This is a genomic window from Caulobacter radicis (genome assembly GCF_003094615.1).
GTDB classification, from domain to species: domain Bacteria; phylum Pseudomonadota; class Alphaproteobacteria; order Caulobacterales; family Caulobacteraceae; genus Caulobacter; species Caulobacter radicis.
The window spans coordinates 614,363-670,111 of the sequence record NZ_QDKO01000009.1; the positions used below are offsets into that span (position 1 = coordinate 614,363).

Consider the following 55,749-nt stretch of genomic DNA (forward strand, 5'->3'; position numbering starts at 1 on the left):
ACCGCGATCGCGACGCCATGACCCGCGACCTGATCAAGGCCATGCTGGATCTGGGGCGGCCGGTGTTCGGGGTGTGCCGGGGCTTCCAGGAGATCAACGTCGCCTTCGGCGGCACCCTGCGGCGCGACATGGCGACCAGCGCCGAACTGATCGCCCACCATGCGCCCGACGAGGTCGATTTCAACGGCATGTTCGACCATCGCCACCGGGTCGACCTGACGCCCGGCGGGGTGCTGGCCACGGCCTTTGGCGCTGAGCAGGCGGTGGTCAATTCGGTGCACTACCAAGGCGTCGACCGGCTGGGCGAGGGCCTGTCGGTAGAGGCCAGGGCGCAGGACGGCGTCGTCGAGGCGGTGTCGGCCCAGGTGAACGGCGCGCCGGTGCTGGCCGTGCAGTGGCACCCGGAATGGAAGCCGGAGCAGAACCCCCAGTCGCGGGCTTTCTTCAGTCTCTTTGGCCAGGCCTTGCGAGGTGAATTCGAGTTTCCCCTCCCCCTTGATGGGGGAGGGGCCAGGGGGGGGGGGTGGTTACGGCGGTTCGGCTCGCGCCGGACCCTGAACCGCTGTCACCCCCATCCCCGACCCTTCCCCCATCAAAGGGGGAAGGGAGAAAAAGAAAGTCATCGAGGAAGAGCAACCATGACCGCCCCCCTCCGCAACCACGACATCGCCGAACTCAAGCGCCTGGATCTGGCCCACCACCTGCCGGCCCAGGCCGACCACAAGGTCATCGCCGAGCAGGGCGGCAGCCGGATCATCACGCGGGCCGAGGGCGTCTACATCCACGATGGCGAGGGTCACCGGATCCTCGACGGCATGGCCGGGCTGTGGTGCGTCAACGTCGGCTACGGCCGCACCGAGTTGGCCCAGGCGGCCTACGACCAGATGCTGGAGCTGCCGTACTACAATACCTTCTTCAAGACGGCGACGCCGCCGCCGATCGAGCTGGCGGCCAAGATCGCCCAGAAGATGGGCGGTCATCTGAGCCACGTTTTCTACAATTCGTCGGGATCGGAGGCCAACGACACCGTCTTCCGGCTGGTGCGCTACTTTTGGAAGCTGAAGGGGGAGCCAAGCCGCACTGTCTTCATCAGCCGCTGGAACGCCTATCACGGCTCGACCGTGGCCGGCGTGTCGCTGGGCGGGATGAAGCACATGCACAAGCAGGGCGACCTGCCGATCGCCGGCGTCGAGCACGTGATGCAGCCCTACCTGTTCGGCGACGGCTTCGGCGAGGACCCGGCCGCCTTCCGCGACCGGGCGGTGCAGGCGATCGAGGACAAGATCCTCGAGGTCGGCCCCGAGAACGTCGCGGCCTTCATCGGCGAGCCGGTGCAGGGGGCGGGCGGGGTGATCATTCCGCCGGACGGCTACTGGCCGGCGGTCGAGGCCCTGTGCCGCAAGTACGGGATCCTGCTGGTCTGCGACGAGGTGATCTGCGGCTTCGGGCGCCTGGGCGCCTGGTTCGGCCACCAGCACTACGGCATCAAGCCCGACCTGATCGCCATGGCCAAGGGGCTGTCGTCCGGCTACCTGCCGATCAGCGCCGTGGGCGTGGCCGACCACATCGTCGCCGAGCTGCGCGAGAAGGGCGGCGATTTCATCCACGGCTTCACCTATTCGGGCCATCCGACGGCGGCGGCCGTGGCGCTCAAGAACATCGAGATCATGGAGCGCGAGGGCCTGGTCGAGCGCACCCGCGACGAGACCGGTCCCTATCTGGCCCAGGCGCTCGCATCCCTGAACGACCATCCGCTGGTCGGCGAGACCCGCTCGCTGGGCCTGATCGGCGCGGTCGAGATCGTGCGCGAGAAGGGGACCAACCACCGCTTTCTCGACAAGGAAGGCGAGGCCGGGCCGATCGTGCGGGATCTCTGCATCAAGAACGGCCTGATGGTGCGCGCCATCCGCGACAGCATCGTCTGCTGCCCGCCGCTGATCATCACCAAGGCCGAGATCGACGAACTGGTGGGGATCATCAGGAAGTCGCTCGACGAGGCCGAGCCGGTGCTGCGGGCGCTGAAGCCGAAGGAGGAGGGGTGAGTATCGGCATCACCGTGAAACTGTGATACTGTGAGATTATGAAAAATATCACAGTCTCCATCGACGAAGAGACCTATCGGCGCGCCCGCATCAAGGCCGCCGAGCAGGACACCTCCGTCTCGGCCATGGTGCGTCAGTTCCTGGTCGACGTGGCGCAGGACGAGAGCGAGTTCGAGCGACTGAAGCGGCGTGAAGCGGAGCTGAGAGCAAAAATCCGGGGCTTCCGCGCCGCCGACAACCTGCCGCGCGACGAACTCTATCGGCGTGGGGAATAGGTGGCGGTCTTCTTCGACACCAACGTACTGATCTATTCGATCAGCGAGGCGCCGGAAGAGACGGCCAAGCGCGAGGCCGCCAGGATCCTGCTGGATCGCATCGACGGGGTGCTGTCGGTGCAGGTGCTGCAGGAATTCTACGTCCAGGCCACGCGCTCGTCGCGCCCAGGGCGACTGGATCCTGAGGACGCTGCGGAATTCGTCCGAACCTGGACCCGCTTCAAGGTGCAGGACAATACCCTCGCCGTGCTGCTCTCGGCCCTGGAGATCAAGGCGCGCTACGGCTTTTCCTACTGGGACAGCGCCGTGATCGCGGCGGCCCGCGCCGCCGGCTGCACCGAACTTTTCACCGAGGATCTCTCGCACGGCCAGATCGTAGAGGGTGTCCGCATCATCAACCCGTTCCACTAGCCCAAACTTCAGCAAGCGCGAGGAGCGCCCTCATGAAGCCCAAGCACAAGAAGAACCACGACGGTCCCAAGGTCACACGGGGGGTCAAGACGCTGGACGAGGCCCAGTCCTGGTTCCGCAGCCAGAACATCGAGGAGATCGAGTGCGTCGTGCCCGACCTGGCCGGCGTCGCCCGCGGCAAGATCATGCCGGTGCGCAAGTTCCTGGGGACCCCGTCGATGAACCTGCCGCTGGCGGTGTTCTACCAGACCATCACCGGCGACTTTCCCGAGTTCGAGGGGGCGGTGAACGGCGTGCAAGCCGACACCGACATCTTCCTGACCCCCGACCTGGCCACCCTGGCCACGGTGCCCTGGGCCCAGGATCCGACCGCCCAGGTGATCCACGACGCCTTCCATCCCGACGGCCGGCCGGTGGAGGAAAGCCCCCGCCAGGTGCTGCGCCGGGTGCTGTCGCTTTATCGCGAGAAGGGCTGGAGCCCGATCGTGGCGCCGGAGATCGAGTTCTATCTGGTCGAGAAGAACATCGACTGGGACTATCCGCTGAAGCCCCCGGTCGGCCGCTCGGGCCGGCCCGAGAGCGGTCGCCAGGGCTATTCGATCAGCGCGGTCAACGAGTTCGACGCCCTGTTCGAGGACATGTACGAATACTCCGAGCGCCAGGGCCTGGAGATCGACACCCTGATCCACGAGAGCGGGGTGGCGCAGATGGAGATCAACCTGCGCCACGGCACGCCGCTGGAGCTGGCCGACCAGGTGTTCATGATGAAGCGCACCATCCGCGAGGCGGCGATGGAGCACGACATCTACGCCACCTTCATGGCCAAGCCGATGGCCGGCGAGCCGGGCAGCGCCATGCACGTGCACCAGTCGATCCTGACCGAGGACGGCGACAACCTGTTCTCGGATCCGAAGACGGGCGAGGCGACGGCCTCCTTCTACGCCTTCATCGCGGGCCAGCAGCGCTACCTGCCGGCGATCATGGCCATACTGGCGCCCTACGTGAACAGCTATCGCCGCATCGCCCGCGACAGCGGCGCGCCGGTCAACACCCAGTGGGGCTACGACAACCGCACCTGCGGCCTGCGCGTGCCGCCGTCCGATCCGGCCAACCGCCGGGTCGAGAACCGCATCCCCTCGTCGGACGCCAATCCCTACCTCGCCATCGCCGCCGTGCTGGCCTGCGGCTATCTGGGCATGACCCAGAACCTGGCGCCGACCGCGCCGGTGGAGATCGACGCCAGTGCGCGGGGCATCGAACTGCCGCGCAGCCTGCTGGAGTCGGTGACGCTGTTCGAGGAGGCCAAGCCCCTGGCCGACATCCTCGGCGCCACCTTCTGCACGGCCTACGCTCGCGTGAAGCAGGCCGAGTACGAGACCTTCATGCGCACCATCAGTCCCTGGGAGCGGGAGTTCCTGCTGCTGAATGTTTAGGCAGCGTTTCGCACCTGCTCCCAGAGGGAGAAGGAGGGGCCCGCCGCGTAGCGGTGGGAGGATGAGGGGTTACGCCCTTGGCCGGCGTGCCGGCACGAAGGCGGGCGTCGTCACCCCTCACCCTCCCGTGCTGCGCATGGGCCCCTCCCTCTCCCCTCCGGGAGAGGGGCTATGAATCTCGGCCACCCCGCCACCTCCTGGTATGCCACCACGGCCACTCCGTTCGACCCGTTGCCCGCCCTCGACGGCGACGCCTTCGCCGACGTCTGCGTGGTGGGCGCGGGCTATACGGGCCTGGGCGCGGCGCTGGAACTGGCTTCGCGCGGGGTGTCGGTGACCGTGCTGGAGGCCGCCCAGGTCGGGTCGGGCGCCTCGGGCCGCAACGGCGGCCAGGTGCACATGGGCCAGCGCAACGACCAGGCCTGGCTGGAGAAGGCGGTGGGGCGCGACGACGCCCTGGCCCTGTGGAAGATGGCGCTGGACGCCCGCTCGCACCTGGCCGCGACGATCGCCGAGCACGACATCGCCTGCGACTTCACGCCGGGCATGATCCACGCTCGCCACAGGCCGGGCGGGGAGGGCGAGGATCTCGACCACATCGCGTTCATGGCCGCCCGCTACGGCTATCACGAGCTGGAGCCGATCGACGCGGGCGCCCTGACCGAAGAGCTGGGCACGGTGGTCTACCACGGCGGCGTGCGCGACAACGGCGGCGGCCACCTGCATCCGCTCAACCTGGCCCTTGGCCTGGCGAAGGCGGCCATGGCCAAGGGGGCGGTGATCCACGAGCGCAGCCGCGCCCGAGGCTGGCGGCGCGAGGGCGGGAAGATCGTGGTCGAGACGGCGGCGGGGCGGGTGCTGTGCGACCAGCTGATCCTGACGGGCGACGGCTATCTGGACGAGCTGGCCGGCCCGCAGGCCCGCGCCCGGGTGATGCCGATCAACAACTTCGTGCTCGCCACCGAACCCTTGGGCGAGCGCGCGCAGACGATCATCCGCTCGAACGCCGCCGTGGCCGACAGCCGCTTCGTCGTGAACTACTTCCGCAAGAGCCCGGACGGCCGGCTGCTGTTCGGCGGCGGCGAGAACTATCGGCCGGGCTTTCCGCCGGATCTGCCGGGCTTCGTGCGCCGGCACATGCTGAAGATCTATCCCGACCTCGCCGACGTGGCGGTTACCCACGCCTGGGGCGGGACGCTGGGGATCACCCTGCACCGCGCGCCTTACGTGCGCGAACTGGCGCCGGGCGTGCGCGTGGCGGCCGGCTATTCAGGGCAGGGGGTGATGCTGGCGCCGTGGTTCGGCAAGCTGCTGGCCGACGCGGCTCTGGGCGAGACGGCCGGGGTGGAGCTGTTGTCGCGGCTGCCGACCCCGCCGTTCCCCGGCGGCCGCCTGCTGCGCTGGCCGCTGACCGTGGCGGGCCTGTCCTGGTACGCGCTGCGCGACCGGCTATAGGTCTGATCGGCGTTCAAGCCCTGCGAGTGGTCCTCGTCCTTCGACGAGCTCAGGATGAGGACCATTGTCGGCTCGGCGTCTGAGAAACCTCATCCTGAGCCTGTCGAAGGACGAGGTTTTCGTCTCAAACGGCCTTGGACTTCGCCCGCAGCGACAGGCAGTAGCCGATCGTTACCACAAGCCCGGCCAGGATCGCGCCGCAGCCGCCCACGACCGCCACCTCGAAGGGCGCGAACGCCCAGAGGCCGGCATAGACGAGCCCGCTCAAGGCCATCGACCAGCCGCCGACCCGATGGACCCGCCGCGCCCAGGCGCTGGGGACGAACCGCTTGGGCATGCGGTTGCCGAACCAGGCGACCATCAGGCCGATGGCGCCCATGACCAGCCGGTTGACGGTGTCGGTGTCGATATAGCCCAGTTTTCGCGCCAGGCTGGCGGCCAGGGCCAGGACGACGATGCCGACGCCCCAGGCCAGATCGGCGATCACTTCCTTCTTCATTCCGCAACCTCCTGCTTGGACGTCGGCGCGTGCTCGCCGACGCCGAACGAGTGGACGAAGCCCAGCAGCGCCTCTTCGAGCACCGAGAGCTTCAGGTGATAGATCACCGACTTGCCGGCCTTTTCGGCGTGCACCAGGTCGGCTTCCCGCAGCACCGCGAAGTGCGCCGACATGGTCGGCTTGGAGACGTCGAACTGATCGCTCAGCTCGCCGGCGCTCAGCGGCCCCTTGCGCAGCAGCTGAAGCACCCGTCGGCGGGTGGGGTCGGAGAGGGCCTTGAACACCTGGCTCATGATAAGACGATTAGCTAATCATCGAAATGAGTCAAGCGATGGTTGGCTTCGACCGGCTTGCCGCGCTAACACCCCGTCATGGCGCGAACCAAGCTGAACCCTGAATTCGAGATCGAAGTCGACGGCGAGACCTATGTCTGGCGCCTGCAACGCACGCCGCACTGGTCGAAGGACCCGACGGAACGACACGGCATGGCCATCGCCGTGCACCACGTCGAGGGCAAGCGCGAGGTCGTCATCGAGTTTCCGCCCGGCGAGCAGCCTCGCTACGGCGCGCCGCAGCTGAAGACCGAGCAGGTGCCCAGGAAGCTGGTGGCGACCGCGATCGCCTCGGCCGTGGCGGCCGGCTGGGAGCCCTGGTCGCGCGGCAAGCCGGTGATCATCGCCGTGGACGCGAACGGAGGCTGAGGGCGTTCCTTAAAACCCTCTCTCTTTGAGAGAGGGAGGGGCCCGCCGCGCAGCGGTGGGAGGGTGAGAGGTTTTACCCTTGGCAGGAAACTCCACTGACGTGCCGCGCCGTGCAGGGCGCCGAGCATCGAAGTTTTCCCAACGTGGGCTTTGTTGCGACCCGGGTTTGGAGGCCGCGCCTTATCCGTTGAGATTGTAGCCTCTCACCCTCCCACGCCTGCGGCGTGGGCCCCTCCCTCTCTCAAAGAGAGAGGGATTACGGGGGGCGACGCAGGCTACTTCATTGGCAGGCGACAGGCGCTATCACAGGGCGCCCTCTGACGGATTGACACCCGCCCACCGGCGTTCTCCGATGCTCGTCGTAGAAAGCGTGGCGGGGTTGCATGCAGGGGCAGGTTTCGGAGCCGACGGGCAGTCTGGCCGATGCGCTGGGCCACGCCATGCGCCTGCTGTCGCGTGATCCGCAGCTGGCGCGCGAGCAGGCCCTGGCCATTCTCGAAGCGGTTCCCCGTCATCCCGGCGCGACCCTGATCCTGGCCGCGGCGCTGCGGCTGTCGGGCGAGCCGGCCGCCGCCCTGCCGGTGATCGATCCGCTGTCGCGGGCCCTGGCCAATGCGCCGGACGTGCAGCTGGAGCACGGCCTCGTGCTGCTGGACCTGGGCCGCACCCAGGAGGCGGTGGCGGCGTTGCGGCGGGCGACGGCGCTGGATCCGAAGCTTGGCGAAGCCTGGCGGGCGCTGTCGGTGGGGCTGACGGTGCTGGGCGACCTGGTCGGCGCGCAGGCGGCCGGCGACCGGCAGGTGCAGGCCTCGGTGCGCGAGCCGGCATTGATCGCGGCGGCCACGGCCCTGGTCGAGGGCAGGCTGCCGGAAGCCGAGCACGGCCTGCGGGCCTATCTGGCGACCCGGCCCGACGAGCCGGCGGCTTTGCGGATGCTGGCCGAGGTGGCCGCGCGGCTGGGCCGCTACGAGGACGCCGAGCGGATCCTGACCCAGACCCTGGCCTTCGCGCCGGGCTTCACGGCCGCGCGGCACAACCTGGCGACCCTGCTCTATCGCCAGAACAAGACGCTGGAGGCGCTGGGCCAGCTCGACCTGCTGCAGGTCGCCGATCCGCGCCATCCGGCCTATGCCAACCTGCGCGCGGCCGCCCTGGTGCGGATCGGCGAATACGAGGCGGCGACGGCGATCTATCGCGAGGTGCTGTCGCGCCATCCCCACCAGCCCAAGGGCTGGATGAGCTATGGCCATGCGCTGAAGACCCTGGGCCGGCGGGCCGAGTGCGAGGCCGCCTATCGCAGGGCCGTCGAGCAGGCGCCGATGCTGGGCGAGGCCTGGTGGAGTCTCGCCAACCTCAAGACCCTGCGGTTCTCCGACGACGATTTCGCGGTGATGGAGGGGCAGCTGACCGGCGACGGCCTGGCCGACGAAGACCGCTTCCACCTGCACTACGCCCTGGGCAAGGCGCTGGAGGACGCCGGGCGCTACGAGCGGAGCTTCGGCCACTACGCCCGGGGGGCGCAGCTGCGCCGCATCCAGATCCGCTACGACGCCGACGAGACCACGGCCCATGCGGCCCGCAGCAAGGCGCTGCTGACGCCCGCCTTCTTCGCCGAGCGCCGGGGCTGGGGCGCGGCGGCGCCGGATCCGATCTTCGTCGTCGGCCTGCCGCGTTCGGGCTCGACCCTGATCGAGCAGATCCTGGCCAGCCACTCGCAGGTCGAGGGCACGATGGAGCTGCCCGACGTCATCGCCATCGCCAAGCGGCTGGGCGGGCGGCGAGGCGAGGGGCTGTATCCCGAGGCGCTGGCGACGCTGGACGCCGACGCCCTGCGAGCGCTGGGCGAGGAGTATCTCGAGCGCACGCGGGTGCAGCGCAAGACCGATCGGCCGTTCTTCGTCGACAAGATGCCCAACAACTTCGCCCACGCCGGGCTGATCCACCTGATGCTGCCCAACGCCAGGATCATCGACGCGCGGCGTCATCCGCTGGGCTGCTGCTTTTCGGGGTTCAAGCAGCACTTCGCGCGGGGCCAGACCTTCAGCTACGGCCTGGAGGACATCGGCCGCTACTACGCCGACTACGTGGACCTGATGGCGCACGTCGACGCGGTGCTGCCGGGGCGGGTGCACCGGGTGATCTATGAGGCGATGGTCGAGGACCCGGAGGGCCAGATCCGGCGTCTGCTGGACCATTGCGGCCTGCCGTTCGAGGATGCGTGCCTGAATTTCCACCAGAACGACCGCGCCGTGCGCACCGCCAGCTCCGAGCAGGTGCGCCAGCCGATTTTCAAGGACGGGGTCGACCAGTGGCGCAACTATGAGCCGTGGCTCGACCCGCTGAAGGCGGCGCTGGGGCCCGTTCTGGCCGCCTATCCGGACGCGCCTGTTATTTGACCACCGGAAGACGGCGCTGCCGTTTTTGCAACAGTCCGGTGAATTGCGCGATCGCCAAGCTTTGCCGGATTGTCGGACTCACGACATTGGAAGAACGTCGTTCTCTCTGGGGCCAAGGAGTGAACACGTGTCGATTAGGCGTTCAAAAACAATGCGGTCGGGCCTGCTGGTCACGGCCCTGATGTCGAGCAGCGCGCTTTGTGGGGCCGCGCTGGCGCAGGAAGGCGGGGTCGCTCTGGAAGAGGTGGTGGTCACCGCCCAGAAGCGCTCGGAGAACCTGCAGGACGTGCCGGTCAGCATCCAGGCGCTTGGCCAGGCCAAGCTGGAGCAGCTGGAGGTCGCCGACTTCGCCGACTACGTGAAGTTCCTGCCCAGCGTGTCCTTCCAGGGCTCGGGGCCGGGCTTCAACCAGGTCTACATGCGGGGCGTGGCCAGCGGCGGCGACGGCAACCATTCCGGCTCGCTGCCCAGCGTGGGCATCTATCTGGACGAGCAGCCGATCACCACGATCCAGGGCGCCCTCGACGTCCACGTCTACGACATCGAGCGGGTCGAGGCGCTGGCCGGGCCGCAGGGCACGCTGTATGGCGCAAGCTCCCAGGCCGGCACCATCCGCATCATCACCAACAAGCCCAGCACCGCGGGCTTCAAGGCCGGCTACAACATCGAGCTCAACAAGGTCGAGGCGGGCGGCACGGGCTACGTGGCCGAGGGCTTCGTCAACCAGCCGCTGTCGGACACCGTGGCCGTGCGCATGGTCGGCTGGAGCAAGCGCGACGCCGGCTACATCGACAACGTGCCCTCGACGCGGACCTATCCGACCTCGGGCGTGACCATCGACAACGACGGCGTCACCAGGAAGAACTACAACGAGGTCGAGACCCACGGCGCCCGCGCGGCGGTGAAGGTCGAGCTGGGCGAGAACTGGACGATCACGCCCCAGGTCATGGGCCAGGTGCAGAAGGCGGGCGGCTTCTTCGGCTTCGACCCCGACATCGGCGACCTGAAGGTCAGCCACTACTATCCGGAAAGCTCGGACGACCGCTGGTGGCAGGCGGCGATGACCGTCGAGGGCAAGATCAGCAACCTCGACATCGTCTATGCCGGTTCGTACCTGCAACGCACGACCGACACCGAGCAGGACTACACCGACTACTCGTTCTTCTACGACACGCTGTACGGCTACGGCGCCTACTGGACCGACGACGCCGGCAACCCCGTGGATCCGTCGCAATACATCCAGGGCAAGGACCGCTACAACCGCATCAGCCACGAACTGCGGGTCAGCTCGCCGCAGGAAAAGAGCCTGCGCTTCGTCGCGGGCCTGTTCTACCAGCGCCAGGCGCACGGCATCCACCAGGACTACAAGATCGACGCCCTGGGCGAGTCGCTGTCGCCGTCGGGTCATCAGGGCACGATCTGGCTGACCGAGCAGAAGCGCGTCGACCGCGACAGGGCCGCCTTCGGCGAGGTGTCGTTCGACATCCTGCCCAGCCTGACGGCCACGGCGGGCGTCCGCTTCTTCGAGGCCGACAATTCGCTGGTCGGCTTCTACGGCTACGGCGCGGGCTACGGCTCGACCGGCGAGCGGGCCTGCTTCAAGGGGCCGGTGATCTCAGGCTCGCCCTGCACCAACCTCGACAAGCGGGTGAAGGAGACGGGCAATACGCCCAAGCTGACCCTCACCTACAAGATCGACCCGGCCAAGCTGGTCTACGCGACCTATTCGGAAGGCTACCGGCCGGGCGGCATCAACCGCCGCGGCACCCTGCCGCCCTACCTGTCGGACTATCTGAAGAACTACGAGCTGGGCTGGAAGACCAGCTGGGCCCAGAACCGCTTCCGCTGGAACGGCGCGGTCTATCTGGAGAAGTGGAACAAGTTCCAGTTCTCGATCCTGGGGGCCAACGGCCTGACCGAGATCAAGAACGCCAACGAGGCCGAGATCAAGGGCGCGGAAACCGACCTGACCATCGCGGTCGCCGAGGGCTTCACCGTCAACGCCGCGGCCGCCTACACCGACGCCAAGCTGACCGCCAACTACTGCGGAGCCACCGACAGCGCCGGCGTGCCGATCACCGACTGCCCCGTCGGCTCTATCGACTTCCCCGACGGCCCGCAGGCGCCCAAGGGCACACGGCTGCCGATCACGCCGAAGTTCAAGGCCAACCTGACCGCGCGCTACGAGTTCGACTGGAAGGACTTCGACACCTTCGTGCAGGCCTCGGCGGTGGGGCAGACCTCGTCCTATTCCGACCTGCGCACCGTCGAGGCGGCGATCCTGGGCAAGCAGCAGGGCTACATCACCTTCGACGTGTCGACGGGCCTGGCGCGCGACAGCTGGTCGCTGGCGGCCTTCATCACCAACCTGACGGACGAGCGGGCCAGCACCAGCCGGTTCGTGCAGTGCGCCGAGGCGGTCTGCGCCGACAAGGTCTACGTGATCCCCAACCAGCCCCGGACCTTCGGCCTGCGGTTCGGCCAGAAGTTCTGATCGTCGATGGATGACGCGCCGCCTCCGCTTCGCGGCGGGGGCGGTTGCGCGTCCAGGGCGGGGGTGAAAGCATGGCCATATGAGTAGTTCGTCGCCCAAGGCCCTCGGCTTCTGGATGTGCAGCGCCCTGGTCGTGGGCAACATGATCGGCTCGGGCGTGTTCATGCTGCCCGCGTCGCTCGCCCCCTACGGCTGGAACGGGGTGCTGGGCTGGATCATCACCATCGCCGGCGGCCTTTGCCTGGCCTTCGTCTTCGCCCGTCTGTCGGCGGCCTTGCCGCGCGAGGGCGGGCCCTATGCCTACACCCAGGAGGCGTTCGGGCGGACGGCGGGGTTCGTCGTGGCCTGGGCCTACTGGATCTCGCTTTGGGTGGGCAACGCGGCCATCGCCACCGGCGCGGTCAGCTACCTGTCGGTCCTGGTTCCCGCCATCGCCAAGACCCCAGGCCTGCACGCCCTGGTCACCCTCGCCCTGATCTGGGGCCTGATCGGCGTCAACTGCCTGGGCGCGCGCCTGGCCGGCGAGGTGCAGGTGGTGACCACGGTGCTCAAGCTCCTGCCGCTGGCGGCGGTGCTGGGCCTGTCGGCCTGGCTGCTGGGCCGCGACGGCGCGGCCGCCGTCACCGCGCCGCTGGACACCACGCAGCTGGGCGGGCCGGGCCTGGTCGCCGCCTCGGCCCTGACGCTGTGGGCGTTGCTGGGCCTGGAGTCGGCCACCGTGCCGGCCGACAAGGTCAAGGACCCGGCCCGCACCATCCCCCGCGCTACCCTGTTCGGCGCGGCCTTCACCGGCGTCGTCTACCTGCTGGTCTGCTCGGCGGTGGTGCTGCTTTCGCCCCCCGACGCCCTGAAGGCCTCCAACGCCCCCATGGCCGAGTTCATCGGCCGGTTCTGGGGTTCGGGCGCGGCCATGGCCGTGGCCGCCTTCGCCGCCATCAGCGCCTTCGGAGCCCTGAACGGCTGGGTGCTGCTGCAAGGCGAGATGCCTTACGCCATGGCCCGGGGCGGGGTGTTTCCGGCCGTGCTGGCCAAGTCGTCCAGCCGCGGAACGCCGGTGCGGGCGCACCTGGTCTCGGGCCTGTTCCTGACGGTGCTGGTGGCGATCAACTACGCCAAGTCGATGGCCGACCTCTTCACCTTCATCGCCCTGCTGGCCACCACGGCCTCGCTGTTCACCTATCTGGCCTGCGCGCTGGCGGCGCTGAAGTTGCAGCGGGACGGCCTGGTTCCGGGTTCGCGGCTGTTGACCGTGGTGGCGATCCTGGCCGGGCTCTACGCGGTCTTCACCCTGTTCGGGGCGGGCAGGGAGGCCGTCATGTGGGGCGTCGTGCTGCTGGCCGCCGGCTTCCCCGTCCATCTCCTGATGCGCCGGGCGGCGCGCACCTGAGGACCGCTGCATGATCACGCGCTCGATCCTGGCCGCCGGCGTCGCCGGCCTGGCGCTGCTGGCGGCGGGCGCCGCCGTCGCGCAGGTCTCGTACGTGCGGGCCGGCAGGCTGGTCGATCCGGTCGCCGGCAAAGTGCTGACCGACCGGCTGATCCGCATCGAGGGCGAGCGGATCGTCGCCGTCACGGCCTGGACCGGCGCGCCGGCCGACGGCCCGGTGCGCGACTGGTCGGGCCTGACCGTGCTGCCCGGCCTGATCGACATGCACACCCACATCGTCGACCAGGAGCAGACCGAGAACATCGCCGAGCCGCTGCTGACCACGGCCGCCGAGCAGGCCTATATCGGCGCGGCCCATGCCCGTGCGACCCTGATGGCCGGCTTCACCAGCGTGCGCGACGTGGGAACCTGGCGGGCGTTCGGCGACGTGGCGCTGAGGGACGCCATCGACAAGGGCCTGGTCCCGGGACCGCGCATGTCGGTGGCCGGGGCCTATGTGACGACGCCGGGCGGGGGCGGGGAGGTGACCGGCATCGCCGCCGATGTCGGCATCCCGGCCGAGATGCGCCGGGGCGTCGTGGAGGACGTGGCCGACACCCATCGCAAGACGCGCGACATCCTGGTGCACGGCGCCGATTTCCTGAAGCTGATCGCCACCGGCGCGGTGCTGACCGTCGGCACCGAGCCCGGCCAGCTGGAACTTTCCAGGGAAGAGATCGAGGCCGCCGTCGAAGAGGCCGCCAAGCGCGGAACCTACGCCACCGCCCACGCCCACGGGGCCGAGGGGATCAAGGTGGCGGTGCGGGCGGGCGTGCGCTCGATCGAGCACGGCTCGCTGATCGACGACGAGGGGATCGCCCTGATGAAGGCCCGCAGCGCCTGGCTGGTCGCCGACATCTACAACGGCGACTACATCGACGAGATCGGCACGAGGAACGGCTGGCCGGCCGAGACCCTGCGCAAGAACCGCGAGACCACGGACGCCCAGCGAGAGGGCTTTCGCAAGGCGGTGAAGGCCGGCGTGCGGATCGCCTACGGCACCGATGCGGGCGTCTATCCGCATGGCCTGAACGCCCGGCAGCTGCCCTACATGGTCAGGTACGGCATGACGCCGATGCAGGCGATCCAGTCGGCGACGACCAGCGCCGCGGCCCTGATGGGCAAGGACAAGGACGTCGGCTGCGCCCAGGCCGGCTGCTACGCCGACCTGATCGCGGTGAAGGGCGACCCCCTGGCCGATGTCGGGGTGCTGGGCGAGGTGGCCAAGGTGATGAAGGGCGGCGTCGTCCACAAGGGTGAGGTGTTGCCGCAGAATTAACCGTTTCACCGCCGGCGCGGGTCGTGCATTGTGCGCCGCAACTCAATGTTGCTGTGCAGCATTGAAACAGCTGTCGCGAAGCGGTCCGTGGGGGAAAGCTGGCGTCAGCCTCGATGCAGGAGCCTCCCCATGGCCGACTCGAACCACTACTACGTCCGTCCCGTCGCCGGCGTCTGGCACGTGACCTGGAACGACTCGCCCGACCTGATCAGCTCGTGCCCCAGCCAGCACGAAGCCGTGGCCCTGGCCCAGCTGCTGGCCCGCCACATGACGAGCCAAGGCCGCTACGCCGAAGTGCACGTGGCCGAGCCCGAAGCCCGCCGCCCGACCTGGGGCCGCAAGGGCCTGGCCGGCGCCGCCGCCGTCGCGGCCTGATCCTTCCATTCGAATCTAGGCCGACTTGAAGCCGCTCCGACCGTGTCGGGGCGGCTTTTTCTTGTCTTGGCTCCTCCCCCGCCTGCGGGGGAGGGGGACCACGAAGTGGTGGAGGGGGCGAGACTGGGCGCCGTGCCAGCCGTCGCCCCCTCCGTCACGGCGCCGGTGGCGCCGCGCCACCTCCCCCGTTTTACGGGGGAGGAGCTGGGTTCAGCCCAGCCAGGCGCCGGCCGCCTTTTCCAGCGCCTTGACCGCCTCGGCCGGCGAAAAGGTGCTGGGGTCCAGGCACAGCTCCAGCCACAGCCCGTCGACCATGGCCGTCAGGGCGATCGCCGCCAGCCGCCGATCATGCGCGCCGCAGTCGGCCAGCAGGGTCTCGAGCCGCGCGCGATAGGCGGCGTAGGACTGGGCGTGGATGGCGGCGATGCGCGGCTTGGTCTTCACCAGGCCCCAGAAGCCGATCCAGGCGGCCAGCAGGTCGGGATCCAGCACCGGCGGGGCGAAGCTGGCGGCGAGATAGGCCGACAGCCGCGCGCGGGGATCGTTTCCGGCGCCGGCCACGGCCGCCACCAGCGCCGCGTCGATCCGCAGGTCGACCGCCTCGTAGGCGGCGGCGATCAGGTCGTCGACGCCCTCGAAATAGTGCCGCAGCAGCCCGGCCGAGACCCCGGCCTGCGCGCAGATTGTCCGCACCGAGGCCGCGGCCACGCCCTGGCGGGCCAGCACGGCCTCGGCCGCCGCGACCAGGGCCTGGCGACGGACGTCGGGGGCTTCGCGGGTGAAGGGGGCGCGCAATGTTTAGCCCTCCCCCTCGATGGGGGAGGGTTGGGTGGGGGTGATACAGCCTTGCCGGCTGAACCGCCGCTCCACCCCCATCCCCGACCCTTCCCCCATCGAGGGGGAAGGGAGAAGAGCGCGGGTCACCACCACCCCTCCGGCGGTCGCGGCAGGCGGCTCTCGGGGATCAGCGCCCGCAGCTTGCGGCCGAAGCTGCGCAAAGACACCTCGCTGGTCGCCAGCGGGCCGGCCGTGAAGGTGCGCGAGGCCATGCCCTGCTGGACGCGGGCGACGAGCTCGGTGTCCTCGGCGTTGACCTGGCGGTTGATGCGCCAGTTCAGGTAGCGCGCGGCCTTCATCTCGCGCCGGTCGTCGGGCAGGGCGTAGGCGATCTCGCGGATCATGGTCCTGCCGGCCGAGACCGGAATGAACTGCATGAAGTCCACCTGGTCGGGATAGATGTCGAAGGCGAAGTTCGGCCAGAGCTTGAAATAGGTCCACAGCCGCTTGCGGTCTTCCGGCAGGTGCGGAACGTCGGGCAGGATATCCTGGTAGAGGCGCTCGGACGGGTTGTTCGACGGCTCGTCGATCAGCTGGCCCCACATCTTGTCGACATAGGTCTGCGCTTCGACGCCATAGCCCTTGCCGAACAGGCGGGTCAGGCCCGGATGGGCGACGGGGATGTGCAGGCCGTCGGAATAGTTGTCGCTGATGTTCTTCCAGTTGACGTCGCGCGGCCGCAGGGTGACGCGGCCGAAGGGTTGCAGGTCCTCGAACCGGTAGTGGGCGACCTCGTGCTCGTACGGAGCCATCATGTCCGCCACCGACGGGCCGTCGCCCTCCAGCCGCACGAAGACGAAGCCGCGCCAGATCTCGGTTTCCAGCTTCGCCAGCCCTTCCTTGGCCATGTCGAGCGCCGGGTAGTCGTCGCGCATCGGCACGCCGATCAGCCGGCCGTCCAGGTCGTAGGTCCAGGCGTGGTAGGGGCAGACGATGCGGCCGCAGCGGCCCGTCGGGCCGTCCAGCAGCCGCGCGCCCCGGTGGCGGCAGACATTGGCGAAGGCCCGCGCCCCGCCGTCCTTGCCGCGCACCACGACCAGGCTCTCGCCCACGAAGTCGAAGGTGTGGAAGTCGCCGGCTTTCGGAATGTCGTTGAGGTGGCAGACGATCTGCCAGGACGGCCGGAAGACCTTGTCCTGCTCCTCGCGGAAGAACCGCTCGGAGCCGTAGATCCAGCCGGGAAGGCCCCAGTCCGACAAAGGATCGGCGGAGAGGGGGTCGTGGTTGGAGATCATGTTCATCGCAAGACCTCTCCGGCCAAGGTGCGATCCCTCCCCCTTTGATGGGGGAGGGGCAGGGGTGGGGGTGACAGCGGGTCCGGAAGGGGCGCGGCCCGTGTGGCGTCCACCGCCGCGGTCACCCCGATCCCCGGCCCTTCCCCCATCGAGGGGGAAGGGAGAAAGCGCGTGGCGGTCACCGCCCCACCACGGCCAGCTTCACCGCCGTGGCGAAGTCCTTGTCCCGCAGGATCTCGCGGGCTGCGTTGCGGCCGGGATTGCCCGAGACGCCGCCGCCGGGATGCGTGCCCGCGCCGCACATGTAGAGGCCCTTGATCGGCGCGCGGTGGCTGGCGTGTCCCAGCAGTGGACGCGTGGCCCACAGCTGATCCAGGCTCATGTGGCCGTGCATGATGTCGCCGCCGATCAGGCCGAACTTCCGCTCCAGATCGAGCGGCGACAGGATGACCCGCCCCAGCACCGAGGCCTTGAAGTTGGGGGCCCACTTGTCGACCGTGTCGATGATCAGGTCTGCGGCGGCCTCGCGCTCGTCGTCCCAGCCGCGACCATCGGGCAGCGTCGGTGCGAACTGCTGGCAGAACAGGCTGGCCACGTGCTGGCCGGGCGGGGCCAGGCTGGTGTCGAGCGTCGAGGGGATCAGCATCTCGACGATCGGCGCTTTGCTCATGCCGCCGGCCTTGGCGTCGCGATAGGCCGCGTCCATGTAGTCGAGGCTGGGGGCGATGACGATCCCGCTCTGGTGATGCTGGGCCACCGCCTTGCCGGGCAGGGACGTGAAGTCCGGCAGCTCCGACAGGGCGACGTTCATGCGGAAGGTGCCCGAGCCGTTCTTGTAGCCGTCGATCGCCTTCCTGAAATCGGCCGGCAGAGCCGATGGCGGCACCAGCTTCTTGTAGAGCAGGGCCGGATTGACGTTGGCGCTGACGATCGGGGCCATGATCTGGCGGCCGTCGACCAGTTGCACGCCCACGGCTTTGCCTCCGTCCACGTGCACCCCCTCGACGGGGGCGTTCAGCAGGATCTCGACCCCGGCCTTCTCGCAGGCCTTCGCCATGGCCTGGGTGATCGCGCCCATGCCGCCGACCGCGTGGCCCCAGGCGCCCTTCTTGCCGTTCACCTCGCCGAAGGTGTGGTGCAGCAGCACATAGGCCGAGCCCGGCGTGTCGGGGCTGGCGTAGTTGCCGACCACGGCGTCGAAGCCGAAGGCGGCCTTGACCGGCTCGCTCTCGAACCAGCCGCCCAGGAAATCCCGCGCGCTCTTGGTGAACAGGTCGAGCAGGTCACGCTTCCTCTCACGGGAGAGCATGGCCAGCCGCCCGCCCTGGCGCAGGGCGCGCAGGATCCCCGGCAGGCCGTCGCCGAGGTTGGGCGGAGTCTCCTGGGCGAGATCGCGCAGCACGTCGCCGATCTCGTCGAGCATGGCGTAGTAGGCCGGCAGGATCTCGGCGTCGCGGCGGCTGAACTTGCGGAACTCGGCTTGCGTGCGTTCCAGGCCGCCGCCGAGCTTCAGGTATTTGTCTTTGCTGATCGGCAGGAAGTTGGAGATCGGCCGTTCCAGGAAGGTCAGGCCGAACCCGTGCAGGTCCATGTCGGCGATGACGCGCGGATTGAGCAGGCTGACCGTGTAGCTGGCCACCGAGTTGCGGAAGCCTGGATGGAACTCCTCTGTAACCGCCGCCCCGCCGACCACGCCGCGAGCCTCGCAGACGGTGACCTTCATCCCGGCCCTGGCCAGGTAGAAGGCGCAGACGAGGCCGTTGTGGCCTCCGCCGATGATCACGGCGTCACGGGTGTCGGTCATGCTCGCATCTCCCCCAGAAGCGTCTGGTGAGGAGGTTGCTATACGGGTGTAAAATAGTCCAGCGGCCCAAGAGAAACCTCTCCCATAGGGAGAGGGAGGGGCCCGCCGCGAAGCGGTGGGAGGGTGAGGGGTTTCAGATTGCCGGGTTTTTGTGCGGGGGTCAGAGATTCCACCTGCCAGCGGTGAAACCTCTCACCCTCCCACGCCTGCGGCGTGGGCCCCTCCCTCTCTCAAAGAGAGAGGGATCAAGAATTAGTGCTTGCCCCGATCGCGCCCGAAGTTCGGTTCGGCGCTTTCCTGGCCGGCGGCGACGATGCCGCGCCGGATCGCCCGGGTGCGGGTGAAGTGGGCGTGCAGGGTGTCGGCGTCGCCCCAGCGGATGGCGCGGCTCATGGCCTGAAGGTCTTCGGTGAAGCGGCCCAGCATCTCCAGCACCGCGTCCTTGTTGGCCACGAAGATGTCGCGCCACATGGTCGGGTCGCTGGCGGCGATGCGGGTGAAGTCGCGGAAGCCCGAGGCCGAATACTTGATGACCTCGTTCTCGGTGACGTTCTCGAGGTCGGCCGCGCTGCCGACGATGGTGTAGGCGATCAGGTGGGGCAGGTGGCTGACGACGGCCAGCACCAGGTCGTGGTGCTTCTCCTCCATCAGCTCGACCTGGGCGCCGAACGAGCGCCAGAAGGCCGACAGCTTGGCGACGGCGGCGGCGTAGGCTTCGTCCTCGCGGTCGGCCAGCGGGGTCAGGATGGTCCAGCGGCCTTCGAACAGCTCGGCGAAGCCGGCGTCGGGACCCGATTGCTCGGTGCCGGCGATCGGGTGGCCGGGGATCGGGAACACCTTGGAGAGCGCCGGCGCGCGGAAGGCCTCGGCGATGGTGGCCTTGGTCGAGCCGACGTCGGTCAGGGTGGCGCCGGCCTTGAGGTGCGGGGCGACGGCGGCCGCCACCTCGCCGATCGACAGCACGGGCGTGGCGATGACGACGAGATCGGCGTCCTTGACCGCTTCGGCCAGGTCGCCGGTGACGTGGTCGGCCAGGCCGATCTCCAGCGCGCGGGCGCGGTGGGCCTCGCTGGCGTCGGCGATGGTGACCTCGCCGACCACGCCGTGGGCGCGCGCGGCCAGGATCACCGAGCCGCCGATCAGGCCGGCGCCGACGACAGTCATCTTGGGATAGAGCAGGCCGGTGGGGGACATGGTTTGGATCTTATACGCCCTCCCCCTCGATGGGGGAGGGTTGGGTGGGGGTGAAGCGGCGGTCGGTCTGGTTGCGGCGGAACGGTGGGTGGTCACCCCCATCCCCGACCCTTCCCCCATCGAGGGGGAAGGGGATTCCATCACTGCGCTACGAACTGCGCCAGCAGGTCGACCACGGCGCGGTTGTGCTCCTCGCGGCCGATGGTGATGCGGATCGATTCCGGCAGGCCGTAGTTGGCGACGGCGCGGACGAGGTAGCCCTTGCTGGCCAGGAAGGCCTCGGCGTCGAGAGCGGTCCTGCCTGGCGTCGTCGGGAAGTCGACCAGCACGAAATTGGCCGCCGACGGGGTGACCGTCAGGCCAAGGCCGCCCAGCTGTTGGGCCAGCCACGGACGCCATTGCTCGACCAGGGCCACCGAGGCGGCCTCGAATTCGCGGTCGGCCAGGGCGGCGATGGCGGCGTCCTGGCCGGGGATCGAGGTGTTGAACGGCGGGCGGATGCGCTCGATCGGATCGATGATGCCGAAGTCCGCATAGCCCCAGCCCACGCGCAGGGCGGCCAGGCCGTGGATCTTCGAGAAGGTGCGGGTGACGATGACGTTCTGCGTCTCGCGGGCCAGGGCCAGGCCGTCCTCGAAGCGCGGATCGGTGCAGAACTCGGCATAGGCGCCGTCCAGCACCAGGATCACCGATGGCGGCAGGGCCGCGTGGATCGCGCGGATCTCCTCGCCGGTCAGCCAGGTGCCGGTCGGGTTGGCCGGGTTGGCGATGAACACCAGGCGCGTGCGCTCGTCGACTTGCTTGATGGTCTCTTCCAGGTCGATGCGGCGGTTCGGCTCCTTGGCGAAGCGGACCTGCGCCTGGCAGGCGCGGGCGCCGATCGCATAGGCGGCAAAGCCGTGCTCGCCCTGGACGATGTTGTCGCCCGGCTCGAGATAGACCTGGCACAGCAGGGCGAAGATCTCGTCGCTGCCGTCGCCGAAGGTCAGGCGCTCGGGCTCCAGGCCGTAGCGATCGGCGACAGCGGCGCGCAGGGCGTTCGACTTGCCGTCCGGATAGACGTGCAGGCGGTCGACGGCGTCGCGATAGGCGGCCTTGGCCTTGTCGCTGCAGCCGAGGACGTTTTCGTTGCTGGACAGCTTCACCGGATGGGCGATCCCCTCGATCTTCGACTTGCCGCCCACATAGGCGGCGATGTCGAGGATGCCCGGCTTGGGCAGCGGACGAGGCGAGGCGGAACGGTCGGAAGCGGTCATCACGGGTCTCAGGCGGGCCATGAGGCCCTTGCGAAAAACGGGGCCTTCTTACACGTCGAAGGGAACCGGCGCAGCCCCGATGACGCCGGTCAGCTGGCCTGGCGCGCGGGCCAGGCGCTCGTCGTTGCGCTGGTAGAAGCCCGACAGCGAAAAGAGCTTCAGGCCGCCGGCCTCGGCCAGCGGTTCGGCCGCCACGCCGTCGGCGCCCAGGGCCTCGACGATGGCGCCGGCGCTCTTCTGGCTATCGGTCACCCAGAAGGTCTGGTCGCCGCCGGTGGGCTCGACCTCGACCTGGGCCACGGCGAAGGCGGCCTGCGGACCCCAGCGGGTCAGGCAGGGCAGGGCGGCGAAGATGTTCAGCGTCGGTTCGGCCAGCAGGCGGCCCCACCAGGCGCTGCCCGGTTGCAGGCCCAGCACCGAGACGCCCCACGGCGTCTTGGCGGCGGCCAGGGCGTCCTTGTCGGCGGCGACCACGGCCATTGGCGGCGCGGCGCCGAAGCGCAGGCGGGCCAGCTCGACGGTGCGGCCGTCGCCCCAGACCGTCAGGTGGAACGGGCCCTGGCGCGACAGGCTGTCGGCCATCAGCTCGCGCCAGATGCGGATGACGAGGGCGTCGGGGGCGTGGCTGCGCTCCGCCGACAGCAGCTTGCGGACGATCAGGGCCTCGCGGCCGGGGCGCAGGCCAAAACCGGTGTCGCCGGCGGCCTGCTTGGCCGCGGCCACGGCGCGCGACAGGCCTGCCCGCTCGTCGATCAGCGCGAGCAGTTGGTTATCGATGGCGTCGATGCGCCATCGGACCTCGTCCAGCGAGGGCGGCGTCTCGTCCGCGTCGCGACCCATGTCTATCCCCGAAAATGAGGGGCGGAACATAGTCCTTGCCGCGAAGGGTGCAATAGCCGCGTCGCCGGGGAAGGAAATTGCGTGGTTCGGTGGGGCGGATGAGCGCGGCGGAGGCGGCCGGATACGTGTCCGAACCTAAACTCCCGTCATTCCCGCCCTTGTGGCGGGAACCCCTCTGTCAGCTGCAAGGGCGGATGAGGCGGCGTGCTGAGCACGTCGCTTGCACCTCACCTGCGAGCGGAACCAGGGTTTCCCGCCACAAGGGCGGGAATGACGGGAGGATGTAAGAGATCAGCGCGGCACATACACCTGCGGCGACGGACCCGTGTCGAACGGCCCCAGGCGCGTGCGGCCGTTCTGGAACTCCAGGGTGGCGCTGAGCGTCGGGTCCTTGCCGGCCGCCGCGGCGACCGCCGCCACCGCCGAGCGGGCGTCGGTGATGGCTTCGGCCGTGGTCGGCTTCTCGCGCACGGTGACGTCCAGCGCGCCTTGCAGGCGGCCGTTCTGGTCGACGGTCAGGGCGCCGGACCTGGCCTCGATCAGGGCGTCGCCGGCGGTCAGCTTGCCGCTCTCGACGGTGATGGCGCCGCCAGCGGCGGTCCAGTCACGGACGGCGTCCGTCCAGTTGTCGCCGCGCAGGGCCGGGGCCTTCGACAGGCGGGAGTCCCAGTAGAGCGAGGCGGTGCGGTCCTGGGCGATGCGGCCGAGCAGGCCGGTGAAGGCCACCTTGGCGCCGTCGGCCTTGAACAGGATCGCGCCCTGCTGGTCGGGGCCCGGGCGCAGGTGGAGCTGCAGAGCCTGCGTGGAGCTGATCGGGAACGGCTCGACGTCGGCGGCGGTGGTGAAGGCGAGCTTGGCGCCCTCGACCGAGATGCGCGGCGGATACTGGTCGAAGCCGGCCAGGCTGGCGCGCAGGGCCTCGCCGGTGATCGTCACGTCGCCCTTCTCGGGACGGGTCAGCACGACGCCGGCCGGGGCGACGATGATCCAGTGGCCGATACCGTAGATCATCGCCTCGCCCTTCAGCTGCGGCGCGCGCACGGCCCAGCCGGTGGGCTCGGCGACTCGGGCGTTCTCCAGCCGCACGTCCAGGCGGAAGGGGAAGCCGGTGACCTCGCGCCTGGTCCACGACAGGTCGTAGCCCTCGGCCTTCATCTGGATCGAGGTCGCGTCCATGCGCTTGATCATTTCGTTGCGCAGGTAGAACCAGCCGACGCTCCAGACGATGCAGACCAGGGCCGCGAGCACGAAAGGCAAGACGAGGCCGCGACGGCGGGGCTTGCGGGACGGCGTCGGGTCGCTATGGGTCATGGGCGAAGGGGCTGTTCCGGTCGGTGAGGGGTTTGGGCGTGGCGAGCGAGCAGCCGCAAGGCGGCGATCGTTGGGTGTTCGGTTACGGATCGCTGATGTGGCGGCCCGGGTTCCCGTTCATAGACCGAAGAACCGCGGTTCTCCATGGGCGCAGGCGCGCCTTCTGCATCTATTCGGTGCATCACCGGGGCACCTACGAGCGGCCGGGCCTGGTGCTGGGCCTGGCGCCCGGGGGCTCGGTGCGCGGCGTGGCCTATCGGGTGGCGCAGGACGCCTGGCCCGAGGTCTACGCCTATCTGCGCGAACGCGAGCAGCCGACCGAGACCTATTTCGAGGCCTGGTCCAAGCTGCGCGTCGACGGGAACGGCGAGGTCCCGGCCCTGGTGTTCCTGTCGGACCGCGCGCACGGCCAGTGGGCCGGGGCGCTGACCCTCGAGCAGCAGGCAGAATTGATCGCCGGCGCCAGGGGCCTGTCGGGGCCGAACATCGACTACCTGCGCGATCTAGTCGGCCACCTGCGCGAGGACGGCGTGCGCGATCACGCCATGGAGGCGCTGCTGAAGATGGTGGAGGCGCGGGAGCTGAAATCCTCCCCCTGAAGGGGGAGGTGGCCCGAAGGGCCGGAGGGGGGGCTGCTGATCTCTAGGAGGTCGCTGACTCGGAAGTCACGTCCCCCTCCGTCGGCTTCGCCGACACCTCCCCCTTCGGGGGGAGGATCTTAAATCCCTTCGTCTTCCAGCGCCTTGGTGGCGCCGTCGATCCGCGTCTGCAGTTCGCGCATGAACTCGCCGCGCTTGAGGCCGGCGGGGATGGGCGGCAGGTATTCGAAGACGATGACGCCGGGTTGCACGAGCAGGCTCTTGTGCAGCCAGTGCTGGCCGCAGTTCAGGGCCAGCGGGGTGACCGGCAGCTCCAGCTCGCGATAGAGCGCGGCGATGCCGGGCTTGTAGTCGCCGGGCTCGCCCACCTTGCCGCGGGTGCCTTCGGGGAAGATCACGACCTGGCGTGTCTCCTTCATGCGGTCGACACTGTCGCGCACCAGCTTCTTCAGGGCCGCCGAATGGCCGTCGCGGTCGACGACGATCATCCGGGCCTTCAGGCCGTGCCACCCGAACAGCGGCACCATCAGGAGCTCCTTCTTCATCACGAAGCAGGCGTCCGGCAGGATGGCGAACTGGCTGAAGACGTCGAACATCGACTGGTGCTTGGCGGCCACCAGGGCCGGGCCGGTGGGGACCTGGCCCCGCACCTCGACCCGCACGCCCGCCAGGATGCGCAGGCCCAGGATCACGCCCCGCGACCAGATGCGCATGGCGGCGCGATTGACTGGGCGCGGCAGCGCCAGGGTCACCAGCATCAGTATGGCCATGGTCGCCGACCACAGCCAGAAGAACAGCTGGAACAGGAACGAGCGCAGATAGATCAAGAGTCTTTCCCCGTTGCCGACGTCTCGGCGGGCCCGGTCTCCGACGTCTCGGCGGGCTTGTCTTTCGGACCCAGGTTCAGGAACGCCTCGCGCCCCAGGATCGCCAGGTACTTGCAGTATTCTACGATCATCCGCCGGGCGGTGTGCGAGCGCTTCCACCAGCGACGGGCGTTCAGGCTCTCGGTGGCCACCGGATAGGCGGAGAGCTCGACGTCCGGCATGGTGGCGCGCAGCTCCAGCATCGAGCGCGGCATGTGGTAGTCGGCGGTGACGACGATCAGGCTCTTGTAGCCGCGGGCCTTGGCCCATTCGGCGGTCTCGCGGGCGTTGCCGACGGTGTCGGCGGCGGCGAACCCCAAGTCGACGCAGCAGTCATAGATCGGCTTGACCGCCTTGGTGACGTCCAGGACGTCGGCGCGGGTTGCCTCGCGGTTGACGCCGGAGATCAGCAGGCGCTTGCCCTTGCCGGCCTCGAGCAGCTTGGTGGCCGCCTCAAGGCGAAGGTTCGAGGCGCCGGTCAGCACCACGACGCCGTCGGCCACGGGCGGGTCGGCGGCCGGGGTCGAGCGCTCGACCCGCGAGGTGAAGGCCAGCAGGCCCAGCACCCAGATCATCACCACGATCAGGAAGGCGGCGATGCTCTTCACGGCATGTCCTTCAGCAGGCGGAGGGCCGCGGCGCGCGCGGCCAGCCCCGCGACCAGGGCGGCGATCAGCGGACAGGGCAGGGGCGCCAGGAGGTCGACCCATGCCAGGGGCAGAACCGGGGTCAGGCCCGAGCCGCCCCCCGCCAGCCGCGCCGCGACGCCGACGATGACCGCCGCCGCGCCGCCGAGCAAGCCCGCGCTGGCGGCCATGGCCGCGAACCGGTTCTGGAACAGCCTGGCGATGAAGCCGGCTTCGGCGCCGGAATGGTGCAGCACCTCGATCACCTCGTGGCGGGCGGCCAGGCCCGCGCGGGTGGCGAAGGTGATGACGGCGGCCGTGGCGGCGGCGATCAGGCCGAAGACGCCCAGCGCCGCCCAGCGGGCCAGGCCCGCGCCGCGCTGGATGTCGGCGATCCAGCGGCTGTGGTCGTCGACCACGGCGTCGACGGCGGCCTCGTGCAGGGCCTTGGTCAGGGCTTCGGCGGTGGCCGGGGCCTTGGGATCGAGGTCGAGGGTGACCAGGCGCGGGGTCGGCAGGTCGGCGACCAGGGCGTCGCGGCCGATCCACGGCTCCAGCAGGGCCTCGGCCTTGTCCTTGGTGAGCGCCTGGGCCTGGACCACGCCCTTGACCCCGGCCAGGGTCTCGGCGGCGCGGGCGGCGGCGCTGTCGGGCGTCTCGCCGGCCTTGGCGCGGACGACGACGGTGGCCGAACCGGTCAGCTGCGAGGTCCAGCCCTCGGCGGCGCGGTTGGCGGCCAGGGCGGCCAGGGCGGTGAGGCAGGCCAGGAAGCACAGCACGGCGACGACGAAGACCAGCGCCCCGTCGCGGGCGTCGCGCGGCGGCAGCAGCGGGCCGGGCTTCCAGCGGTTGATGTCGAACGGGCCGCTCATCGCGCCTCGCCGGTGTCGACCAGGCGGCCGTGCTCGAGATGCAGAACGGGGCGGCCGGCGCGGGCCACCAGTTCCTCGTCGTGGGTGGCGATCAGCACCGTGGTGCCCAGGCGGTTGAGCTCGACGAAAAGGCGCAGCAGGCGCAGCGACATGGCCGGGTCGACATTGCCGGTCGGCTCGTCCGCCAGCAGGATGTCGGGCCGATCGACCACGGCGCGGGCGATGGCCAGGCGCTGCTTCTCGCCGCCCGACAGGGTGGCGGGCAGGGCGTGCATCCGCTCGCCCAGGCCCACCCAGTGCAGAAGCTCGGCGACGTCGTCGCGATAGGTGTTCGGCTTGCGGCCGGCGATGCGCAGCGGCAGGCCGGCGTTGTCGAACACCGACAGGTGCTCGAGCAGGCGGAATTCCTGGAACACAACGCCGATGCGGCGGCGCAGGAAAGGCAGGTCGGCGGCCGGAACCAGGTTCACGTCGCGCCCGAACAGCTCGACGCGACCCCGTGACGCACGATGGGCCAGGTAGATCAGCTTGAGCAGCGAACTCTTGCCCGCGCCAGACGCGCCGGTGAGGAAGTGAAACGAGCCCGGGGCAAGGGAAAACCCGATGTCGCGCAGGGTTTCGGGACCCCGCCCGTAGCGCATGGAGACGCCTTCGAAACGGACCACGGGGACGGCGTCGGGGTCTTGATCTGCGCCGGTCCGCAAGGGTGTGTCGATGGGGTTTCTGGACATCAGGGTTAAAATCGGCGACCTCCAATGCTGTAAAGCGGGGATGACCGATTCGCGGCCATGATACTGACCTGTCCCGAGTGCGCCAGCCGCTATTTCGTCGACGACGCCAAGGTCGGTACGGCTGGGCGCGTCGTGCGTTGCGCCTCGTGCGGCGCGCGCTGGACCGCGCGTAACGAAACCGCCGCCGACGACGACCTGTTCGATGCGCCGCCCGCCGCGGGGGCGAACCCTGGGCCGGCCAACGACGCGGCCGTGTCGGCCACGCTCGACCCTCTGCACGCCCTCGATGACGAGCCAGAGCCGGAGCCGCCGGTCAGCGCCCTGCCGGGGGAGGAACTGCCCAAGGTGTTCCGGGCCCGCGCCGACGCCGAGCGCCGCCTGAAGGAAGCCAAGACCACCGGCATCGTCTGGGCCTCGATGGCCGCGTTCGTGGTGCTGGTGCTGGGCTGCGCCTGGGTCTTCAATCTGAACATCGGCAAGCTGATGCCCGGCACGGCCGGCGCCTACGCGATGATCGGCAAGCCGATCAACACCGTGGGCCTGATCGTCGAGGAAAGCAGCATCCGCGCCCAGCCCTCGATGCAGGACGGCCGCGCCGCCCTGACGGTCACCGGCGTGATCCGCAACATCACCGAAAAGCCGGTCTCGGCCCCGCCGCTGCGCATCGCCCTGCTGAACAAGGGCCAGAAGCGTGTGGCCGGCCAGCTGGCCGCCGCCGCCGATCCGGTCATCCCGCCCGGCCAGACCCGCCACTTCTCGGTCACCCTGCTGAACCCGCCGTCCAGCGCCCAGATCCTGGAGGTCGGCTTCGCGGTCGAGAAGGGCGCCGCCCATGCCGTCAAGACGGGCTTGGGGCCCGCCAAGGCCGGCCACGGCGAGCCCGAACTGCGCGGCGCCCAGGACACGCCGACCACGGATCATGGCGCGCAGGAGGCCCATGGGGCCGATTCCGCGGCGGAAGGGGCTGGACACGGCGCCCCTGGTCATGAGACCGGAGCGGCCGAACCGGCCGCCGCCGACCATCATTGACCAAGATCCCCTGACATGACCGAGCTCCACCGCCCCGAAGTGCTCATTTCCGAGCAAGAAATCGCCGAGCGGGTGGAAGCCCTGGCCCGCCAGATCGCCCCGCGCATCGACGACGACACCGTCGCCGTCTGCCTGCTGACGGGTGGCCTGTGGTTCGCCGCCGACCTGACCCGCGCCCTGTGGAAGGCCGGCCGCAACGTCCGCTTCGACGCCCTGTGGCTGGCCTCGTACCATGACGAGCGCAAGAGCACCGGCCGCTGCGAAGTGCGCGCCGACCTGCAGCGCCCGCTGGTCGGTCGTCGCGCCCTGGTGGTCGACGACGTGTTTGACACCGGCCTGTCGCTGTCGGAGGCCGCGCGCCTGGTCAAGGACGCCGGCGCCAGCGAAGTGCTGACCGCGGTCTTCGCCCGCAAGCCCTGGCCGACCTCGCGCGGCATGGAGCCCGACTTCGTGGCCTGGGAAGCCCCGGCCCGCTACCTCGTCGGCTACGGCCTCGACGACGAAGGCAAGAGCCGCGGCCTGCCGTACATCGGCGCGCTGGACTGATTTCAGTCTACCGAACGCAAAAACGCCGCGAGAGCTGATCGGCTTTCGCGGCGTTTTCGTTTTCTGGAACCTCCCCCTGTGGCGGAGGCGATCGCGTAGCGATCGGAGGGGGGCGGAAATCGGCTCTATTCAGCGGAAGCTGAGAACGGCCCCCCGCCGGCCTTCGGCCGCCTCCCCCAGAGGGGGAGGTTTCTTCCGGATCAGTCCATCGCCCGCTGCGTGGTCGCAATAAAACCGCCGCCGAGCACGCGTTCGGGATCGGCGGGGTCGTAGAGCACGCAGGCCTGGCCGGGGGCGACGCCTTCTTCCAGGACGTCGAACACCAGGCGCACGCCGCCGTCTTCCAGCGTCAGGCGTCCGGGCACGGGCTCGCGGGTCGAGCGCACGCGAGCCAGGACCGGCGCGCCGGCCTTGGCGGCCGCGATCAGGTCGTCCTCGCCGCCCAGCCAGTTGTCTTCCTTCAGGGTCAGCGCCTTGGTCAGCAGCGCCTCGCGCGGGCCGACCACGACGTGGCGCTTGTCGGCGTCGATGCGCACGACGAACAGAGGCTCGCCCGTGCCGCCGCCGACATTGAGGCCGCGCCGCTGGCCGATGGTGTAGCGGGTGACGCCCTCGTGACGGCCCAGCACCTTGCCGTCCAGGTGCACGATGTCGCCCGCTTCCGCGCCTTGCGGGCGGATGCGGTCGATGACCGTGGTGTATTTGCCTTCCGGTACGAAGCAGATGTCCTGGCTGTCGGGCTTGTCGGCCACCGACAGGCCCAGCGCGGTTGCGACGGCGCGGACCTCGGGCTTGGAGAAGCCGCCCAGCGGGAAGCGCAGGAAGTCGAGCTGGTCGCGCGTGGTGGCGAACAGGAAGTAGGACTGGTCCTTGGCCGGGTCGGCGGCGCGGCGCAGCTGCGGGCGGTTGCTGGCGGCGGTGAAGCCGCGCTGCACGTAGTGGCCGGTGGCCATGGCCTCGGCGCCCAGGTCGCGGGCCACGTCCAGCAGGTCGCGGAACTTGACGGTCTGGTTGCAGCGCACGCACGGGATCGGGGTCTCGCCGCGCAGATAGGCGTCGGCGAACTCCTCGATGACCTGCTCCTTGAAGCGGCTTTCGTAGTCGAGGACGTAGTGCGGGATGCCGATCCGCTCGGCCGCCATGCGCGCGTCCATGATGTCCTGGCCGGCGCAGCAGGCGCCCTTCTTGGAGATCGCCGCGCCGTGGTCGTAGAGCTGCAGGGTGACGCCCACCACGTCGTAGCCGGCGCGGGCCAGCAGGGCGGCGGTGACGGTCGAATCGACGCCCCCGGACATGGCCGCGACGATCCGCGTGCCCTTGGGCAGGCCGACGGCACGCCTGGCGGCCTCGGCGGCGCGCGCGATCAGGGCGTCGCCGTCGGGAACGGGGGCGTGGGCGGGGTCGAAACGGGCGAGGTCGGCGTCCATCGGCGCTATTTAGAGCCTCGACCCCGATTTTGCGAGGTGGAGCAGCGCCGCAGGGTCCAAAGGCCCTACTTCAGCACGTTCAGCAGCGACGAGTTCTGCAGCGAGGCGAACACCTGGGCCGAGGCCTGCACGGCCAGCTGGGCGGCCTGCAGGCGGGTGACGGCCTCGGCCATGTCGACGTCGACGACGCCGCCGATCATCACCGTCAGGCTGTCGGTCTGGTCCTGAAGCGAGACCTGGGCGTCCTCGAAGCGCTTCTGGTTCAGGCCGTTCTTGCCCTGGGCGGTGACCAGGTCCTTGTGGGCGCCGTCGAAGGACGGCAGCAGCCCCTTGAGGAAGGTCGACTGGGCGTCGGTCAGGTTGCCGGTGAACGGGCCGTTGGCGTCGACATAGGCCTGGACCTGCTTGAAGGCGTCGAACAGGTCGGTCCCCAGGGCGTCGCCCAGCACGCCGGTCGAGACCGTGGTCGACTCGTCGATGCGGTTGGTCGTGACGTACTGGTCGTTCTGGAACAGCGAAGCGGTGCTGGGGGCCGCCGTCAGGTCGGCCATGGTCGTGGCCGTGGTGGTGGCGGTGTCGTTCTTGGCGCCCGAGAACACGTAGTAGCCGTTGGCCTTGGTGTTGAGGCCCTGCACGGCGTCGCCGAAGGCGTTCTGCAACTGCTGCATCAGGGTGGTGGCGTTGCCGGCGGCCAGGGCGTTGGCGATCGCCTCGCGGGCGCTGGTGGCCGAGTTGGCCAGGCGCTCGATGCCCATGTCCTGCATCTCCAGGCGGTTGGAGACGAGCTTGGTCTGGTCGAGGAAGCCGTCGATCTTGGCCTGGGCGCTCTTCATCGCCGTCAGCATCTCGGCGTTCTTGGAATAGCCCTTCAGGTCGCTGGCGACTTTCTGGCTGGAGACCTGCTCGCCGATCTGGTTCTGGCGCACCTGCGCCAGCATCAGGTTCGACGTCATCACGCCGTAGTTGCCGGAGGTGGAGACACGGGTCATGGCGGACCTCAGATGATGTTCACGAGGACGTCGTACATGTCCTTGGTCGCCTGGATCAGGCGGGCCGAGGCGTTGAACGCCTGCTGGTACGTCGTCAGATTGATGAGCTCTTCGTCGAGATTGACGCCCTCGTGCGACTGGCGCTGGGTGTCGACCTCGACCTTCACCGAAGCGGTGGCGTCCTTCTTGGATTCGGCGGCGGCGGCCTTGCGGGCGATCGAGCCGGCGAAGTCGGCGCCATAGCGCAGCACGCTGCTGGTGGCCGCGCCGACGCCGCCAGCCGAAGAGAAGTTGACCGCGCTGTCGCCGGCCTTGGCCAGGGCCAGGGCGCCGCGGGCGTCGCCGACGGCCAGGGCCGAGGTCCCGGCGGCGGCCGTCAGGTCGAGCTTGGCGAAGGGCAGGCGGGCCGGGTTGCTGTTCATGGCCGCGTCGACCGTATAGCCCGAAGCCCGCGTGCTGCGCTCGGACGGGCCCAGGCCGAACAGCTGGCTCAGCGACGGGCCGCCGGCGCCGCGCTGGGTGCCGTCCTCGACCACCGACAGGGTCACCGGCGAGGCGCTGTTGGAGCCGAAGCTCAGCGCGCCCTTGGAGTCGAGGGCGAAGGTCCCGTACTGGCCCGCGCCGTCGCTGCGCGAGTTCAGGGCGTTCAGCATGTCCTGCATGGTGCCGCCGGCCGGCACGGTGACCTTCACGTCGCGGATGCGGCCGCCCTCGATGTCGGTCAGGCGCAGGGTGATCTCCTCGCCCGGGGTGAAGCCGTGCGGCGAGGCCGTGGTCATGCCCGTCTCGTACGGCGAGTAGCCGTTCTGGCGGACGATGTCGTTCATGCCGAAGAAGTGACTGAAGCCCTTGCCGGCCTTGGTCGACGGATTGGTCGGGTCGTCGGCGATGGCCACGCCCAGGCCGCCGTTGGCCGACAGGCTGAGGGCGCCGTTCGAGAAGGTGGCCTGGCCGTCGGCGCCCAGGGCGCTGTTCAGCTGGGTCAGGAAGTTGGCTGGGGTGAAGGCCGGGCCGGCGACGCCGTCGACCGTCATCGAGCCGGCGCTGAAGTCCACCTCGATGCGGCGCTGGATGACGCCGGCCGAGTTGGTCAGGGCGATGGTGGTCTTGCCGGTGAAGCCGGTGAGGGCGGTGGTGGCGTCCAGGCCCGTGTCGCGGCCGGTCATGGTGGCCGGGGCGGGGACCGAGGAGTTGGCGTTCGAGGCGCGGTTCAGCTCCTCGGTGGCGCGGGTGACGAACTCGCCCAGCTGGTCCGACAGGGCCGGCAGCTCGGTGTTGCGCAGTTCCAGCAGGCCCTTGATCTCGCCGCTGCTGATATAGAGCGGGCTGGCCTGGCCGCCGCTGTTGGCCGAGGTGACCGTCAGGAAGCCGTTGGCGGTCGGCGACTGCTCGTACTTGATCACGGCCGCGCCTTCGCCGGCCAGGCTCATGCCCTCGGTCGAGCGGATCAGCACGCCGCCGTTGGCGCGCTGGCTGACCTGCACGTTCATCAGCGACGACAGTTCGTCGATCAGGCCGCTCTGGATGTTCTCCGAGCCGGTGGCGTCGACGCCGGTGGTCTTGGCGCGGGTGATGTCGGCGTTCAGCTCGTCGATCTGCTTGAGCAGCACGTTCACGCGGTCGACGTCGGCCGAGATCTTGGTGTCGGCGTCCTTGCCCAGGCTGGAGAGGCCCGCGGTGACGCGGCTGCTCTCACCCAGGAAGTCCTCGACCTTGGTCAGGGCCTGGGCGCGCAGCAGCGACGAGGACGGCTCGTCGGCGGCCTGCGAGAAGGCGCTGAACACATCGTCGAGCATCGAGAAGAAGTTGGTCTTGGCGCTGGGGTCGCCGAACAGCTCCTGGGCGTTGTCCAGCGCGCTCGAGAGCGCGGAGGCGCGGCCGGCGTCCGAGGCGGCGTTCAGGCTGGCCGACTGCAGGAAGCGGTCGGTGGCGCGCTTGATGGCGTCGATGTTGACGCCCACGCCCATGCCGTTCGACACGAGGTTGGACTGGCTGATCGTCTTGCGGACGTAGCCGGCCGTGTTGACGTTGGCGATGTTGTCGGAAACGACGCGCATGCCCGTCTGGGCGGCCATCATCCCCGACGTCGCGGTGTTCAGGATGGTGTTCAGCGACATCAGCGATCTCCTGTCCGCTCGGCAAAGCACGAACCACGCGACGCGACCTTGCCCGGCGAAACTTGCCGGGTCGGCGTCGAGAGCGTCTCGTTTCCGTTGTGCAAACCGTTGAAATACAAGGCGTTGGGTTCCATGCGCCGTGCGGACGACGAGGAGGGGAGCGCAAGGATGGCGCCAACCCGGCCAGAAGCCCGGCTGCGACGCCCCGACGCGGCAAGGGACGCGGCGGGGGACGGGTCATTCTTTCCGTTTCCGCTCGGCAAAAACCTCCGCAACCTGCCGAAATCAAAGGGTAAATCGGAAGTTAAAGTCTTTTGAATCAATAACTTGAAAGAAATTTCCGGGTTGGCCCGGCGATTGCTCAGGGGACGGCGGATCAAGGCGTGCTCCATCCGAGCCGTCGTCCAGCCAGAGCGTACCGACCCGCATGACCGCGATCGCCGCCTCTCTTCCGCTCCCGACGCCCGCCCAGGGCGCCGCCGGCGCGTCCGACGCTTCGAGCGCCGGCGACGTCTTCGGCGCGCTGCTGGCCGCCAAGGGCGCGAGCGAAGAGACGACGCAGGAAAAGCCGGCCGCTCGTCCCGCGAGCGGAAACAAGGCGCAGGCCAAGCCCGCCGCCGCCGACCGCAAGGCTGACGACAGCAAGGCCGGCGACGAGACCGCCGGACAGGACGCCGCCGCCGCCCAGGCCGGCGCGGCCGTCGTCGCCGCGATGAGCGCGCAGCAACAGCCCCAGCCCGTCGCCGCCGGCCAGGTCGCCGAGACCGCCGCCGTCGACGTCGCCGCCGTCGCCGAAACCGCGACCGCGGGCTCCACCGATCTTCTGGCCAAGGCCGCCGACCTGGTCGGCGACGTGGCCGCCACCGTTTCCGACGTCGCCAAGCTGGCCGGCGCCGCTCCTGTCGCTGCCGCCGCCGAGACCGTGCAGGCCGCCGCCGACCTGGCGGCCGACACGGCCGCGCCGCAGGTCGACGCCGAAACCGTTCTGCCGGTGGTCGCCGACGCGGCCGTCGCAGCCACGGACGTTCCGGTCATCGACCTGACCAAGCTGGCCGCCCAGCCGCAGGCCGCCGCGCCCGCCCAAACGCCCGCCGCGCCGAAGGCCGAGCCCCAGGTTCAAGCCCAGGCGCAGGCCGCCGCCGACGCCGCCCAGCCGGCCGCCGCCTCGCTGGGCGACGAGATCGTCAGCCTGAAGGCCGTGCAGGTTCCAGCCGACGACGCCGCCGCGACCACGGCGGCCGCGACGCCGGTCGACACCGCAGAGGTCGCCGCGCCGGCCGAGGCCCAGGCCGCGGCCGTCGAAACCGCCAAGCCCGCCGAGACCCAGGCGCTGACGCCCAAGACCGGCAAGGTCGAGGTCGCCGCCAAGGGCGAGGCCGTGGTCACGGCCCACGCCGTCGCCGCCGATCAGGCCGCCCACGACGCAGCGACCAACAGCGATAGCGGATCGCAAGGCGGCGGCGCCGACGCCTTCGCCCAGATGGCGACTGACGCCGCGCCGGTCGACGCCGCCGCGCCCAAGGCCGAGGCGACCTTCGCCCCGACCGTCCAGGCCCAGGCCGCTTCGACCGCCCAGGCGCCCGCCGAGACCATCGTGCGCGGCTCGCCCGAGACCGTCGCGGCCATGTCGGCCGAGATCGCCAAGAAGCTCGAGGCCAAGACCACCCGCTTCGATATCGTCCTGACGCCGGAAGGCCTGGGCAAGGTCGACGTGCAGGTGCGCATCGGCGCCGAGGGCAAGCTGACCGCGACACTGGCCTTCGAAAACCCGCAGGCCGCCGCCGATCTGCGCCACCGCGCCGGCGAGCTGCGCCAGGCGCTGAGCCAGGCCGGCTTCGACGTCGCCGACAACGCCCTGAAGTTCGACGTGTCGAGCCAGGGCGGCAACGGCGGCCAGGGCCAGCAGCAGAACGCCTTCTTCGATTTCCAGGGCGGCGACCACGGTCGTCGCGCCTTCGCCGGCCGCGCCTTCGCGGGCGCCATGGCCGAAGACATTCCCACCCTTTCGGCCGCGTCGCTGATCCCGGGCTATCGCCTCGCGGATTCCGACGGCGTCGACGTCAAGATCTAGGAGCAAGCGTCATGGCCACCACGACCAGCGCGACGTCCGGCACCTCGGTGATCGACAAGATCAACAACTCGAGGAACCAGCTGGCGAGCAGCGAAGAAACCTTCCTCAAGCTGCTGACCACGCAGATGAAGAACCAGGATCCGTTGTCGCCGATGGATTCCAACGCCTTCACCGGCCAGATCGTCCAGATGACGGGCGTCGAGCAGCAGCTGGTCACCAACGACCTGCTGGCGGCCCTGGTCGGCATGAACGACGGCGGCATCGCCGACGCGGTCAACATGATGGGCAAGCAGGCGACCGCCGAGACCGACACCTCGGTGCTCAAGGACGGCAAGGCCAACTGGAGCTACACCCTCGGCCGCAACGCCACCTCGGTGAAGATCGAGGTGCTCGACAAGTACGGCAACGTGGTCGCCACCAAGCTGCCCGACGACATGAGCAAGGGCGACCACACCTTCGAGTGGGACGGCAAGGACAGCACCAGCGGCGTCCAGCAGCCCAACGGCGCCGCCTACACCCTGCGCGTCACCGCCCTCGACGGCGAAGGCACGAAGATCGCCACCACCTCCAAGGGCCGCATCGAAGGCATCGTGACCGCGGTGACCAACGAGAGCGGCCAGAACATGGTCACCATCGACGGCGTCAAGGTGCCGATCAGCCAGGTGATCGGCGTCACCAATGCTCCGGACAAGACACCGGAAACGCAGGCCGAGGCCGCCTAAGGCCTCCACGGAATGAACCGGGCGTCAGAATGACGCCGACGCGGTCCCCCACCGAGCCAGACGGCCGACCCGGGACCCAAACGCAAACTGCGCTGAACCCCGCCAAACAAACCTCACGAGCAGGATTTCAGTCATGTCCATCAACAGCGCCATGCTCTCGGGCGTCTCCGGTCTGGTCGCCAACTCGTCGGCCCTGGCCGCGATCTCGGACAACATCGCCAACGTCAACACCGTCGGCTACAAGCGCTCGTCGGCCAACTTCTCGACGCTGGTCACCTCGCAGAGCAAGAACAACACCTATAGCGCCGGCGGCGTGAAGGCTCTGACGCACCAGTTCATCAGCCAGCAGGGCCTGACCCAGTCGACGACCTCGAGCCTGGACCTGTCGATCGCCGGCTCGGGCTTCTTCGTCGCCACCGAGAAGCCGGAAGGCCTGACCGCCACCGACACCCGCTCGTTCACCCGCGCCGGTTCGTTCCAGCTGGACAACCTGGGCTACCTGAAGAACGACGCCGGCCTGTATCTGCAAGGCTGGCTGGCCGATCCGGTCACCGGCATGATCACGCCCGACCCGTCGGACCTGACCCAGCTGTCGTCGATCAACGTCGGCACCGTCGGCGGCACCGCCGAGAAGACCACGCGCGTCGGCGTCAACGCCAACCTGCGTTCGGAACAGGCCGTTTCGGCCGCGGCCAACGCCTCGGTCGCCAAGACCGCCGTGCCCGAGACCCCCGCCGGCACCGCCAACTACAACGTCGCCTACAGCCCCACGGGCAACGGCAACGAGTACGCCGTGTCGATCACGCGCGGCGGCGTGGCGTTCCAGTCGGGCGTGGCCACCTATGACCCGACCACGGGCGCCCTGACCGGCTACACGCCGAGCGGCTCCACGACCCCGAGCACGACTACCATCACCTCGGGCGGCGTGACCGTGAACCTGTCGGACCTCGGCCTGTCGACCAAGGCCCAGGCCGTCAGCGCCGGCGCCTACGATCCGACCACGCGTTCGATGTCGGACTACGCCGAAGACCCGACCACCGGCGTCAAGCCGGACTTCGAGATCCAGATCCCGGTCTCGGACTCCAAGGGCGGCCAGCGCACCGTCACCCTGTCGCTGCTCAAGGGCCCCGGCCCGAACGAGTGGTTCGCCGAACTGCGCGCCAAGCCGGGCGACCTGGACAACAACACCAACGGCCTGATCAGCTCGGGCAAGATCACCTTCACCACGGACGGCAAGCTGGCCTCGGTCGGCAACCTGTTCGGCGGCGTGACGCCGACGGCGATCAACATCGGCGCCTCCGACCCGACCGCCACCGGCACGGGCCCGCGCTGGGCCGACGGCCTGGGCATCGACGCCCAGGACATCCAGATCGACCTAGCCAACGCCGCCGGCGGCCTGACCCAATACAACAGCCAGTCGGTCGTGCAGTCGGTGAACACCAACGGCACCGCGTTCGGCAACCTGACCAATATCGAGGTGGATGAAGACGGCTACGTCTCGGCCATCTTCGACAACGGGGTGACTCGCCGGATCGCCCAGGTGGCCATCGCGACCTTCTCGAATCCCAACGGCCTGAAGGGCGTCAATGGCAACGCCTACCGCGTCACCAATGAAAGCGGCACCTACAGCCTGAAGACCCCGGGTCAGGGCGGCGCCGGTTCTCTGGCTCCTTCGACGCTGGAAGCTTCGACTGTCGACCTGTCGACTGAATTCACCGGCCTGATCACTACGCAACGTGCGTACTCGGCCTCGTCGAAAATCATCACTACCGCTGATCAGATGCTGGAAGAACTTCTGAGCATTAAGCGCTGATCATAGGTATTAACTTGTCTTAATCAGAGTGTGTCACATCGATACACTCTGATGGCTGGAGGAAGTCCCTTGTTTAGGTCTTTCTTTACTACCGGAATTAAGCCGTCGTTATTCCCCGGCGCCTATATTCCTCGTCAACAGTGATGGTTGTGGGAAAGGCGTAAAGCCATGTTGCAGCAGCAGCGCACGAACAGCCGGGGTGAAAAGTACGTCATCGGTCCGACCGGTGCGCCTCTTACCCTGTCGGATCTTCCGCCCCCGGAAACCCAGCGTTGGGTGATCCGGCGCAAGGCCGAGGTGGTCGCCGCCGTCCGCGGTGGTCTCCTCTCGCTCGACGAGGCGTGCGATCGTTACAAGCTGACCAACGAGGAATTCCTCGCCTGGCAGCAATCTATCGACCGGCACGGCCTGGCGGGTCTGCGGACCACCCGGCTTCAGCAGTACCGCTAAACGGCGGAAAAACTGAAAGGGCGCGAGGAGTTATGCTCCAGAAAGCGCCCGAACGGTCTGTTCAGCGGCCGCGCCTCCTGGGGCGCGGCCGCGACCATTTGGCGCCTATGGAGTCGGGTTCCGGCCTCAAATCTAAAGTCGGCGTTAACCATCGACTGGGTAAATCCTGCCTAGCGACGGCGGGCTTCCATCCGTCTCGCTTGCGTTCCGTTCGGACGCAGTTTGAGGGACAGGCCCAGTGGATAAATTCCTGAGCGCGATTCAGAAGTTCGGCGTCGGCCGACTGGCCGCCCTGGCGGGCGTCGCCGTCGGTTCCATCGCCGTGCTGGCCGCGGTTGTGATGATGCTGGGCAAGCAGCCGAGCGAGCTGCTGTATTCGAATCTCGACCTCAAGGAAGCTTCGGCCGTCACCCAGGCGCTGGACCAGGCCGGCATCAAGTACGAGACCAAGGGCGACGGCTCGACCATCATGGTCGCCCGCGACAAGGTCAATTCCGCGCGCCTGCTGGTTTCGGGCAAGGGCCTCGTGACCTCGGGTTCGATCGGCTACGAGATCTTCGACACCGGCAACGCCATCGGCCAGACCGACTTCGTCCAGCAACTGAACCGCCAGCGCGCCCTGCAGGGCGAGCTGGAACGCACCATCCGCGGCTGGCAGGGCGTGCGCGACGTCCGCGTGCACCTGGTCCTGCCCAAGCGCCAGCTGTTCGAGGAGGACGCCGAGCAGCCGTCGGCCGCCGTCACCATCGGCACCGCCGGCCGCGAGCCGTCGTCGGACATGGTCGCCGCCGTCCAGAACCTGGTCGCCGGCTCGGTCCCGGGCATGAAGCCCGAGCGCGTCAACGTCATCGACGACCACGGCAAGACTCTGTCGGCCGGCGGCGACGAGAGCCTGGCCGGCCGCCTGGCCCAGGACCGCAAGTCCGAGGCCGAGGCCCGCATCGGCAAGAGCGTCAAGGAAATGCTCGACGGCGTCCTGGGCCCGGGCAAGGCCCGCGTCACGGTCACCGCCGACCTCGACCTGAACCGCATCACCACCCAGGAAAAGCGTTACGATCCGGACGGCCAGGTCGTGCTGTCGGAAAGCACCAGCGCCAACAACGCCTCCGAGACCAAGAACGACGACACCGGCGGCGTCACCGCCACCCAGAACATCCCCGGCGCCGCGCCGGGCGGCCTGCAGCCGCTGGGTTCGACCTCGGGCGCCAACGAGACGACGACCAACTATCAGAACTCCGAGACCGTCCGCACCGAAGTGGTCGAGCCGGGCGCCATGAAGAAGGTCGCCGTGGCCGTGGCCGTGGACGGCGTCACCGCCGCCCCGGGCAAGGACGGCAAGCCGGGCGCCTACACCCCGCGCACCGCCGAAGAGATCGCCCAGATCGAAGAACTGGTGAAGACCGCCATCGGTTACGACGCCGCCCGCGGCGACCAGGTGAAGGTCACCAACATCCGCTTCCCGACCGCCGAGGACCAGGGGCTGGACGGCAAGGGCGGGCTGATGGCCGGCTTCGACAAGAACGACCTGATGCGCGTCGCCGAGATCGGCGTCCTGGCCATCGTCGCCCTGCTGATCCTGCTGTTCGCTGTGCGCCCGTTCATCAAGAGCCTGACCCAGCCGGCCGGCCAGCACCCGATCCAGCTGGCCCTGGGCCAGGGCGACCAGCCGGTCACCCGCCTGGTCACCCTGTCGGACGGCACCACCCAGCAGGTCGTCGTCGACCAGTCGGGCGAGCCGATCGCCATCGCCGGCCCGGTGTCGGACATCGACCAGCGCATCGACATCGCCAAGATCGAAGGCCAGGTGAAGGCCTCGTCGATCAAGCGCGTGTCGGAGTTCGTCGAGAAGCACCCCGAAGAGTCGGTCGCGATCCTGCGCAACTGGCTGCACGAGTCGGAGTGATCTGATGAAGGCCGCCGTCACAGACATCGCCAAGCTGGCCGGGCCCGAAAAGGCCGCCATCGTCCTGCTCGCCCTGGGTGAAGATCACACCAAGATCTGGGAAGCGCTGGACGACGAGGAGATCAAGGAAGTCTCCCAGGCCATGGCCAGCCTGGGCACGGTTTCGGCCAGCGTGGTCGAAGAGCTGCTGGTCGAGTTCGTCTCGGGCATGAGCTCGACGGGCGCGATCATGGGCTCCTACGAGCAGACCCAGCGCCTGCTGATGTCGTTCATGGCGCCCGAGAAGGTCGACCAGCTGATGGAAGAGATCCGCGGTCCGGCGGGTCGAACCATGTGGGACAAGCTGGGCAACGTGAACGAGGCGGTGCTCGCCAACTACCTGAAGAACGAGTACCCGCAGACCGTCGCCGTCGTGCTGTCGAAGGTGAAGAGCGACCACGCCGCCCGCGTGCTGGCCTGCCTGCCGGAAGACTTCGCGCTGGAATGCGTCACCCGCATGCTGCGGATGGAGCCGGTGCAGCGCGAGATCCTCGACAAGATCGAGCAGACCCTGCGGATCGAGTTCATGTCGAACCTGGCGCGCACCTCCAAGCGCGACAGCCACGAGATGATGGCCGAGATCTTCAACAACTTCGACCGCCAGACCGAGGCCCGCTTCATCGCCGCCCTGGAAGAGCGCAACCGCGAGGCGGCCGAGCGCATCCGGGCCCTAATGTTCGTGTTCGAGGACCTGTCGAAGCTGGATCCGGGCGGCGTGCAGACCCTGCTGCGCGCCACCGGCAAGGAACAGCTGGCCCTGGCCCTGAAGGGCGCCTCGGACAAGCTGCGCGAGATGTTCTTCTCCAACATGTCCGAACGCGCCTCGAAGATCATGCGCGAGGACATGGAAAGCATGGGTCCGGTGCGTCTGAAGGACGTCGACCAGGCCCAGGTCGCCATGGTCCAGATCGCCAAGGATCTCGCCGCCAAGGGCGAGATCATGCTGGCCGGTTCGGGCAGCGACGACGAGCTGATCTACTGAGGCGCGCGGGATGAGCAACCAAACCTATCAGCGCTTCGCCTTCGACACGGTCTTCGACGACCGTGGCGGGGTGGCCTACGAGGCCCCCAAGGTGAAGAAGAGCTTCACGCCCGAGGAGGTCGAGGCCGCCCGCGCCGAGGCCTTCGCCGAGGGCGAGCGTTCGGCCGTCGCCCGCGCCGAGCAGGAAGCCGCCCAGGCCATGAACGTCATCGCCCACGCCGTGCACGGCGCGATGTCGACCCTGGCGGCCGTCGCCCACGAGCACCGCGAGCACGCCGCCCGCCTGGCCCTGGCCTGCGCCAACAAGATCGCCGACGCGGCCCTGGACCAGTTCCCCGAGGCCCCGGCCTCGGCGGCCCTGCTGGCCCTGGCCCGCGAGGTCGAGGCCCAGCCCAAGCTTTCCGTCCGCGTCGCGCCGCACCTGGTCGAGCGCACCCAGGCGGCCCTGGAGCAGACCGCTCAGGCCATCGGTTTCCCGGGCGCGATCGTCGCCCGCGCCGACGGCGCCCAGCCGCCCGCCGCCTTCGTCCTCGACTGGGGCGACGGCCGCGCCGAATTCAATCCCGACGAGGCGGCGCAGCGCGTCGCCCAGGCTCTGGAAGCCGCCATCGCGGCCGAGGGCCTGCACGCCGAACCCCTGCTTCCTAGCGAAGGCTGACCGCCATGTCCGACGACCTGACCCTCAACGATTTCAACGGCGGCATGCTGGCCTCGGAAATCCCGGTCGAGCTGAGCGACAAGATCGCTTCCGACCTGGCCCCGGTGTTCGACGTTCCGGTCAACATCTCGGCCGTGCTCGGCCGCTCGAACATGTCGGTCGCCCAGCTGTTGCAGCTGCAGGCCGGCTCGATCCTCGAGCTGGACCGCAAGGTCGGCGAGGCGATCGACATCTACGTCAACAACCGCCTGGTCGCCCGGGGCGAGGTCGTCGTCGTCGACGAGCGCCTGGGCGTGACCATGACGGAAATCATCAAGGACGGCGACGCCGCGGGCTGATCGCCCGAGGCTCCCCGTCCACCCCAGTCCGCGCCTTCTGAAAGAGGGCGAAGCAGTAGAAGATCGGTCCGGAAGGGCCGCCCGGAGACAAGACAATGCGCCTCTTGGTCGTTGGTAAACTGAACGGTCAGCTCTCGGTCGCCGTGAAGATGGCGATGAACGCCGGGGCCAAGGTTTCGCACGTCGAGACGACGGAGCAGGCGACCAACGCGCTGCGGGCCGGGCAGGGCGCCGACCTGATGATGGTCGACTATGGCCTCGACATCGCCGGCCTGATCGCCGCCAACGAGAGCGAGCGCATCCGGGTGCCGGTCGTGGCCTGCGGCGTCGACGCCGATCCGATGCGCGCCGCCGGCGCCATCAAGGCCGGGGCCAAGGAGTTCATCCCGCTGCCGCCGGACGCCGAGCTGATCGCCGCCGTCCTGGCCGCCGTCACCGACGACAACCGTCCGATGATCGCCCGCGACCCGAACATGGAGCAGGTGATCAAGCTGGCCGACCAGGTCGCGCCGTCGGACGCCTCGATCCTGATCACCGGCGAAAGCGGCTCGGGCAAGGAAGTGATGGCCCGCCACGTCCACGCCAAGTCGCGTCGGGCCAAGGCGCCGTTCATCAGCGTCAACTGCGCCGCCATTCCCGAGAACCTGCTGGAGAGCGAGCTGTTCGGCCACGAGAAGGGGGCTTTCACCGGCGCCCTGGCCCGCCGCATCGGCAAGTTCGAGGAAGCCAACGGCGGCACCCTGCTGCTGGACGAAATCTCGGAAATGGACGTGCGCCTGCAGGCCAAGCTGCTGCGGGCCATCCAGGAGCGCGAGATCGACCGGGTCGGCGGCACCAAGCCGGTCAAGGTCGACATCCGGATCCTCGCCACCAGCAACCGCAACCTGGCCGAGGCGGTCAAGGAAGGCGTGTTCCGCGAAGACCTGCTCTACCGCCTGAACGTCGTGAACCTGGCCCTGCCGCCGCTGCGCGAACGCCCCGGCGACATCATCAATCTGTGCGAGCACTTCGTGAAGAAGTATTCGGCCGCCAACGGCATCGACCTGAAGCCGATCTCGGCCGAGGCCAAGCGCCGCCTGATCGCCCACCGCTGGCCGGGCAACGTGCGCGAGCTGGAAAACGCCATGCACCGCGCGGTGCTGCTGTCGACCGGCGCCGAGATCGAGGAGTTCGCCATCCGCCTGCCGGACGGCCAGCCCCTGGCCCCGGCCCCCGACGCGGCCGTGGCCCGCGGCGCCTCGATGGCGGCGGCCGAAGCCGTGGCGAGCGCCGCGGTCGCCCGCAGCTTCGTCGGCCAGACCGTGGCCGAGATGGAGCAGACGCTGATCATCGACACCCTGGAGCACTGCCTGGGCAACCGCACCCACGCGGCCAACATCCTGGGCATCTCGATCCGCACCCTGCGCAACAAGCTCAAGGAATACGGCGACGCCGGCGTCAACGTGCCCCCGCCGCAGGGCGGCGTCGGCGCGGCCGCCTAAACCTCAAGTGTAGGATCTGTTCGGCGCCCGCGACGATCGGTCCGGCGCCGAACATGGCTAATTTCGATTAAGGAGATGGCGGGCCGCCACAAATCGCTTCAAGCGGAACGGTTCCGTCCTAGACACAGCAGCAAGGCTTTCCATGGCTGACGCCGCCGCCCCCAAGGCCGCTTCCTCGATCCCCAGCGCCAGGTCGCTGTGGGAGGGGATCCTGCGCGGCGAGATGGGCCTGGCCGTCGGCGTCGTGGGCATCATCGTCCTGCTGATCCTGCCGGTGCCGCCGGCGCTGCTCGACATCCTGCTGGCCGTGTCGCTGACCGGCTCGGTGCTGATCCTGATGACGGCGGTGCTGATCAAGAAGCCGCTGGAATTCACCTCTTTCCCGACCGTCCTGCTGGTCGCGACCCTCTATCGCCTGGGCCTCAACATCGCCTCGACCCGCCTGATCCTGGGCAATGGTCACGAGGGCGGCCACGGGGCCGGGGCCGTCATCGCCGCCTTCGGCAACCTGATGATGCAGGGCAACTTCGTCATCGGCGTGATCATCTTCATCATCCTGGTGGTGGTGAACTTCATGGTCGTGACCAAGGGTTCGGGCCGCATCGCCGAAGTGGCCGCGCGCTTCACCCTGGACGCCATGCCCGGCAAGCAGATGGCCATCGACGCCGATCTGTCGACGGGCCTGATCGACCAGGACCAGGCCAAGATCCGCCGCAAGGAGCTGGAGCAGGAATCGACCTTCTTCGGCGCCATGGACGGCGCCAGCAAGTTCGTGAAGGGCGACGCCGTCGCCGGCCTGATCATCACCGGCATCAACATCGTCGGCGGCATCCTGATCGGCGTCGTCCAGCACAAGGTGCCGATGGGCGAGGCCGCCTCGACCTACACCCTGATGACCATCGGCGACGGCCTGGTCAGCCAGATCCCGGCCCTGATCATCTCGATCGCCGCCGGTCTGGTGGTGTCGAAGGCCGGCGTCGAGGGCAGCGCCGACAAGGCCCTGACCACCCAGCTGGCCATGAACCCGGTCGCCCTGGGCATGGTGTCGGCCTCGTCGGGCGTCATCGCCCTGATCCCCGGCATGCCGCTGCTGCCGTTCGCGGGCCTGGCCGTCGGCGCGGGCTTCCTGGCCTATCGCCGCGCCCAGCAGGCAAAGGAAGCCCCGGCCAAGGAGGCCGCCGCCGCGGCCGCGGCCGCCGCGGCCGAAGCGCCTTCGGAGCCCGAGGAAGAGCCGATCAGCGCGGCCCTGGCCATCGACGACGTCAAGATCGAGCTGGGCTACGGCCTGCTGACCCTGATCAACGACCTTGAAGGCCGCCGCCTGACCGACCAGATCCGCGCCCTGCGCAAGACCCTGGCCACCGAGTTCGGCTTCGTCATGCCGCCCGTGCGCATCCTCGACAACATGCGCCTGGCCAACCAGGGCTACGCCATCCGCATCAAGGAGATGGAGGCGGGTCTGGGCGAAGTGCGCCTGGGTCACCTGATGGCCATGGACCCACGCGGCGGCCAGGTGGAGCTGCCCGGCGAGCACGTGCGCGAGCCCGCCTTCGGCCTGCCGGCCACCTGGGTCGCCGACGACCTGCGCGAAGAGGCGACGTTCCGCGGCTACACGGTCGTCGATCCGGCCACGGTGCTGACCACCCACCTGACCGAGATCCTCAAGGAGAACATGGCCGACCTGCTCTCCTACGCCGAGGTGCAGAAGCTCCTGAAGGAGCTGCCCGAGAACCAGAAGAAGCTCGTCGACGACCTGATCCCCGGCGTCGTCAACGCCGCCACCATCCAGCGCGTGCTGCAGGCCCTGCTCAAGGAGCGCGTCTCGATCCGCGACCTGCCGCAGATCCTGGAAGGCATCGGCGAGGCCGCCCCGCACACCGCCTCGGTCACCCAGCTGGTCGAGCAGGTGCGCGCGCGCCTGGCCCGCCAGCTGTGCTGGGCCAACCGCGGCGAGGACGGCGCCCTGCCGATCATCACCCTGTCGGCCGACTGGGAGCAGGCCTTCGCCGAAGCCCTGATCGGGCCGGGCGAGGACAAGCAACTGGCCCTGGCCCCCTCGCGCCTGCAGGACTTCATCCGCGGCGTGCGCGACACCTTCGAACGCGCCGCCCTGCAAGGCGAGTCGCCGGTGCTGCTGACCAGCCCGGGCATCCGCCCCTACGTCCGCTCGATCATCGAGCGCTTCCGCGGCCAGACCGTGGTGATGAGCCAGAACGAGATCCACCCCCGGGCCCGCCTGAAGACGGTGGGGATGGTGTAGGCCGGCTAGGGCTCGCTCTTCTCCTTTAACTCCCGTCATTCCCTCCCTTGTGGCGGGAACCTCTGGCCTAGTACGCACGTGAGGAGCAAACGGCGTGCCTTGCACGCCGCCCCAATCACATTTGCGGCTGACAGAGGGGGTCCCGCCACAAGGGCGGGAATGACGGGATAAAAGGGGTAGGCCTACGCCCCGAACGCCGTGTGATAGGTGACCGCGCCGCGCGGCGGGCGGCCCTTGAAGACCAGCCGTTGCAGGTAGGGCGAGGCTTCGCCGCCATAGGTCAGGGCCTCGTCGGCCACGAAGCCGAACCGCTCATAATATTTGGGCGAGCCCAGCAGCACGCAGCCGGCGGCGCCGCGCGCTTCCAGCTGTTTCAGGCCCTCGCGGATCAGGGCCTGGCCAAGGCCCGTACCCTGCTGGTCAGGGTTCACCGACACCGGGCCAAGCCCGTACCAGTCGCCCGACGAGACTTCGATATCGACCGGCGAGAAGGCGATGTGGCCGGCCACCTGGCCGTCGACCTCGGCCACCAGCGACAACGACAGCGCGCCCGCCGCGCGCAGGGCGGCGACGATCAGGGCCTCGGTCTGGCTGCTGTAGGGGCGGCCCAGGAAGGCGGCGGAGGTCACCGCGCCGATCGCGGCGACGTCTTCGGGGCGCTCGGGACGGATCAGCATGGCTCAGGCTTCCAGGGTGGCGAGGACGAAGTCGGCGCGGGCGGCGACCGAAGTCCTTGGCAGGACGACGACCTCGTAGTCGAGGGCGGGCAGGGCCGCTTCCAGGCGGCCATATTCTTCCATCGCCGCGTCGAAGCCGTGGCGGCGCTCGGCGTCGGCGACGTGGATCTCGGGCCAGGGCGGGGCGAGGAAGACGCGGCGGTGATAGCGGTGGGCGCGATCCAGCGCCCGCAGGCCGGGCTCGCCGGTGGCGGCCTCTAGGGCGCTGGCCGCGTCGACCAGTCCGCGATCGAAGAACACCCAGCCGTGCAGCCCGCGCGCGGCCTCGCGATCGGCGAGGGCCAGCTCGACGGCGCGACGGGCGAAGGCGGCGGGGTCGTTCCAGGGCAGGGCGCGGTCGTCGGGTCCTTGCGCCTGCCGGACGACGCGGCGGCCAGGCTCCTCGACGACGGCGTAGCCGCGGGCGGCCAGCTGCGCCAGCAGGCTGGACTTGCCGCCGCCCGAGCAGCCGGTGATCAGGACGAAGTTGTCGGCCATGGGTCGTCCTCCGGCCGGGATCTTGGTCTAGCGGGTCATCCAGGGGCGCGACTTGCCGGTAGGCGCGACGGCGTCGGCCTTGTCGACCTTGCCGCTGGAAGCCTTGGGGCCATGGCCGTGGCGGCCCTGGGCGGCCTTCTTCAGGCGCAGGGCGCGCTGCATCGGGGTTTCGTTCGGCGGGGCGTCGTTGGTCTCGTTGCTCATCGGCGCGCTTTAGCACGCCGCGACGCCCCGCGCCCGCGCTTAGTGACCTCCGGACCGATCGGGGTGCGGAACCTTCGCTACGTCGGCGGCCGTCACCGGCTTGGCGTAGGCGTTGCCGAAGTGGGTGCGGACATAGGTGACGACCTGCGCGATCTGGTCGTCGTCCAGCGTGCCGGCGAAGGGCGGCATGCCGCCCTGGCCGCGCACCACCACCATGGAGACGTAAGGGCCGGCGGCCAGCTTGGGGTTGCCGGCCAGGGCGGGAATCGTCCCCGCGCCGGTCCCGCCCTTGGCGTCGGCCATGTGGCAGGCCTGGCAGACGGCCTCGTAGACCTGCTGGCCGGTGATCGGCTTTTGCACGCGCACCACGCCGCCGCCGGTGTCGCCGCCCGGCGGGGCCTGGGCGACGGCGGGGATGGCGCAGGCGAGGGCGGCGATGAGCGCCGACGCCGCGGCGAGAACGGGACGGGTCATGCTCAGGCCTCCAGGGCGCGCTTGTGCAGGCGGGTGATGGCGTCCAGCGACGAGAGCAGGGCGCCCTCCATCCAGCAGCCGACGTAGGAGGCGTGCTCGCCGGCCAGCACGATCCGCCGGTCCATGGCCACCAGGGTCTGGTAGTGCTGCTTGCGGGTCTCCTCGGTCCAGCGGGCGCAGCAGCCCAGCGCCCAGGGCACGCGGCTCCAGGCCACCGAGGCGCCGTTCGAAAATTCCTTGCGATAGCTCTGCGGGTGCAGCACCGAGCCCTGTTGCAGGGCGACCTCGATGCGCTGCTGCGGCGTCATGCCGGCCAGGCGATAGGCCCCCATCTCGCGGGCGAAGGCCCCCAGCAGCACGGCCGGCCCGTTTCCGAACAGGTTGTTGTTGGGGTAGGAGATCAGGGCGATCTCCTGGTCGGTGAAGCTGTGGCCGCCGTAGATGGAGTCTTCCTCCTCCCAGAACCGCCGCTTCATCTCCAGGCCGATCTTCACCTGGCCGGAATAGGGCACGGCCTTGATGGCGGCGGCCAGGTCGTCGCTGATCTCGCTGTCGATCTGGCCGAGGATGGAAAGCGGAATGGTGCAAACACACCAGTCCGCCTTGGCCGTCTCGACCTTGCCCGTGGCGGTGTCGGAGAAGGTGACGGCCACGCCCTTGTCATCCTGGGCGATCTTCGTGACCTTGGCGTTGAAGGTGACGAGGCCCTCGACCTGTTTGGCGAAGGCCTTGCCGATCATGTCCATGCCGCCGACGGGCTGGAACATGGTGGTCTGCATCTCGTGGCCCATGAAGAAGGCCATCGAGGTCCAGACCTGCGGGTCGAGCACGTCGTGCAGGGCGTAGAGGTCGGACGGGATCGGCGCACCGTCGATCCCGCCGCCCGGCGGCCGCTCATAGCCCCGGTGGGCCGAGCTGCGCAGGCCCTTGGCGTAGCGATAGTCGCCATCGAGCATGCCCCAGCCCTTCAGGGCCTCCAGCAGCTTCTCGCGGTCCTCGGGCGTGACCGCGTCGTCCAGCGCCTTGGTGTTGATCGATTTCGCCAGCAGCTCGGCGACATTGCCCTCGAAGTCGGCCGCCGCGGCCTTGAAGCGCACCGGCTTGCCGTCGAACGCGGTCGAGGAATGGACGAAGGTGTTGTGGTTGAACTGGATGAAGGGCTCCAGCGCCACGCCGAATTGCTTGCAATAGTGAAGCAAGGTCCGGTGATGGTGCGGGATGCGCCAAGGGCCGGGGTTGAAGTAGTTGCCGGCCGCAAAGCCCACCTTCTGGGTCGCGCCGCCCAGCTCGGTATAGGTGTCGCCGCCTCGCAGAGACCAGTTTCGGCCGCCCGCGCGGCCCTGGTATTCGAGGATCCGCACCTTGTAGCCGGCGCGGGTCAGCTCATAGGCGGCCAGCAGGCCGGCCAGGCCCGCCCCCAGCACCAGCACCGAGGCGCCGGGCCTTGCGCCCGCGAGGTTCGGCGGGCCGTGAAACTGGGTCTCGGCGGCGTGGCCGAGGGTGGTCATGGCCTGGTACAGCGCCGCCGTCCCGCCCACCTGGGCGATGGCGGTCAAGAGCTGTCTTCTGGTTGGTACGCGGACTCCGTCTGGCATTGTGCTCGGCCCTATCCCCTTCGCCGCCGCCCGCGACGAGGCGGCGCTGGGCCGAGCTAAGCAGGGCGTCTGTCGCCCCCGCCGCCCACTTTGTTCGCGGGGCGAGCGGATGGGTTCGGAGATCACGGTTCCGCAGCGTTCGGACGATGGGGCTGCGCAGGAAACGGGCAGGACTGGGCGTTGATCGACTCACCGCCTCAAGTTCGTCATCCCGGGCGGAGGTCCGCGAAGCGGACTGTAGACCCGGGACCCAGGGGACTGGGTGCAGCGTTAGGGCGCTGCTCAGGCCGTGGCCGGCGCATCGCGTTGGCCCCTGGATCCCGGCTCTGCGCTTCGCTTCGGCCGGGATGACGGCTTGTGGGGGCTTAAGGAACCTCAGGCGCCGCCCACGGCTGGAACGCCTCGCGGGTCTTCAGCCTAGCGTAATAGGCCTCGACGGCCGGCAGGGCGTCGCGATCGATGGGCGAGGCGGCCCAGCGGTGGACCGAGACGCCCAGCACCACGTCGGCCAGGGTGAAGGTCTCGCCGGCGGCGAAGGCGCCGGTGCGGTCCAGCTGGCGATCGAGCAGGGCCATGGCGCCGTTCCAGGCGCGGACGCTGGCGGCGATCTGGGCCGGATCGTCGAAGCCGGGCATGCGGCGCACGAGGCCTGCGAAGGCGTAGCGCCAGGCGGTGTTGAGCTCGGTGGCCTGCCAGTCCATCCACTGCTCGACGGCGGCGCGGCCACGCGGCTCGGTCGGCAGAAGGGCCTCGCCGCCGACATGGCGCGAGGCGAGATAGCGGCAGATGGTGTTCGACTCCCACAGCGGCCCGTGCTCGTCGATGATCACCGGCACCAGGGCGTTGGGATTGAGCGCCAGGAAGGCCGGATCGCTCGTGGGGGCGTAGCCTGTGCCCCAGTCCTCGCGCTCGTAGGCGAGATCGAGCTCGCCGCAGGTCCACAGCACCTTGCGGACGTTCAGCGACGAGGTGCGGCCCAATATCTTGAGCACAGTGATCTTGAGCATGCGGGCCTCCGTGGCGCCGCGATTTCTAGCATTTCGGGCGCGGCGGCCGGCGGAGAAAATCTGCAAGGCGCGGCGGGCGGCGACTCGTTATGTAGTCGAGTTACATAACGAGGGGATTTCATGCTGTTTCGCTCCGTACTGCTCGCCGGTTCGCTGCTGGCCGGCGCCGCCCACGCCCAGGGCGACGTCTATGCGCTGGGCGAGGTGCAGGTAACCGCGCGCAATGCCGCCGGCGAGACGGTGGGCGGCAGCACGGTCAAGGGCGAGGCTCTGCGCAAGTTCGACAAGGCCAGCGTCGACCAGGCGCTCGACCTGATCCCAGGCGCGGCGGCGGGCGCCAGCGGCGGCTCGCGCAACGAGCGGCTGGTGTTCATCCGCGGTTTCGACCGCTTCCAGACCACCCTGTCGATCGACGGCGTGCGGGTGTTCCTGCCGGCCGACAACCGTATCGACTTCGCGCGCTTCCTGACGGCGGATCTGTCGGAAGTGCAGGTCTCCAAGGGCTATGTCTCGGTGCTGGACGGTCCGGGCGGCCTGGGCGGGGCCATCAATCTGGTCACCCGCAAGCCCTCGCGGCCCTTCGAAGGCGAGATCCGGCTGGGCGCGGGCTTCGACGGCGACGGCTCGCTGAACAGCAACACCGTGTCGGGCCGCATCGGCGGCAAGACCGACCGCTTCTACGTCCAGGCCAGCGGCGCGCGCAGCGAGCGCACCCACTGGCGGCTGCCCGACGACTACAAGACCACGGCGCTGGAGAACGGCGGCAATCGCGACCACTCCGAAAGCGAGGACTGGCGGGTCAACCTCAAGGCCGGCTTCACGCCCAACGCCACCGACGAATACTCGATCACCTACACCCGCCAGGAGGGCGAGAAGAACGCGCCCTATCACGTCACCGATACGGCCAGCACCCGCTACTGGTCCTGGCCCTACTGGAACATCGACAGCCTGGCCCTGTTGACCCGCACGAAGATCGCCGACAACGCGGTGCTGAAGGCCCGCGTCTATCGCAACAGCTTCGAGAACGCGCTCTACTCCTTCGACAACGCCCGCCAGAACAGCCAGACCCTGGGGCGGGCGTTCCGCTCCTACTATGACGACGTGGCCTATGGCGGGAACCTGGAGCTGGACGTCGACGTCACCGCCAGCAACACCCTGAAGGCCGCCGCCTTCTATCGTCGCGACGAGCACGTGGAGTGGCAGCAGAGCTTCGCCCCCGCCGCGACCGAACCGCGCCAGACGGTGATCGAGGACACCACCTCGGTCGCCCTGGAGGACACCCAGCGCTTCGGCGACAAGGTCGACCTGGTGGTCGGCGTGTCGCGCGATCGCCGCGACCTGGTCACCGCCCAGGACTACAACTCGAACGCCTTCGTCTTCTATCCGCTGACCGACGACGTGGCCTGGAACGGCCAGGCGGCCCTGGTCTGGCGGCCGCTGCCCGACGTGCAGCTGCACGGCAGCGTCTCGTCGCGCGCCCGCTTTCCGACCCTGTTCGAGCGCTACAGCGCCCGCATGGGCCAGGCCGTGCCCAATCCGGACGTCAAGGCCGAGCGGGCGATCAACTACGAGCTGGGCGGTTCGGTCGACTTCACCCCGCTGCTGAAGATCGAGGGGGCGGTGTTCTACAGCGACGTGCGCGACGCCCTGATCCTGATCCCGGTGGCGCTGGGCCCGCCCTACGGCACGGTCAACCAGACCAAGAACGCCGGCGACGGCGAGTATTACGGCCTGGAAGGCGCGGCGACCTTCAAGGCCGGCGACCATCTGACCCTGGGCGGCAACTATACCTACCTGCACCGCAAGCTGACCGACCCGACCAACGCCGCCTTCCGTCCGACCGGCACGCCGGACCACAAGCTGTTCCTCTATGCCGACTGGACGCTGAACGACCGCCTGTCGCTGACGCCCAGCGTGGAGGCGGCGTCGAAGCGCTGGACGGTGACCTCGAGCTCGCTGGTCAGCCCCGCCCGCTACTACCGCACCGGCGGCTATGTGCTGGCCAATCTGACGGCCCAGGTGACGGTGACGCCGAAGATCGACGTCATCCTCGGGGCCCGCAACCTGCTGGACCAGAAGTACCAGCTGGTCGACGGCTTCCCCGAGGAAGGCCGCAACTTCCGCGCCGACCTGCGGGTCAAGTTCTGAGGAGCCCCGCCATGCGTCTTGCCCTGATCCTCGCCGCCGGCCTCGCCCTTACTGCGCCCGCCGCCCTGGCCCAGACCCAGCCGGACGCGGCTTGCGCGCCCGGCGTCGAGGCCGGCCTGCCGCCGGAGCTTTCGGCCTGGGCGGCCAAGTCGCCATTGACGGCTGCGACCTCGGTCGCGGACCTGCCAAAGGTCTCGCTGGCGCCCGGCCAGGCCTATGCCGCCACGCTGTCGCCGACGCCGGACGTGGCCTACGCCGTCCAGCCGGAAAAGCCCGGCGGCACGGTCAGCAAGGGCGGCCTGTTCTCGCTGAAGGTCGACACGGCCGGCTCCTATGTGATCGCCCTGGGGACCGGCGCCTGGATCGACGTGCTGAAGGACGGCGCGGCCCAGCGCTCGACCGCCCACGGTCGGGGGCCGGCCTGCTCGACCGTGCGCAAGATGGTGACCTTCGATCTTTCGCCCGGCGACTACCTGATCCAGATCTCGGCCAACGCCCAGGCCGAGCTGCCGATCATGGTCGCCCGCAAGCCCTGACGTGACGGGGAGGGGCGTGAAGCTGGAAGCCTACGGCAAGGCGCTGGCCCTGGCGGCTTGTCTGCTGCTGAGCGCCGCCTTCGCACCCGCCGCCGTCTCGGGCTTCGACTGGAAGCTGCCGGCGGGCGTCGCCCCGCCGCCGGTTCCGGCCGACAATCCGATGTCGGACGCCAAGGTCGCGCTGGGGCGCAAGCTGTTCTACGAGGCCGACCTCTCCATCGACGGCACGATGTCGTGCGCCACCTGCCACGAGCAGCGGCGCGGCTTCACCGACAGCAACCGCACCCATCCCGGCGTGCATGGCGACCCGGGACGGCGCAACATCCAGACCCTGGCGAACGTCGGCTACTTCCGCGCCCTGACCTGGGGCGATCCGGGCGTGAAGACGCTGGAGGCCCAGGCCCTGATCCCGATCGCCGGGGCCAAGCCGGTCGAGATGGGCTTTGCCGGCCAGGAGGCGGTGCTGACCGCGCGTCTGGCCGGCCAGGCCTGCTATCGCAGGATGTTCGGCGAGGCCTTTCCCGAGGTTGGCGGCGAGGTCAGCATGGTGACGATCGCCAAGGCCCTGGCCGCCTTCCAGCGCACGCTCGTCTCGTTCGACAGCCCCCATGATCGGCGCAAGCGGGGCAAGGCCGTCGCGGTGTCGGCCGAAGCCGAGCGCGGCGAGCGGCTGTTCAGGGCGAACTGCGCGAGCTGCCATGCCGGCCCGCTGTTCACCGACGCCGACAAGGCCCGCTTCCACCGCATCGACGCGCCGTTCACCGGCGACCAAGGCCTCGCCGACGTCACCGGCGAGGCGACCGACGCCGGCCGCTTCCGCACGCCTTCGTTGCGGAACGTGGCGCTGAGCGCGCCTTACCTGCACGACGGCTCGGCCCCTACGCTGGAGATAGCGATCCGCCGGCATCGCGTGGCGATGCGGCTGGGGGATCGACAGGTCGCGGACCTCGTCGAGTTCCTGGGTACGCTGACCGACGAGGCCTTCGTCACCGATCCGCGGTTTTCCCTGCCTGAGCCTGGGTGCGGACCCTAGTCTTCCGGAAGGGTCCCCGCCGCAGCCGCCAGGGCGGCTGCGGCCGCGGCTTGGGCTTGGGCTGCGGCCTGGGTCTGGGTCATGGCGGCTTGCAGGGCTTGGGCGGCTTGTTGCATCGCCGCCTGCACTGCCGCGTTCGCCGACGCCATGGCGGCCTGGACGGCTTGGTTGGCCGCCCGCATCGCCGCTTCCTGCGCGGCTATGGCGGCCTGGATGGCCTGTTCCGTCACCGCCTCGGAAGGTTCGCTCGGCGGTGCAGGCGGGGCGGCGGCGAAGATTTCCTTCGTCGCCTCGCCGGCGCTGGCGGTGTCGACCGAGAGCAACGTCGAGATGCCCTGCGTCGTCGAGGCCTGCATCGTCTCATAGGCCTGCTGCTGGCTTTCCGTCGCATTGTGGGCGGCGTTCGCCAGGGCCTGGGCGGTCGCCTGGAACAGGTTGCCCATGGCTATGGCGGGCGCGTCGCCCAAAACCTTGGTGTTCACCTGGCTGACGGAGTCGGTGATCTGGTCGTTGACGTTGGTCGGGAAGGCCATGGTCGTCTCCGTGCTGGATCAGGCGGCCTTCAAACGAAAACCGCGGCTCATCCCTATGAATGGCCGCGGCTTTCAGAATAGGAAATTTCGCACAAGGCGGGGGAGGGCAGGGCCCTCCGCCGATCAATCCTCGTCCATCTTCAGGGCGGCGATGAAGGCTTCCTGCGGGATCTCGACCTTGCCGAACTGGCGCATCCGCTTCTTGCCTTCCTTCTGCTTGTCCAGAAGTTTGCGCTTCCGGCTGGCGTCGCCGCCGTAGCACTTGGCGGTCACGTCCTTGCGCAGGGCGCGGACGGTTTCGCGGGCGATGATCCGGCCGCCGATCGCCGCCTGGATCGGGATGACGAACATGTGCTGCGGGATGAGTTCCTTCATCTTCTCGCACATGCCGCGGCCGCGGCTTTCGGCGCGGCTGCGGTGGACCAGCATCGACAGGGCGTCGACGGGCTCGCTGTTGACCAGGATCGACATCTTCACCAGGTCGCCAGCGCGGTAGTCCTCGAGCTGGTAGTCGAAGCTGGCGTAGCCCTTCGAGATCGATTTGAGGCGATCGTAGAAGTCGAACACCACCTCGTTCAGCGGCAGGTCGTAGATGACCATGGCGCGGTTGCCGACGTAGGACAGTTCGCGCTGCATGCCGCGACGGTCCTGGCAAAGCTTGATGACGCCGCCCAGGAACTCGTCCGGGGTGAAGATCGTCGCCTTGATCCAGGGCTCGGCGATCTCCTCGATCTGCATGACGTCCGGCAGGTCGGCCGGGTTGTGCAACTCGATCTCTTCGCCGTTGCGCATCTTGATCTTGTAGACCACCGACGGGGCGGTCGCGATCAGGTCGAGGTCGAACTCGCGCGACAGGCGCTCCTGGATGATCTCCAGGTGCAGCAGGCCCAGGAAGCCGCAGCGGAAGCCGAAGCCCAGCGCGGCCGAGCTTTCCATTTCGAAGGTGAAGCTGGCGTCGTTCAGGCGCAGCTTGCCGACGGCGGCGCGCAGGTCCTCGAAGTCGGCGGCGTCGACCGGGAACAGGCCGCAGAACACCACCGGCACGACTTCCTTGAAGCCCTTCAGCGGCTCGGCCGTCTGCTTCTTCTCGTCGGTGATGGTGTCGCCGACGGCGGCGTCGGCCACTTCCTTGATCGAGGCGGTGAAGAAGCCGACCTCGCCCGGGCCCAGCAGCGCCACGTCGGTGGCCTTGGGCGTGAACACGCCGACCTTGTCGATGCGGT

Annotated in this window: 52 protein-coding genes and 3 pseudogenes (2 of these 55 only partly in view); 28 read left to right on the top strand and 27 right to left on the bottom strand. The window is 69.1% G+C overall.

Annotation, left to right across the window (positions count from 1 at the left end; all coding sequences use genetic code 11):
- The 6 genes and pseudogenes from DDF62_RS25515 to DDF62_RS05130 form a co-directional block, all read left to right on the top strand.
- A pseudogene (locus tag DDF62_RS25515) lies at positions 1–476 on the top strand (gamma-glutamyl-gamma-aminobutyrate hydrolase family protein); its annotated part reaches 256 nt to the left of the window's first position; the annotation flags it as partial.
- A gap of 162 nt (positions 477–638) precedes the next feature.
- Positions 639–2,042, top strand: coding sequence for an aspartate aminotransferase family protein (locus DDF62_RS25520; RefSeq protein WP_165832183.1), 1,404 nt, complete (start codon positions 639–641; stop codon positions 2,040–2,042).
- A 38-nt stretch (positions 2,043–2,080) separates the two neighbouring features.
- A complete protein-coding gene (locus DDF62_RS05115; RefSeq protein ID WP_116488089.1) occupies positions 2,081–2,317 on the top strand; it encodes a hypothetical protein in 237 nt (78 codons plus the stop codon).
- Positions 2,318–2,728: a PIN domain-containing protein gene (locus tag DDF62_RS05120; protein ID WP_116488090.1), complete on the top strand. Its 411-nt coding sequence runs from the start codon at positions 2,318–2,320 to the stop codon at positions 2,726–2,728.
- Positions 2,729–2,760: 32 nt separating this feature from the next.
- The gene (locus DDF62_RS05125; RefSeq protein ID WP_116488091.1) at positions 2,761–4,161 is read left to right on the top strand and encodes a glutamine synthetase family protein; all 1,401 of its coding nucleotides are present in this window, start codon (positions 2,761–2,763) and stop codon (positions 4,159–4,161) included.
- A 171-nt stretch (positions 4,162–4,332) separates the two neighbouring features.
- Complete coding sequence (locus DDF62_RS05130) at positions 4,333–5,616, top strand: NAD(P)/FAD-dependent oxidoreductase (protein WP_116488092.1); 1,284 nt, start codon at positions 4,333–4,335, stop codon at positions 5,614–5,616.
- A 24-nt stretch (positions 5,617–5,640) separates the two neighbouring features.
- On the opposite strand, the pseudogene DDF62_RS26585 reads toward DDF62_RS05130, so the two are convergent.
- The 3 genes and pseudogenes from DDF62_RS26585 to DDF62_RS05140 all read right to left on the bottom strand — a co-directional run.
- Positions 5,641–5,737, bottom strand: a pseudogene (locus DDF62_RS26585) (hypothetical protein); the annotation flags it as partial.
- 3 nt (positions 5,738–5,740) lie between these two features.
- On the bottom strand, positions 5,741–6,115 hold the full coding sequence (locus DDF62_RS05135) for an SdpI family protein (protein ID WP_208866825.1): 375 nt from the start codon (positions 6,113–6,115) through the stop codon (positions 5,741–5,743).
- Positions 6,112–6,408, bottom strand: a complete 297-nt coding sequence (locus DDF62_RS05140; RefSeq protein WP_116488093.1) for an autorepressor SdpR family transcription factor — start codon at positions 6,406–6,408, stop codon at positions 6,112–6,114. Before DDF62_RS05140 ends, DDF62_RS05135 begins: the two co-directional genes overlap by 4 nt.
- Positions 6,409–6,486: 78 nt before the next feature.
- On the opposite strand from DDF62_RS05140, the gene DDF62_RS05145 reads away from it, so the two are divergent.
- From DDF62_RS05145 to DDF62_RS05170, 6 genes are all read left to right on the top strand, one after another.
- Positions 6,487–6,816, top strand: coding sequence for a hypothetical protein (locus DDF62_RS05145; protein ID WP_116488094.1), 330 nt, complete (start codon positions 6,487–6,489; stop codon positions 6,814–6,816).
- 383 nt (positions 6,817–7,199) lie between these two features.
- The gene (locus DDF62_RS05150; RefSeq protein WP_116488095.1) at positions 7,200–9,212 is read left to right on the top strand and encodes a tetratricopeptide repeat-containing sulfotransferase family protein; all 2,013 of its coding nucleotides are present in this window, start codon (positions 7,200–7,202) and stop codon (positions 9,210–9,212) included.
- Positions 9,213–9,363: 151 nt separating this feature from the next.
- Complete coding sequence (locus DDF62_RS05155; RefSeq protein WP_116488096.1) at positions 9,364–11,706, top strand: TonB-dependent receptor; 2,343 nt, start codon at positions 9,364–9,366, stop codon at positions 11,704–11,706.
- Positions 11,707–11,785: 79 nt separating this feature from the next.
- Positions 11,786–13,093: an APC family permease gene (locus DDF62_RS05160; protein WP_116488097.1), complete on the top strand. Its 1,308-nt coding sequence runs from the start codon at positions 11,786–11,788 to the stop codon at positions 13,091–13,093.
- Positions 13,094–13,103: 10 nt separating this feature from the next.
- A complete protein-coding gene (locus DDF62_RS05165; protein ID WP_116488098.1) occupies positions 13,104–14,411 on the top strand; it encodes a Xaa-Pro dipeptidase in 1,308 nt (435 codons plus the stop codon).
- A gap of 129 nt (positions 14,412–14,540) precedes the next feature.
- Complete coding sequence (locus DDF62_RS05170; protein ID WP_101718012.1) at positions 14,541–14,786, top strand: hypothetical protein; 246 nt, start codon at positions 14,541–14,543, stop codon at positions 14,784–14,786.
- 210 nt (positions 14,787–14,996) lie between these two features.
- Here the strand turns inward: DDF62_RS05170 and DDF62_RS05180 are convergent, their stop codons facing one another.
- The 7 genes from DDF62_RS05180 to DDF62_RS05210 all read right to left on the bottom strand — a co-directional run bounded on the left by DDF62_RS05180 (position 14,997) and on the right by DDF62_RS05210 (position 23,263).
- Positions 14,997–15,581, bottom strand: a complete 585-nt coding sequence (locus tag DDF62_RS05180; protein WP_116488100.1) for a TetR/AcrR family transcriptional regulator — start codon at positions 15,579–15,581, stop codon at positions 14,997–14,999.
- A 125-nt stretch (positions 15,582–15,706) separates the two neighbouring features.
- Complete coding sequence (locus tag DDF62_RS05185) at positions 15,707–16,864, bottom strand: aromatic ring-hydroxylating oxygenase subunit alpha (RefSeq protein ID WP_116488101.1); 1,158 nt, start codon at positions 16,862–16,864, stop codon at positions 15,707–15,709.
- A gap of 172 nt (positions 16,865–17,036) precedes the next feature.
- A complete protein-coding gene (locus DDF62_RS05190; RefSeq protein WP_116488102.1) occupies positions 17,037–18,662 on the bottom strand; it encodes a phytoene desaturase family protein in 1,626 nt (541 codons plus the stop codon).
- Between the two features lie 252 nt (positions 18,663–18,914).
- Positions 18,915–19,856 carry a prephenate/arogenate dehydrogenase family protein gene (locus DDF62_RS05195; protein WP_116488103.1) on the bottom strand — a complete coding sequence of 314 codons (942 nt, stop codon included), beginning with the start codon at positions 19,854–19,856 and terminating at the stop codon, positions 18,915–18,917.
- Between the two features lie 140 nt (positions 19,857–19,996).
- Positions 19,997–21,112: a histidinol-phosphate transaminase gene (gene hisC, locus DDF62_RS05200; protein WP_116488229.1), complete on the bottom strand. Its 1,116-nt coding sequence runs from the start codon at positions 21,110–21,112 to the stop codon at positions 19,997–19,999.
- A 48-nt stretch (positions 21,113–21,160) separates the two neighbouring features.
- Entirely contained in the window at positions 21,161–21,952 is a 792-nt protein-coding gene (locus tag DDF62_RS05205; protein ID WP_116488104.1) for a chorismate mutase, read from the bottom strand.
- Positions 21,953–22,243: 291 nt separating this feature from the next.
- A complete protein-coding gene (locus DDF62_RS05210) occupies positions 22,244–23,263 on the bottom strand; it encodes a DUF2125 domain-containing protein (protein WP_116488105.1) in 1,020 nt (339 codons plus the stop codon).
- A gap of 38 nt (positions 23,264–23,301) precedes the next feature.
- Between DDF62_RS05210 and DDF62_RS05215 the strand changes: the two genes are divergently transcribed.
- The gene (locus DDF62_RS05215) at positions 23,302–23,862 is read left to right on the top strand and encodes a gamma-glutamylcyclotransferase (protein WP_116488230.1); all 561 of its coding nucleotides are present in this window, start codon (positions 23,302–23,304) and stop codon (positions 23,860–23,862) included.
- Between the two features lie 119 nt (positions 23,863–23,981).
- On the opposite strand, the gene DDF62_RS05220 is transcribed toward DDF62_RS05215, so the two are convergent.
- The 4 genes from DDF62_RS05220 to ftsE are packed head-to-tail and all read right to left on the bottom strand — an operon-like array spanning position 23,982 to position 26,957.
- Positions 23,982–24,689, bottom strand: a complete 708-nt coding sequence (locus DDF62_RS05220) for a lysophospholipid acyltransferase family protein (protein ID WP_116488106.1) — start codon at positions 24,687–24,689, stop codon at positions 23,982–23,984.
- Positions 24,686–25,336, bottom strand: a complete 651-nt coding sequence (locus tag DDF62_RS05225; RefSeq protein WP_116488107.1) for a YdcF family protein — start codon at positions 25,334–25,336, stop codon at positions 24,686–24,688. Before DDF62_RS05225 ends, DDF62_RS05220 begins: the two co-directional genes overlap by 4 nt.
- Positions 25,333–26,226 (bottom strand): cell division protein FtsX, encoded by an 894-nt coding sequence (locus DDF62_RS05230; protein ID WP_116488108.1) that lies wholly within the window; start codon positions 26,224–26,226, stop codon positions 25,333–25,335. Before DDF62_RS05230 ends, DDF62_RS05225 begins: the two co-directional genes overlap by 4 nt.
- Positions 26,223–26,957, bottom strand: coding sequence for a cell division ATP-binding protein FtsE (ftsE, locus tag DDF62_RS05235; protein WP_165832178.1), 735 nt, complete (start codon positions 26,955–26,957; stop codon positions 26,223–26,225). Before ftsE ends, DDF62_RS05230 begins: the two co-directional genes overlap by 4 nt.
- A 57-nt stretch (positions 26,958–27,014) precedes the next feature.
- Here ftsE and DDF62_RS05240 point away from each other — a divergent pair, with 57 nt between their 5' ends.
- On the top strand, positions 27,015–27,986 hold the full coding sequence (locus tag DDF62_RS05240; protein ID WP_116488110.1) for an MJ0042-type zinc finger domain-containing protein: 972 nt from the start codon (positions 27,015–27,017) through the stop codon (positions 27,984–27,986).
- A 15-nt stretch (positions 27,987–28,001) separates the two neighbouring features.
- Entirely contained in the window at positions 28,002–28,532 is a 531-nt protein-coding gene (locus tag DDF62_RS05245; RefSeq protein ID WP_101718025.1) for a phosphoribosyltransferase, read from the top strand.
- A 200-nt stretch (positions 28,533–28,732) separates the two neighbouring features.
- Here DDF62_RS05245 and mnmA read toward each other — a convergent pair whose 3' ends face one another.
- The 4 genes from mnmA to DDF62_RS25365 form a co-directional block, all read right to left on the bottom strand.
- Positions 28,733–29,959 carry a tRNA 2-thiouridine(34) synthase MnmA gene (mnmA, locus tag DDF62_RS05250; RefSeq protein WP_116488111.1) on the bottom strand — a complete coding sequence of 409 codons (1,227 nt, stop codon included), beginning with the start codon at positions 29,957–29,959 and terminating at the stop codon, positions 28,733–28,735.
- Positions 29,960–30,024: 65 nt separating this feature from the next.
- Positions 30,025–30,948 carry a flagellin gene (locus DDF62_RS05255; RefSeq protein ID WP_116488112.1) on the bottom strand — a complete coding sequence of 308 codons (924 nt, stop codon included), beginning with the start codon at positions 30,946–30,948 and terminating at the stop codon, positions 30,025–30,027.
- An 8-nt stretch (positions 30,949–30,956) separates the two neighbouring features.
- The gene (flgK, locus tag DDF62_RS05260) at positions 30,957–33,065 is read right to left on the bottom strand and encodes a flagellar hook-associated protein FlgK (protein WP_116488113.1); all 2,109 of its coding nucleotides are present in this window, start codon (positions 33,063–33,065) and stop codon (positions 30,957–30,959) included.
- On the bottom strand, positions 33,065–33,445 hold the full coding sequence (locus DDF62_RS25365) for a hypothetical protein (RefSeq protein WP_133244893.1): 381 nt from the start codon (positions 33,443–33,445) through the stop codon (positions 33,065–33,067). The genes flgK and DDF62_RS25365 overlap by 1 nt, the downstream gene beginning before the upstream one ends.
- A gap of 47 nt (positions 33,446–33,492) precedes the next feature.
- Between DDF62_RS25365 and DDF62_RS26055 the strand changes: the two genes are divergently transcribed.
- From DDF62_RS26055 to flhA, 10 genes are all read left to right on the top strand, one after another.
- Entirely contained in the window at positions 33,493–35,136 is a 1,644-nt protein-coding gene (locus DDF62_RS26055) for a flagellar hook-length control protein FliK (RefSeq protein WP_244286707.1), read from the top strand.
- A gap of 11 nt (positions 35,137–35,147) precedes the next feature.
- The gene (locus DDF62_RS05270; RefSeq protein ID WP_116488114.1) at positions 35,148–35,858 is read left to right on the top strand and encodes a flagellar hook assembly protein FlgD; all 711 of its coding nucleotides are present in this window, start codon (positions 35,148–35,150) and stop codon (positions 35,856–35,858) included.
- A gap of 133 nt (positions 35,859–35,991) precedes the next feature.
- Positions 35,992–37,671: a flagellar hook protein FlgE gene (gene flgE, locus DDF62_RS05275; protein WP_116488115.1), complete on the top strand. Its 1,680-nt coding sequence runs from the start codon at positions 35,992–35,994 to the stop codon at positions 37,669–37,671.
- 168 nt (positions 37,672–37,839) lie between these two features.
- The gene (gene sciP / locus DDF62_RS05280; RefSeq protein WP_007675208.1) at positions 37,840–38,121 is read left to right on the top strand and encodes a CtrA inhibitor SciP; all 282 of its coding nucleotides are present in this window, start codon (positions 37,840–37,842) and stop codon (positions 38,119–38,121) included.
- Between the two features lie 238 nt (positions 38,122–38,359).
- Positions 38,360–40,024 carry a flagellar basal-body MS-ring/collar protein FliF gene (gene fliF, locus DDF62_RS05290; protein WP_116488117.1) on the top strand — a complete coding sequence of 555 codons (1,665 nt, stop codon included), beginning with the start codon at positions 38,360–38,362 and terminating at the stop codon, positions 40,022–40,024.
- Between the two features lie 4 nt (positions 40,025–40,028).
- Positions 40,029–41,045, top strand: a complete 1,017-nt coding sequence (fliG, locus tag DDF62_RS05295) for a flagellar motor switch protein FliG (protein WP_058346610.1) — start codon at positions 40,029–40,031, stop codon at positions 41,043–41,045.
- A 10-nt stretch (positions 41,046–41,055) separates the two neighbouring features.
- Positions 41,056–41,703, top strand: coding sequence for a FliH/SctL family protein (locus DDF62_RS05300; protein WP_116488118.1), 648 nt, complete (start codon positions 41,056–41,058; stop codon positions 41,701–41,703).
- Positions 41,704–41,708: 5 nt separating this feature from the next.
- Positions 41,709–42,041, top strand: coding sequence for a flagellar motor switch protein FliN (gene fliN / locus DDF62_RS05305; protein ID WP_058346608.1), 333 nt, complete (start codon positions 41,709–41,711; stop codon positions 42,039–42,041).
- A 95-nt stretch (positions 42,042–42,136) separates the two neighbouring features.
- The gene (gene flbD / locus DDF62_RS05310) at positions 42,137–43,522 is read left to right on the top strand and encodes a sigma-54-dependent transcriptional regulator FlbD (RefSeq protein ID WP_116488119.1); all 1,386 of its coding nucleotides are present in this window, start codon (positions 42,137–42,139) and stop codon (positions 43,520–43,522) included.
- 142 nt (positions 43,523–43,664) lie between these two features.
- Complete coding sequence (flhA, locus tag DDF62_RS05315; RefSeq protein ID WP_116488120.1) at positions 43,665–45,782, top strand: flagellar biosynthesis protein FlhA; 2,118 nt, start codon at positions 43,665–43,667, stop codon at positions 45,780–45,782.
- Between the two features lie 182 nt (positions 45,783–45,964).
- On the opposite strand, the gene DDF62_RS05320 is transcribed toward flhA, so the two are convergent.
- The 7 genes and pseudogenes from DDF62_RS05320 to DDF62_RS05345 form a co-directional block, all read right to left on the bottom strand.
- Positions 45,965–46,459, bottom strand: coding sequence for a GNAT family N-acetyltransferase (locus tag DDF62_RS05320; RefSeq protein ID WP_116488121.1), 495 nt, complete (start codon positions 46,457–46,459; stop codon positions 45,965–45,967).
- A gap of 3 nt (positions 46,460–46,462) precedes the next feature.
- Positions 46,463–46,996, bottom strand: coding sequence for an AAA family ATPase (locus tag DDF62_RS05325; protein WP_116488122.1), 534 nt, complete (start codon positions 46,994–46,996; stop codon positions 46,463–46,465).
- 27 nt (positions 46,997–47,023) lie between these two features.
- Entirely contained in the window at positions 47,024–47,200 is a 177-nt protein-coding gene (locus DDF62_RS05330; RefSeq protein WP_101718037.1) for a hypothetical protein, read from the bottom strand.
- A 39-nt stretch (positions 47,201–47,239) separates the two neighbouring features.
- A complete protein-coding gene (locus tag DDF62_RS05335) occupies positions 47,240–47,674 on the bottom strand; it encodes a c-type cytochrome (protein ID WP_116488123.1) in 435 nt (144 codons plus the stop codon).
- A gap of 2 nt (positions 47,675–47,676) precedes the next feature.
- On the bottom strand, positions 47,677–49,269 hold the full coding sequence (locus DDF62_RS05340) for a flavin monoamine oxidase family protein (RefSeq protein WP_116488124.1): 1,593 nt from the start codon (positions 49,267–49,269) through the stop codon (positions 47,677–47,679).
- A gap of 206 nt (positions 49,270–49,475) precedes the next feature.
- Positions 49,476–49,619 (bottom strand): annotated as a pseudogene (locus DDF62_RS26590) (hypothetical protein); the annotation flags it as partial.
- 15 nt (positions 49,620–49,634) lie between these two features.
- Complete coding sequence (locus DDF62_RS05345; protein ID WP_116488125.1) at positions 49,635–50,276, bottom strand: glutathione S-transferase family protein; 642 nt, start codon at positions 50,274–50,276, stop codon at positions 49,635–49,637.
- Positions 50,277–50,396: 120 nt separating this feature from the next.
- Between DDF62_RS05345 and DDF62_RS05350 the strand changes: the two genes are divergently transcribed.
- From DDF62_RS05350 to DDF62_RS05360, 3 genes are read left to right on the top strand one after another with little or no spacing between them, the layout of a single operon-like run.
- The gene (locus tag DDF62_RS05350) at positions 50,397–52,424 is read left to right on the top strand and encodes a TonB-dependent receptor plug domain-containing protein (RefSeq protein WP_116488126.1); all 2,028 of its coding nucleotides are present in this window, start codon (positions 50,397–50,399) and stop codon (positions 52,422–52,424) included.
- Positions 52,425–52,435: 11 nt separating this feature from the next.
- Entirely contained in the window at positions 52,436–52,960 is a 525-nt protein-coding gene (locus tag DDF62_RS05355; protein WP_244286708.1) for a homogentisate 1,2-dioxygenase, read from the top strand.
- Between the two features lie 16 nt (positions 52,961–52,976).
- Positions 52,977–53,993, top strand: a complete 1,017-nt coding sequence (locus DDF62_RS05360) for a cytochrome-c peroxidase (RefSeq protein WP_208866826.1) — start codon at positions 52,977–52,979, stop codon at positions 53,991–53,993.
- On the opposite strand, the gene DDF62_RS25835 is transcribed toward DDF62_RS05360, so the two are convergent.
- The gene (locus tag DDF62_RS25835; protein ID WP_208866827.1) at positions 53,990–54,526 is read right to left on the bottom strand and encodes a RebB family R body protein; all 537 of its coding nucleotides are present in this window, start codon (positions 54,524–54,526) and stop codon (positions 53,990–53,992) included. The two genes, DDF62_RS05360 and DDF62_RS25835, sit on opposite strands and share 4 nt — an antisense overlap.
- A 123-nt stretch (positions 54,527–54,649) precedes the next feature.
- On the bottom strand, positions 54,650–55,749 hold the 3' portion of the coding sequence (lepA, locus tag DDF62_RS05370) for a translation elongation factor 4 (protein ID WP_101718043.1). Its footprint extends 709 nt past the window's final position; the window shows 1,100 of its 1,809 coding nt (coding positions 710–1,809); its start codon lies beyond the right edge, outside the window; its stop codon occupies positions 54,650–54,652.

What these genes read in the sequence shown, in the direction of transcription:
- DDF62_RS25520 (WP_165832183.1), top strand. Translation starts at nt 639, where the DNA reads ATGACCGCCCCCCTCCGCAACCACGACATCGCCGAACTCAAGCGCCTG.
- DDF62_RS05115 (WP_116488089.1), top strand. Translation starts at nt 2,081, where the DNA reads ATGAAAAATATCACAGTCTCCATCGACGAAGAGACCTATCGGCGCGCC.
- DDF62_RS05125 (WP_116488091.1), top strand. Translation starts at nt 2,761, where the DNA reads ATGAAGCCCAAGCACAAGAAGAACCACGACGGTCCCAAGGTCACACGG.
- DDF62_RS05130 (WP_116488092.1), top strand. Translation starts at nt 4,333, where the DNA reads ATGAATCTCGGCCACCCCGCCACCTCCTGGTATGCCACCACGGCCACT.
- DDF62_RS05135 (WP_208866825.1), bottom strand. Translation starts at nt 6,115, where the DNA reads ATGAAGAAGGAAGTGATCGCCGATCTGGCCTGGGGCGTCGGCATCGTC.
- DDF62_RS05140 (WP_116488093.1), bottom strand. Translation starts at nt 6,408, where the DNA reads ATGAGCCAGGTGTTCAAGGCCCTCTCCGACCCCACCCGCCGACGGGTG.
- DDF62_RS05145 (WP_116488094.1), top strand. Translation starts at nt 6,487, where the DNA reads ATGGCGCGAACCAAGCTGAACCCTGAATTCGAGATCGAAGTCGACGGC.
- DDF62_RS05150 (WP_116488095.1), top strand. Translation starts at nt 7,200, where the DNA reads ATGCAGGGGCAGGTTTCGGAGCCGACGGGCAGTCTGGCCGATGCGCTG.
- DDF62_RS05155 (WP_116488096.1), top strand. Translation starts at nt 9,364, where the DNA reads ATGCGGTCGGGCCTGCTGGTCACGGCCCTGATGTCGAGCAGCGCGCTT.
- DDF62_RS05160 (WP_116488097.1), top strand. Translation starts at nt 11,786, where the DNA reads ATGAGTAGTTCGTCGCCCAAGGCCCTCGGCTTCTGGATGTGCAGCGCC.
- DDF62_RS05165 (WP_116488098.1), top strand. Translation starts at nt 13,104, where the DNA reads ATGATCACGCGCTCGATCCTGGCCGCCGGCGTCGCCGGCCTGGCGCTG.
- DDF62_RS05170 (WP_101718012.1), top strand. Translation starts at nt 14,541, where the DNA reads ATGGCCGACTCGAACCACTACTACGTCCGTCCCGTCGCCGGCGTCTGG.
- DDF62_RS05185 (WP_116488101.1), bottom strand. Translation starts at nt 16,864, where the DNA reads ATGAACATGATCTCCAACCACGACCCCCTCTCCGCCGATCCTTTGTCG.
- DDF62_RS05190 (WP_116488102.1), bottom strand. Translation starts at nt 18,662, where the DNA reads ATGACCGACACCCGTGACGCCGTGATCATCGGCGGAGGCCACAACGGC.
- DDF62_RS05195 (WP_116488103.1), bottom strand. Translation starts at nt 19,856, where the DNA reads ATGTCCCCCACCGGCCTGCTCTATCCCAAGATGACTGTCGTCGGCGCC.
- hisC (WP_116488229.1), bottom strand. Translation starts at nt 21,112, where the DNA reads ATGACCGCTTCCGACCGTTCCGCCTCGCCTCGTCCGCTGCCCAAGCCG.
- DDF62_RS05205 (WP_116488104.1), bottom strand. Translation starts at nt 21,952, where the DNA reads ATGGGTCGCGACGCGGACGAGACGCCGCCCTCGCTGGACGAGGTCCGA.
- DDF62_RS05210 (WP_116488105.1), bottom strand. Translation starts at nt 23,263, where the DNA reads ATGACCCATAGCGACCCGACGCCGTCCCGCAAGCCCCGCCGTCGCGGC.
- DDF62_RS05230 (WP_116488108.1), bottom strand. Translation starts at nt 26,226, where the DNA reads ATGAGCGGCCCGTTCGACATCAACCGCTGGAAGCCCGGCCCGCTGCTG.
- ftsE (WP_165832178.1), bottom strand. Translation starts at nt 26,957, where the DNA reads ATGTCCAGAAACCCCATCGACACACCCTTGCGGACCGGCGCAGATCAA.
- DDF62_RS05240 (WP_116488110.1), top strand. Translation starts at nt 27,015, where the DNA reads ATGATACTGACCTGTCCCGAGTGCGCCAGCCGCTATTTCGTCGACGAC.
- DDF62_RS05245 (WP_101718025.1), top strand. Translation starts at nt 28,002, where the DNA reads ATGACCGAGCTCCACCGCCCCGAAGTGCTCATTTCCGAGCAAGAAATC.
- mnmA (WP_116488111.1), bottom strand. Translation starts at nt 29,959, where the DNA reads ATGGACGCCGACCTCGCCCGTTTCGACCCCGCCCACGCCCCCGTTCCC.
- DDF62_RS05255 (WP_116488112.1), bottom strand. Translation starts at nt 30,948, where the DNA reads ATGACCCGTGTCTCCACCTCCGGCAACTACGGCGTGATGACGTCGAAC.
- flgK (WP_116488113.1), bottom strand. Translation starts at nt 33,065, where the DNA reads ATGTCGCTGAACACCATCCTGAACACCGCGACGTCGGGGATGATGGCC.
- DDF62_RS26055 (WP_244286707.1), top strand. Translation starts at nt 33,493, where the DNA reads ATGACCGCGATCGCCGCCTCTCTTCCGCTCCCGACGCCCGCCCAGGGC.
- DDF62_RS05270 (WP_116488114.1), top strand. Translation starts at nt 35,148, where the DNA reads ATGGCCACCACGACCAGCGCGACGTCCGGCACCTCGGTGATCGACAAG.
- flgE (WP_116488115.1), top strand. Translation starts at nt 35,992, where the DNA reads ATGTCCATCAACAGCGCCATGCTCTCGGGCGTCTCCGGTCTGGTCGCC.
- sciP (WP_007675208.1), top strand. Translation starts at nt 37,840, where the DNA reads ATGTTGCAGCAGCAGCGCACGAACAGCCGGGGTGAAAAGTACGTCATC.
- fliG (WP_058346610.1), top strand. Translation starts at nt 40,029, where the DNA reads ATGAAGGCCGCCGTCACAGACATCGCCAAGCTGGCCGGGCCCGAAAAG.
- DDF62_RS05300 (WP_116488118.1), top strand. Translation starts at nt 41,056, where the DNA reads ATGAGCAACCAAACCTATCAGCGCTTCGCCTTCGACACGGTCTTCGAC.
- fliN (WP_058346608.1), top strand. Translation starts at nt 41,709, where the DNA reads ATGTCCGACGACCTGACCCTCAACGATTTCAACGGCGGCATGCTGGCC.
- flbD (WP_116488119.1), top strand. Translation starts at nt 42,137, where the DNA reads ATGCGCCTCTTGGTCGTTGGTAAACTGAACGGTCAGCTCTCGGTCGCC.
- flhA (WP_116488120.1), top strand. Translation starts at nt 43,665, where the DNA reads ATGGCTGACGCCGCCGCCCCCAAGGCCGCTTCCTCGATCCCCAGCGCC.
- DDF62_RS05320 (WP_116488121.1), bottom strand. Translation starts at nt 46,459, where the DNA reads ATGCTGATCCGTCCCGAGCGCCCCGAAGACGTCGCCGCGATCGGCGCG.
- DDF62_RS05325 (WP_116488122.1), bottom strand. Translation starts at nt 46,996, where the DNA reads ATGGCCGACAACTTCGTCCTGATCACCGGCTGCTCGGGCGGCGGCAAG.
- DDF62_RS05330 (WP_101718037.1), bottom strand. Translation starts at nt 47,200, where the DNA reads ATGAGCAACGAGACCAACGACGCCCCGCCGAACGAAACCCCGATGCAG.
- DDF62_RS05335 (WP_116488123.1), bottom strand. Translation starts at nt 47,674, where the DNA reads ATGACCCGTCCCGTTCTCGCCGCGGCGTCGGCGCTCATCGCCGCCCTC.
- DDF62_RS05340 (WP_116488124.1), bottom strand. Translation starts at nt 49,269, where the DNA reads ATGCCAGACGGAGTCCGCGTACCAACCAGAAGACAGCTCTTGACCGCC.
- DDF62_RS05345 (WP_116488125.1), bottom strand. Translation starts at nt 50,276, where the DNA reads ATGCTCAAGATCACTGTGCTCAAGATATTGGGCCGCACCTCGTCGCTG.
- DDF62_RS05350 (WP_116488126.1), top strand. Translation starts at nt 50,397, where the DNA reads ATGCTGTTTCGCTCCGTACTGCTCGCCGGTTCGCTGCTGGCCGGCGCC.
- DDF62_RS05355 (WP_244286708.1), top strand. Translation starts at nt 52,436, where the DNA reads ATGCGTCTTGCCCTGATCCTCGCCGCCGGCCTCGCCCTTACTGCGCCC.
- DDF62_RS25835 (WP_208866827.1), bottom strand. Translation starts at nt 54,526, where the DNA reads ATGGCCTTCCCGACCAACGTCAACGACCAGATCACCGACTCCGTCAGC.